Source organism: Pimelobacter simplex (assembly GCF_900114845.1).
GTDB lineage: Bacteria > Actinomycetota > Actinomycetes > Propionibacteriales > Nocardioidaceae > Nocardioides > Nocardioides simplex.
Genome location: NZ_FOUK01000006.1, coordinates 354826 through 397715 on the forward strand (window position 1 = coordinate 354826; position 42890 = coordinate 397715).

Below are 42890 nucleotides of genomic sequence, written 5' to 3' on the forward strand. Positions count from 1 at the left end.
GCTGTCGGCCGCGACGAGCGCGATCTTCAGGCCGCACAGGGAGTCCATCGAGTCGCCGATGTCGTCGGCGTCCGCGAGGGTCATGAAGGAGTGGTAGTCCTTGAGGAACGAGACCTGGTCGAAGACCTTCTCGCGCTCGGCCGTGACGTCGGCGCCGAACGCACCGAAGTAGGTCTCCCGGTTGATGCCGAGGAGCGCGTTCTCGAACGAGTCGTTCTTGAGCGTCACGGTCTCGCCCCAGGGGCCGCCCAGCGCCTTGGCCAGGTCGACGCTGATGCCCTGCGCGTCCTTGCCCTCGAGGAAGGCGTACGGCGGGTAGCCGACGACGGCGGGCGCGACGAGCTTGCCCTTGAACTGGCTCGGGACGGCGACCTTGCCGCTGCCGACCGGCGCCTTGTCCTTGTCGTCCGAGGAGGACGAGGAGGAGCAGGCCGCCGCCGCGACGGAGGTGACGAGGAGGGTGGCGAGGACCGCGGCGCCGCGCCGCATGCTCACGGCGCGCATCACACGCGACCGATCGTGAGGCTCTTGACGCCGGAGACGCGGGTCTCCTGGCAGGCGGCGGCGAACTCGTCGAGGCCCTCGGTGATCGAGGCGAAGATCGAGCACGGCGTCCAGCCGAGGGGACCGAAGATCCGGCCGCCCTTGCCGTAGAAGATGCCGACCTCCCAGAGCTCGAAGTCGAGGCCCGACATCTGGTGCGGGATCTGGTGGTAGAAGATCAGGTCGCCGGCGGCCGGGATGACCTGCTGGTTCTCGGCGGGCAGCGCGGCCGGGTCGAAGTTCTGCGCGGACTCGGGGAGCCCGAACATGACCTCGGGGCCGGCGTACATCGCGTGCATGACGGTCTCGGTGACCGGCTCGGCCAGGGCCGACCAGAGCGCCTCGGCCGTCTTCGGCGCGACGTCGTCGGCCAGCGTCGCGACAGCGCGCGCGCCGTTGTCGAACTCCAGGTAGATCTGGCGCTCGGGGGTGGTGGTCGTCATCGGTCCTACTTTCTCGTTCAGTCGTGCTGAGGGTGGTCCGCCGCACTCCGGCAGGCGTCGGCGAAGGCGGCGAAGATCGGGCGTTGGGTACGGCGCTCGGCCGGGGCGGTGAGCTTCTCGGGGTGCCACTGCAGGCACAGGCAGAACCACGCGGGGTCGGTGCTCTCGATGGCCTCGAGGACGCCGTCGGAGGTGCGCGCGGAGACCTGGAAGCCGCTGGGCGCCTGCTCGACCGCCTGGTGGTGGATGCTGTTGACGACGTGCTCGCCGTCGCCGAGCAGGCTCGCCAGGCGGGTACCGGGCTCGACGGCGACCGGGTGCCGCAGGCCGAGGATCTCGTCGGCGCCGCTGACCCGCGGGTGCTCCGGTGTCACCGGGAGCTCCTGGACCAGCCGGCGCTCGCTCGCGACGGCGGCGATCTGCATGCCGCGGCAGATCCCGAGGACCGGGATGCCGCGCCGCTTGGCCTCGTGGAAGAGGGCGACGTCGTTGGCGTCGCGCTCGACGTCGTAGTGCTGGCCGGCCTGGGGCGACGCGCCGGACCGGACCGGGTGGACGTCCTCGCCGCCGGCGAGCACGAGCCCGTCGAGCCGGGCCGCCATCGCCCGGGCGTTGGACGGGTGCGGCAGCAGGACGACGTCGAGGCCCTCGTCCTGCAGCGGCGCGACGTACTCGGGGCCGAGCGTGAAGAGGTCGGTCTGCTCGCCGAGGTAGGTCGCGAGGGGACGGCGCCAGACCGTCACCCCGACGAGGGGGCGCTGGGCGACCATCGCTGCTTCTCTCCGTGCCACGCGTCACACTTTACGCGTTTCAGCCAAAACTGCAATGCCTTCTTTCGGATTCAGACAGATAGCCCCCACCAAATGTGCGCAATGACCGCCTCGCTCCCCCGGCGTCGTGGCACCGGCGGAGCGGGCGAGGTCGCTCAGTCGGCGACGGGCTCCACAGCGGTCGGCGCCACGAGCAGCGGGCCGCGGCGCAGCGGGAACAGGACGACGCCCGTCCGGTCGACCGACTCCACACCGAGGCCGGCGATGTCCTCGGTGACGAACGCGTAGAGCGCCGCCTCGTCGAGGAGCAGGCAGTCGATCATGATCTGCGAGCGCCCGGTCAGCGCGACGCAGAAGCGCACCGCCGGGTGCCGGCCGAGCGTGCGGCCGACGTCGTCGATCCGGTCCGGGCGGACCCGCAACCAGATCAGCGCCTCCAGGCCCAGCCCGTGGAGCGCGGGCGCGACCTCCGTGCGGACGTGGAGCGCCCCGGCCGCGAACAGGCTGTCGAGCCGGCGTCGCACCGTCGGCGTCGAGAGGCCCACGCTCCGCGCGAGCTGGGCGACCGCCGCCCGGCCGTCGGCCGCGAGCTCGGCGACGAGCGCCTCGTCCTCGGGCTCGAGCTCGAGGTGCTCGGCCGGGACGGCGTCCTCCGCCGGCCGGATCATGTCCTGCACCAGCGCCGCCGTGGGCTCGGGCGGCAGCTCGCGCGCGACCCAGTCGTAGCCGGACCGGAAGTAGCGCAGCACCGTGCTCGCCTGCACCGAGACGACGTCGTCGATCGACGGGATCTCGTCGAGCAGCAGCCGGGCCCGGTCCTCCAGCGTGCGCGGCAGGATCATGCAGGTCAGGTCGCCCGAGCCCTCGATCACCGACACCGACGACGCATCCGCCCGCTCCGACAGGATCTGGCCGACCTGCACCGCCCGGCCCGGGGCCGTGTGGATCTCGACGACGACGGGGTGCGCATGGCCCACGATGGTCGTGTCCAGGTAGGTCGAGACCCGCACCAGCCCCTCGTCGATCAGCCGCTGCCCGCGCCGCGCCACGGTCCGCTCGGGCAGGTCGAGCGCCCGCGCGATCGCCCCCCACGTGGCGCGACCGTTCACCTGGAGCGCCGAGGCGATGGTCATGTCCAGGGAGCCGGCGTCGGCGGATCCGATCATGGGACGACCCTAGGCTCCCTAGACTCCCTGGCCATGGGCGCCACCCGAGCCAGGCTCTGCCTGACCATGATCGTCAGGGACGAGGCCGCCATCATCGAGCGCTGCCTGGCGGCCGCGGCGCCGTGGATCGACGCCTACGCGATCCACGACACCGGATCGACCGACGGCACGGTCGAGATCATCCGGTCGTTCTTCGAGCGGCACGGCGTGCCCGGCCAGGTGACCCACGGCCGGTTCGACGACTTCGCCCAGGCCCGCAACGACTCCCTCGCGGCGGCGCGGGAGACCGCCGCGGCGCACGACGTCGACCACCTCCTCCTCTGCGACGCCGACATGGAGCTCGTCGTCGAGGACGCCGGCTTCCGTGAGGGGCTGGCCGCGGACGCCTACCTCGTCGACCAGCAGGACGGCGTCCTCCGGTACGCCAACGTGAGGCTCGTGCGCGCCGGCCTCCCGGCGCGCTACGAAGGGGTCACCCACGAGTACCTCGACCTCGGCGCGACGGACCGTGAGCCCCTCCGCGGGATCTGGTTCCGCGACCATGCCGAGGGCTCCAGCCGTCAGGTGAAGTTCGAGCGCGACCTGGCCCTGCTCGACCGCGGCCTCGCGGCCGAGCCCGGCAACGCCCGCTACGTCTTCTACCGGGCCCAGACCCTGCGCGACCTCGGCCGCGACCGGGAGGCGCTGTCCGCCTACCAGCACCGGGCGTCGCTCGGGGGCTGGGCCGAGGAGGTCTGGTACTCGCTGCTGCAGGTGGCCGTGCTCCGCGAGCGGCTCGACCCCGGCGACCCGGACGTGCTCACGGCCTACCTGACGGCGTACGAGAACCGGCCCGGGCGCGCCGAGACCCTCGTCGAGCTGGCTCGCCACCTCCGCGAGCACGGGCGCCACGAGCTCGCCCACGTCTTCGCGACGAGGGCGGTGGAGCTGCCGCCGACGGGCGACATCCTCTTCGTGGCGCCGGCCTGCTACGGCTGGCGGGCCCGCGACGAGCTGTCGATCTCGAGCTACTGGGTCGGCCGGCACGCCGAGTCCGCCGCGCTCGCCGAGAGCGTGCTCGCCGACCCGGAGCTGCCCCCGGCGGAGCGTCCTCGAGTCGAGAAGAACCTCGCCTTCGCCCGCGAGCACACGTCCCTATACTGACCGGCGTGCCCCGCCCCACCCTCGCCGCGCTGGCGCTGCTGAGCGTCCTCGTCGTCAGTGGGTGCAGCGGCGGCGACGGCGACGACGAGCCGTCCGCGGCGACGTCCTCGGCGACGACGCCGAGCAGCCTGTCCCCCGCGGACACCCTCGTCCAGACGGCGCTGGCGCAGCTCGAGGCGGGGGACGCCGCGGCCGCCCGCGCCACCTTCGAGAACGTGCTGGAGCTCGACGCCGACAACGTCTACGCCCACTACAACCTCGGCCTGCTGGCCCAGGAGGCCGGCGACGACGCGCTCGCTATCAAGCACTACGACGCGGCGCTGAAGACCGATCCCGAGTTCACCTCGGCGCTCTACAACAAGGGCATCGTCCTCGAGACCAGCGACCTGGACGCGGCGGTCGAGCTCTACCGGCGCGCCCTCGCGATCGACCCCGACCTCGCGGCCGCGCACATGCGGCTCGGCTTCGCCCTGCTGCACCTCGGCAAGACCGACGAGGCCGAGGAGCACCTCTCCACCGGCGTCCGCCTGGACCCGAAGATGGCCGACGTCAAGGCACCGTCGTACGGCTGACCGCGCGCCGGTGGCGGCATCGAGCAGCGGTCTTCGGATATGGCGGACATTCGCCAGTTCCTGCACCTAGGCTAGACCGGTGCCCGAGTACCGCGCCGTCGCGTCCCTGTCCCTCGCCACCCTCGCGCTGACCACGGTCGTCGGCACCGCGGGCAGCGCCACGGCCGCGACTGCCGCGTCCGCCGCGTCGGAGCGCCGCGTGATCAGCGCCTGCTTCCGCGTCGAGACCGGCAAGATCAGGATCGTCCGCTCCATCGCCGACTGCCGCCCCGGCGAGGGCCACATCCGCTGGGTGCGCGGCGGAAAGACGACGAAGGGCAAGCCCGGCGCCCCGGGCCCCCAGGGCAAGCAGGGGGTGGCCGGCCCCGCCGGACCGGCCGGACCTGCCGGCGCCACGGGAGCCACGGGCGCGACCGGACCCACGGGCGCCATCGGCGCCCCCGGACCGACCGGTCCCACCGGAATGCCCGGCACTGACGGCGCAACGGGTGCGACGGGTGCGACCGGCGACATCGGCCCCGCCGGCCCGACCGGACCCACGGGCGCCACCGGCCCCACGGGCCCGGCCGGCGCTCCGGGGACCGACGGCGCGACGGGCGCGACCGGCGCCACGGGCGGCATCGGCCCGGCCGGCCCGATCGGGCCGATGGGCACCACGGGCGCCACCGGAGCCACTGGCACCGCCGGGGCACCGGGCGCGACCGGCCCCACGGGTCCTGCCGGGGCACCGGGCGCCACCGGCCCCACGGGCCCCGCCGGAGCACCGGGCGCCACCGGAGCCACCGGACCTGCGGGAGCCACCGGCCCCGCGGGCTCGATCAGCAACGGGCTCAGCTACGTCGCGCAGACCTACACCAACCAGGCCGCCACGAGCTGGCTCACGCTCACCGCCAACTGCGGCCCCGGCAAGACGGCGATCGGCGGCGGCTACTCATCGGCCGACCCCCAGGAGACCTTCAACGCCGACACCTACCCGGCGGCCGACGCCGCCGGAACCCCCGCGGCCAACGGGGCGACCGCGGCGCAGTACTGGGCGGTGCGGATCTACTTCACGACGCCGAACAACCTGCGCGTGCACGCCATCTGCGCCCCGACGAGCTGACGTCGTCCCCGGGCGGCGGTGGACTCAGGTCCCGTCAGCCGCCCGGGGGCACCGCGGCGGCACGCGGCCTGCGCCGCGTCACCAGCACGCCCACGATGCACAGCAGCCCGCCGACGAAGGCCAGCGCGGGCGGCACCTCGTCGAGGAGCAGCCAGGCCATCAGCGTCGCGATCGCCGGGACGAGGAAGGTCGTCAGCGACTGCTTGCCGGCGTCGGTGTAGCGCAGGGCGAAGGCCCAGGTGAGGAACGCGATCGCGGTCGGGAACAAGCCCAGGTAAGCGATGAGCAGGAGCGTCCCGGCGTCACCTTCGCGCACCACGCCCCCGAGGTCGCCGAGCCACGGCAGGCAGACGACGACGCCGATCCAGCAGGCGTAGCAGGTCACCTCCAGGCCGGAGAGCCGGCGCAGCAGCACCTTCTGGCACACGACGCCGATGGCGTAGGTCACCGCGGCCAGCAACGCCAGCAGGACGCCGTCGAGGTCGGAGCCGCCGTCCCCGCGCGTCGCGCTGCCGATCACCACGACGCCACCGAAGGCGATCACCATCCCAAGCAGCAGCCAGCCCGTGAGCCGCTCCCCCAGGAACAGCGCGGCCAGCAGCGCGATCAGGATCGGCCCGACCTGCACGACCATCGCCGCCGTCGCCGCGTCGATCCGGCGCTCGCTGTCGTTGAGCGCGATGTTGTAGATGCCGAACCAGGCGACCCCGCAGGCCACGAGCAGGACCACCTCGGTGCGGGTGAACCGGCTCCGCGGAGCCCGCGCCAGCAGCGCGGACAGCACGACGGCGGCGATCAGGAGACGTCCGAGCGAGAGCGCACCGGGCGTCACCTCGTGCCCGAGATGCCGGATCGCCACGAACGCGGACGCCCACAGGACCAGCGTGACGGCGATCGCCGCCACCGGCTGCCAGCGCGGGGGCGCCGCTTCTGGGGACGAGGGAAGGGCAGCCCGAGCAGGTGTCGACGTCACCCGCCCGAATCTAGGACCCCAGGGTCGGCGGCAGCACTCGAATTTCGGCCATCGTCCGTCGAGATCCGGGCAACGAGCCGCCACCCGGTCACCGCGCCGATTGACGCATCGCGGACGGCGTCAGCCGCCGGACCGAGTCCTCGTCCTGTCGCCGGGCGGGTGGCGGCGATCGCCTCCCGGGTGCGCCAGCAGGTCGATCACCTCGCGGCGGCTCTCCGCGCTGCCAGGGTGGAGGAGCAGGCCCTCGATGACGAAGACGCCGATCTGGATCGAGGCGCGAAGGGACTCCTCGGGCACTCCGGCGCTGCGGAACCCGCCGGCGAGCATGTCCTCGGCCAGGCGGTGGAAGTCGGCGTGCCAGGCGTCGATGACCGGCGAGATCGCCGTCCGGGCGTGGACCACCGTGACGAGCCGGCTGTACCGCTCGAGGCGCTCGACGGCCCACAGCAGCTGGTCGCTCCAGGGTTCGTCAGTGCGTGTGCCCGCGTCGGCGAGCGCCTCGGCCAGCACCCGGTCGAGGACCGCGACCAGCAGGGCGTCCTTGTCCTTGAAGTACCAGTAGATCGTGTTGGTCGCGACGCCCGCGGCCGCGGCGATGGCCGTCATCGGGGTCTCGTCGTAGCCCGTGCCGGTGAACAGCTCCGTGGCAGCGGCGACGATCTCGTCCCGCTTCTCCTCACGGTTCTGGGGGCGGCGGTTCCGAGGCATGCGTCACCCTATCTTGACTGCCGTCCAAGACGGACCTACGGTCTCTTGGACGGCAATCAAGATAGGCGACCACCCCAGCCCTGAGGAGCCTCATGACCAGCACGCCCGACCAGTTCACCTGGACGGACGAGACGTTCCTGTCCGAGGGCGTCGCGTGCGCGGCCCGGGTCTACCGGCCCACGACCATCCCAGGCCCCGGGGCGCCCGTCGTGGTGATGGGCCACGGATTCGGTGCCGTGCGCGCGCTGCGGCTCTACGCCTACGCCGAGCGCTTCGCGGCCGCGGGCTACCTCGTGGTGGTCTTCGACTACCGCGGCTTCGGCGACAGCGCCGGGACGCCGCGCCAGGTCCTCGACATCTCGATGCAGCACCAGGACTGGCGGGCGGCGCTCGCCTTCGCCCGCCGGCTGCCGCAGGCCGACGACCAGCGCATCGTGGCGTGGGGAACCTCCTTCGGCGGCGGTCACGTGATCAGCGTCGCGGGCAGCGGAGAGCCACTCGCAGCGGTCATCGCGCAGGTGCCGCACGTCAGCGGACCTGCCGCCGTCCGGGCCACCGGCCTACGGGCGAGCCTGCGGGTCGCTCCGCTCGGCATCCGCGACCAGGTCCGTGCCCTGCTCGGGCGAGACCCCGTCTACGTCGAGTGCGCCGCCAACCCGGGCGAGCCGGCGGCGATGACCAGTCCCGATGCCCTGCCCGGCATGAACAGGCTGATGTCCGACTCGGGGATCGCGCGGGACGACTACCCCACCCACGTCGCCGCACGGATCGTCCTCAAGGTCGGCCTGTACTCGCCGAGACGACGGGCGTCCGCGATCACCTGCCCCACGCTCGTCCAGATCGCCGAGCACGACGCGATCACCCCGCGCAAGGTCGCCGAGACGACAGCAGCGCGCATGGCTCACCCCACGGTGAAGGTCTACCCCTGCGGACACTTCGATCCCTACGTCGAGCCGCTCTTCAGCCAGGTCGTGGCCGACCAGCTCGCCTTCCTCCGGCAGCACGTCCCGATCAGCGTCGGGTGAGCCCGGGAGCGCGGGAAAGCGGCGAGCAGATCCACTGGCGTTGGACCAATAGGTGACGCCTGATGTCGGAAAGCCATCGCAAGACGTAAGCCCGTCCCGACTCCTTCTTTCCGATTCGCCCAATATTGCGGGCTCGCGGTGCGAGCATGGAGCGCTGCGGCACCGTCATGGGTCGCGGCAGTGTTTATCGAACCGAAAGCACCGGAGCCGCACCGTGACTTCTATTCCCCAGCCGCCCCTCGGCCCGCCGCCTTCCGCCCCGCCCCCGACCACGGCTGTGCCCGCGAAAGACACAGGGCGGCGGAAGGCACTCCTCCTAGGGCTTGCGGCGCTGACGGTCGTCGGGTTGACGGCAGCTGCGTTCTTCGTGGGCCGGATGTCCGGTGACCCCACTGGCAGCGACGAGTACAGGTCTCAATCCGCGAAGCTCGACACAGCAGTCTCCCGCGCTGAGGCAGCCGAAGAGGAGCTCGGACAATCCTCCGACAAGGTCGAGTCCCTCACCGGAGAGTTGAACGACGCGCAAGCGCAGGTGGACGCTCTCGTCGGTGAGCTCCCGCCGGAGGCCGGGGCGGGACCCGCTCTGAGCGATGGCGTCGCGATTGCTCCCCGCAACATCAGGATCGGCGTGAAGACGAGGAGCAAGGAGTGCTTCGGATCCGCCGGGTGCAACGTCACCGTCCAGATCGATCCGGACTACGCCGGCAACCAGGACGTGTCGAGCGGATCGTGGGAGATCACCTACGAGATTCGCGGAGGGGAGGACCCGGTCGTCGAGACCATGACCCTCGAGGACGGGACCTTCTCTTTCCCAGAGGAGCAATTCCTGCAGACCACCTCGAGCAATTCAAAGCTCACAGCAGTAGCCACCCGAGTCGACTCGCTGGACTAATAGTCGCCCGGAGGACGAGCAAACAACCCGGAAGGGTCGCGCCGCGGGAGCTCACGCATATCTGCGCCCGGGGCTAGCCTTGGAATCGAGGAAAGTCAGCACCGGATCGCCCGCCGTGTCCCCTATCCGGTACCCGCGAAGAAGGTTCCCCGGGTCGTCTGCGGAGCCGACGGAGATCGGCCTGCGCCGGAGCTGAGAGCCGTCGAAGTCACCGACCGACCGATGGAAGGCGCGGGACTCGCCCCCGGCCGACGTCCTCCTGGTCCTCGGCGGGACCAGAATGCGGCTGGGACGAGGTGCGGGGCGCCCGTCGCCGGCTCGCGGAGCCCCGCCACCGCCCACGCGTAGGTGGGAGACGAGTCGCTCGCGACCACGGGACCGAGACTCGCACCTTCCCCAGTATCTCCGCAGACCGGGTCCGGCTTGGATCTGATGAACGACCTCCGGACGTGCGAGAGTCTCTCTGCGTCTCCCTGGCGGCCGCGGGTACACCGACACGTGAGCAATGGCTCAGCGTGGCGGATCCGCGCGTGCAGCTCCCCGCGCGACGCGAGAGCCGAAAACGCGAGAACCGGCAGGTCAGGCGACCTGCCGGTTCTTGCTTGCTTGTGGAGGTGAGGGGATTCGAACCCCTGACCTTCTCATTGCGAACGAGACGCGCTACCAACTGCGCCACACCCCCAAGCGAGGAGAAACGGTAGCACCCGTGCTCCGGGAGGTCCGAATCGGGCCCGTCCCTCGCGGCCGCGGGCTGCGGTCAGGCGCGGTCGTCGTCGGCGTGACCGGCGGGGCGGGGCTGCTCGTCGCCGTGCGGGCCGCGGTCGACGTTCGAGCTGGCGCGGGGCTTGGGCGGGTCGTCGAAGGTGGTCGACTGGCCCCGGGACGACGTGCCGGAGGCGGCGTCGCCGAGGGCCTCGCCGGGGTCGGCGTGCTGGGTGTCGGGAGAGACGGCGGTGGCGGAGTCGCCGTACTTCTTCTCCTGCTCGCGCGCCTGCTGCGCGGCCTGGCGGTCGGCGGCGGTCTCGTCGGTGGGACGGTTCGGCTGGGTCTCGTCGGTCATGGACCGGCGTTACCCGGGCCGGGACGGGACAACCGCGGCATCAGCTGCCGGTGGCGCGGCGCTCGTCGGCGTCCGCGGCGGCTGCGGCCGCTGCGGCGTCGGCGCTGCGCTGGGAGTCCGCCTCGCGGGCGAGCTGGGAGTCGGCCTCGTTGCGGCCCGAGCTCCAGACGCCGGTGGCGTCGAGGTCGATGGTGCGGACCGTGCGGCCGGCGGGGGCCTTGGCCACGTACATCGGGAGCGGGACGGCGACCGGGGTCCAGCCGTCGGCGACCTCGGCGGTGATCGCGGGGATCTCGCCGGTGTCGTCGTCGGCCAGCTCGGCGACGACGCCGCCGGGCTCGGCCGGGAGGTCGGGCTCGGGGGCGGTGTCGGTCGCGGCGTCCTCGGCGGCGATCTCCTCGTCGGCCAGGGTACGACGTCGCCGGCGGGCCGGCGCGAGGACGGCGGCCCGGGCGGCGCGCTCGTTGCGGACTATCAGGCGGCAGGCGACGAGCCAGGCGACCAGGAGGGTGAGCGGGGCGGCGATCCAGGGGGCCGCGACGACGGCGCCGACGGCGAGGCCGGCGACGACGACGTTGAGCAGGACCAGCACACCGAGGACCCGGCGCCGGCGCTGGGCGGCGCGACGGGCAGCGGCCCGGCGGGCCACGGGCGAGCGGAGGGCACGCGGCGCAGGGGTGGGCGCCGCGGGCTGCTTCGTGGTCTGCTTCGTGGGGGCTTCGACAGGCTCAGCCGACGGAGCCGACGGAGCCGACGCGGCCGACGCGGTGCCGGTGACGAGCGCGGCCGCGCTGGACGAGACCGCCTCGCGCCGGGCGAGCACGCGCATGCGGTCGGAGAAGCGGTCGACCGAGCGGCTGACGGCGTCCTCCTCGTGGTGACGCAGTGCCTTCGGCACGAGGTAGACGACCCAGGCCACCGCCAGTGCGACGAAGATGAGTGCGCTCAGGTCCACACCGAGAGGTTAGGAGCGCTACCTCAATGTGAGGCGCATGTCCATCGGTGTGTCACGAATTGATTGATGTGACGCATGTGATTCACCTGCGCGGCGGTCAGTCCGGAGTGGGGTGGTCGAGCCGGGCGAGGACGCCGCGCGGCGCCTCCTCCTTGGTGATCGCGAAGATCCGGTGGTCGCGCCAGTCCCCGTCGATGTGCAGGAAGCGCGGCGCGTAGCCGACCTCGCGCACGCCGAGCTTCTCGACCACGCGCAGCGAGTTGGAGTTCTCGGGACGGATGCAGATCTCGATCCGGTGCAGCCCGGCGACGAAGAAGCAGTGGTCGATCACCATCGCCACGGCCCGCGGGATGACGCCGCGGCCGGCGAACTGCTGGTCGATCCAGTAGCCGACCGACGCGAACTGCGCCGAGCCGCGCACGATGTTGTTGACGCTGACCTGGCCGGCGAAGACGCCGTCGACCTCGACCACGAAGGGGTACGTCGTCCCGCGCCGCGCCGCCTTGCGCAGCCGCCGCACGAGCACCCGGAAGGACGTCGGCCGGGCGTCGGCGCCCGGCGGGGCGGTGGCGTCCCAGCGGGCGAGCCAGACGGCGTTGCGGCGCCGGGCGGCGCGCCAGGCCCGGGCGTCGCTGCGCGCGATCGGGCGCAGCCGGACGACGGGGTCGGTGCCGGAGATCAGCTCGTTCGGCCAGGCGCGTCCGGGGACCCCGACGACCATCCGCTCACGGGGAGCCTCGCTCAATGGTCGCTCCCGACGATCTGCTCGACGGCGTGGACCAGGACCGGCTCGAGCACGGCGAGCGCGTCCTTCACCCCGCCGCGCGAGCCGGGCAGGTTGACGACCAGGGTGGTGCCGGCGACGCCGGCCAGGCCCCGGGAGAGCACGGCGGTCGGCACGCCCTTGGCGACGCCGGCGGCACGGATCGCCTCGGCCAGGCCGGGCACCTCGCGGTCGAGCAGCGGCGCGGTCACCTCGGGCGTGCGGTCGGTGGGGGTGAGCCCGGTGCCGCCGGTGGTCAGCACGACCCGGGCACCCGCGCGCACCGCCTCGGCGATGGCCGCGCCGACCGGATCGCCGTCCGGGACCACGACGGGCTCGTCGACGACGAGGCCCCAGGAGCGCAGGGCCGTGACGAGGAGCGGACCGGTCGTGTCGTCGTAGACGCCGGCGGCGGCGCGGTTGGACGCCACGACCACGACGGCGGGCAGCCCGGGCACCGAGCTCATCGGGCCCAGTCCCCCGACTTGCCGCCGGTCTTGGTCTCGACCCGGATGTCGGTGATGACCGCGGCCTTGTCGACCGCCTTGACCATGTCGACCACGGTGAGCGCGGCCACCGAGACCGCGGTGAGCGCCTCCATCTCGACGCCGGTGCGGTCGGTGGTCTTGACGCTGGCGGCGATCTCGACGGCGTCGTCGGCGACGGTGAGGTCGACGGTGACGCCGGAGACGGCGAGCGGGTGGCACAGCGGGATGAGGGCGGGCGTCTGCTTGGCGCCCATGATCCCGGCGATCCGGGCGACGGCGAGCGCGTCGCCCTTGGGCACGCCCTCGCCGCGCAGCAGGGCGACGACCTCCGGCGAGACCAGCACCCGGCCCGACGCGGTCGCCACCCGGCGGGTCACGTCCTTGGCCGACACGTCGACCATCCGCGCGGCACCCGACGCGTCGACGTGGGTCAACCGGGCCTGCTCGTCAGCCATGGGGCTCCTCCTCGGGATGCAGGGCGAGCACCTCGACCGGGGTGCCCTCGGGGACCAGCCTCCCGGTTGGCGGTACGACGAGCAACGCGTCGGCCGCCGCCAGCAGGCGCTGGGAGTGCCCGGCGTGCCCGGGCAGCGCCGCGACCCGGCCGTTCTCGACGTGGCGGGCGGGCAGCAGCACGGTCCGGTCGGAGGCGGTGACGGCCTCGGCGAGCGGGGCGGTGACCGGCTCCCACGCCGTCCCGGCCAGCGTGCGCAGCAGCGGGACCACGTAGAGCAAGAAGGAGGCGTATGCCGCGATCGGCGTCCCCGGCAGCGTGACGACGGGGACCCGGCGTCCGTCACCGGTGACGAGCGCGCCGCAGCCCTGCGGCCGGCCGGGCTTCATCGCGACCGGGCCGAACCAGAAGCCGTCGCGCCCGCGCAGCGCCGCCTTGACGACGTCGTGGTCGCCGGCCGAGATGCCGCCGGTGGTGACGACGACGTCCGCCGCCTCCGCGGCCGCCGCGAGGACGGCGAGGAAGCGGTCCGGGTCGTCGGGCGCCGGACCGAAGCCGGTCGCGTCCGCGCCCGCCGCCCGGGCGGCAGCCAGGAGCGTCGGGGTGTTGCTGTCGGGGACCTGGCCGCCGACCAGCTCCGCGCCGGTCGAGACGACGGCGAGCCGCGGGCGCACCCGGACCTCCACCTCGGTCGCGCCGACCGAGGTGAGCAGCCCCAGCCGGGCCGGGCCCAGCCGCGCACCGCCGACCACGGCGACCTCGCCCGCAGCGACGTCCTCGCCGGCGCGGCGGATGTGCCGGCCGGGCGCGGCGACGCGCTCGATCCGGACCGGGTCGTCGCCGGTGGTCCACTCGAACGGGATGACCACGTCGGCGCCGGGCGGCACCTCGGCGCCGGTCATGATCCGGACGGCCGTCCCCTCCTTCAGCGGGACGACCTCGTCGCCCGCCGCGACGACGCCGGAGACCGGCAGCGCGACCGGCACCTCGACGAGATCGGCGGTCCGGACGGCGAAGCCGTCCATCGCCGAGTGGTCGAAGGGCGGCACGGCGAGCGTCGCCACGACGTCCGCGGCGAGCCGGCGGCCGAGCGCGGCCACCAGGGGCACGGTCTCGGTGCCGGCGAGCGGCTCCACTCCGGCCAGGACCCGGGCGCGGTGCTCCGCGACGGACGGCACCCGAGCGGCGTCAGTCATCCGTCCCGGAGAGCACCTCGCCGGCCGGCACCCGCTGGGCGCCGCGTCCCTCGAGCTCGACCGAGCCGACGACCTGCACACCGTGCCCGAAGGTCCAGTCGCCGTCGACCTTGAACGACGACGCCTTGGCCAGCGAGGGCGCACCCTCGGGGAAGCGCTTGTCGAACTCGCCGACCAGCTTGTAGTGCTCGTCGTCGAGGTCGACGTAGGGAACGTCGGCGGCGACCTGGGTGAGCGCGAAGTCGCCACCGATCTCGTAGACGTCGGAGCGCAGCACCAGCAGGTCGTTGGTGGTCTTGACCGGGATGAACCGGTCGCGGCCGACCTCGATCAGCCGGGCCCCCTCGAAGACCTCGATCGCCGCGCCCATCGCGGTCTCGATCTGGACCACCTCGGGCGAGGAGGGGTCGGCCGGGTCGAGGTGCTTGATGTTGCGGATCAGCGGCAGGCCGAGGATGCCGTCGCGCTCGTCGAGCTTGGCCTTCATCGCCCGCAGGTCGAACCAGAGGTTGTTGGTCGAGGTGAAGCGGTGCTTCTCGAGGTCGGCCGCGGCGGCCTTGTCGTCGGCGAGGGTCTGGGCGGTCTCGCGCAGCACGATCCGGCCGTCGGCCTTGCGGCGCGCGAACTGGCCGCCCTTGCGGTCGGAGACCGTGCGGCGGACCGCCTCGATAGCGAACGGGGCGCCGCTCTGGGCGAACCAGCCCGCGACGCGCGGGTCGGCGACGGCGCCGAGGTTGTCGGAGTTGGAGACGAAGGCGTAGTGGTAGCCCTGCTCGATCAGCCGGTCGAGCAGACCGGTGCCGCGCAGCGCGGTGTAGATGTCGCCGTGCCCGGGCGGACACCACTCCAGGTCCGGGTCCTTGGGCCAGGACGCCGGCGTGAGGTCGGCGGTGAGCAGCTTGGGCTCGCGGTTCTGCAGGAACTCCAGCGGCAGGCCCTCGGTCGCGAGGTCCTCGTAGCGACCGAGCGCGTGGAGGGTGTCGGAGGAGGTCCGGAACGAGTTCATGAAGATCAGCGGCAGCCGCGCGCCGGTGCGCTGGCGCAGGTGCAGCGCCTGGCGGGCGATGATGTCGAGGAACGACAGCCCGCGCCGCACGCACAGCAGCGACTTGGCCCGCTCCATGCCCATCGACGTGCCGAGGCCGCCGTTGAGCTTGATCGCCACCGTCTTGGCGACCGCGTCGGCCGCGACCTCGTCGGGGACCTCGACGTCGGCGAGGCTCTCGATGTCGACGGGCTCGATGCTCGACTCGGGGATCATCCCGGTCTCGCCGTGCTCCAGCAGCCGGTAGTAGTGCGCGAAGGTGTCGACGGCGACCGCGTCCACCCCGGCATCGAGCATCTTCGCCCGCGCCTTCTCGAGACCGCCGCTGCGACCAGTCATACCCATACTCCCGATCGTAGGCTGGACTGGTGACGGCTCCACATCCGTGCCAAGGAGCGGCCAAGACCGCGGTCCGCGACCAGCTCCTCACCGCGCGCCGGCGGCGCCCCCTGACGGAGGTCGGCGAGGCGGCCCGGGCGCTCGCCGAGCACCTCCTCGGCACCGACGAGGTACGCCGTGCGGCCACCGTCGCGGCCTACGTCTCGGTCGGCACCGAGCCCGGCACGACCGCCCTCCTCGACCGCCTCGCCGAGGCCGGCAAGCACGTGCTGCTGCCGGTGCTGCTGGCGGACAACGACCTCGACTGGGCGCGCTACCACGGGCCCACCTCGCTCGCCCCGGCCCGCCGGGGACTGCTCGAGCCGGTCGGTCCGGCGCTCGGCGTCGACGCGATCGCCACGGCGGACGTCGTCCTCGTCCCGGGGCTCGCGGCCGCGCCCGACGGACGCCGGCTCGGGCGCGGCGGCGGCTCCTACGACCGCGCGCTCGCCCGGGTGCCGGTCGGCACCTTCACCTGCGTCCTGCTGTACGACGACGAGCTGCTGCCCGCCGTCCCCGCCGAGCCCCACGACCGGCCGGTCACCGCTGCCGCGACGCCGGCCGGCGTCGTCCGGTTCACGGCTTGAGCAGCAGGACGTCCTCGCCGGCCTCGTCGACCCGCTTCTCCGAGAACGCCCACGGCAGCGTCTCGCCGCGCGCCCACAGATCGGTCTGGTCGGTGTAGTTCGGGTGGAAGGCGTGGCCCGAGACGCCGGTCAGGTTGACCCAGCGGGCCGCGTCGAGGTCGTCGAGTGGCACCACCATCCGCATCGAGGGGGCGGTGGTCACGCCGTAGCCCTCGCGGGCGTCCCAGGACGTCGCGTTGACGAGCGAGCTGCCGCCGCCGACCTTCCAGCCGCCGCGGTTGAAGAGCCGCTCGACGATGCCGATCCCCGACTCCCCCAGCGTCGCCGAGCGGAGGTCGAGCTGGTGCAGCCCGCCCCACGACCACTCGTCGGGGTCCGGGGACTCCAGCGCGGTGAGCTCGTCGCGCGCGGCGATCATCGACGCGCGCAGGATGTCGTTGCGGCGCTCGACCTTGTCGTCGGTGCTGACGTCGTCCCACCACGACGCGCGCGCCCGCGGCAGCAGCCTCGCCAGCACCGAGAACCAGCGGTCGCCGCCGTCGGGACGCAGGCCCTCGGGGAGCTCGTCGGCGAACGTGCGGTGCAGCACCTGGCGCCACACCGCGTTGAAGTACGCCGCGGCGGCGCTGTCGGTGCCCTCGCGGAAGTTCCAGGAGCGCAGCAGCCGCTGGCCCGCCGCGTAGTAGCCGCGCGGCAGGTCCACCTCGAGGAGGTAGGGCGTGAGCACCTCGCCGATGGCGCTCCAGTCGTCGAGCTGGATGGCGCTCATCGTGCCGACGCTCAGCTCGTCGTCGGCCGCGAGCAGCTTGCCGATGCGATCGGAGCGGTAGCCCTGGTCCCAGTCGGAGGTGAGGTAGGGCGCGTAGCGGCCCGGGTCGATCACGGCCTGGTTGGCGGTGGCGATGATCCCCGAGGCGGGGTCGAGCACGTTGGGCAGCTCGTCGTAGGGGATGTAGCGGCCGGTCCAGTCGGTGTCGCGGCGCCAGCCCGCGGCCGGGAGCCGGCCGTCGTTGCCGGCCCGCCGGATCGGGACCAGACCGGTGGCCTGGTAGCCGATGTGGCCCTGGGTGTCGGCGTAGACGACGTTCTGGCCGGGGGCGGCGAAGTCCTCGAGCGCCGCGCGGAACTCGGTCCAGTCGCTCGCCCGGTCGAGGGCGAGCAGCGCGTCGGCGGTGGGGCGCGGGGTCAGCGCGGTCCACGCGAGCGAGATCGCGTGCTCCTCGCCGTCGCCGTCGAGACCCGCCGTGCCGACCTCGCCGACCTGGTCGACCAGCCCGTCGTCGGTCAGGTCGACGCCGGCCTCGGCGGCCGAGCTCGCCAGGTCGGAGAGCAGCGGGCCGTGGCTGGTCGAGCGGACGGTGATCTCGACGTCGTCACCGCCCTTGACCTCGATCGTCTCCTTGCGGAGCGTGAGCGGGAGCTGCTGGCCGTCGTACTGCCAGGTGTCGCCGCGGACCCGCTCGACGTACAGGTCGGTCACGTCGGGGCCGAGGTTCGTGAACCCCCAGGCGATGTCGCGGTTGTGGCCGATCACCACGCCCGGCACACCGGAGAAGCTGAAGCCCGCGACGTCGTAGGGGCAGGCCGCCGAGACGGAGCGGCAGTGCAGGCCGACCTGGGTCCACACCCCGGGCAGCGAGATGCCCAGGTGCGGGTCGTTGGCCAGGATCGGGGCGCCGGTGTCGGTGTGGTCGCCGTCGACGACCCAGGCGTTGCTACCGATGCCGTCCCCCTTGCCGAGCAGCGCCGGGACGCCGTCGAGCACGGCCCGCACCGACGACAGCGCGCGCACCGCGCCGGGCGCGAGCGGCGGGCGCTGCAGCCGCCGGCCGCCGGTCTCGAGCTCCTGGTCGAACCGGTCGCCGGCGATCCCGCCCTGCTCGACGATCGGCGCGTGCTGGTCGTAGGGGTACGCCGGGTAGAGGTCGGCCGCGCGCTCCGAGCCCACCACGGCGCTGGTCAGTGCCCGGCCGATCTCCTCGTCGAGGTTGCCGCGCAGGTCCCAGGCCATCGCCTTGAGCCAGGCGATCGAGTCGACCGCCGTCCACTTCTCGGGCTTGTAGTCGAGGCCGGTGAGGTCGAGGAGGGTGTACTCCAGCGACATCTCCGAGAGCGACTGGCTCTCCATGTAGGCGTTGACGCCCTGCGCGTAGGCGTCGAGCGCGCTGCGGGTCGCCGGCTTGAGGAGCGGGAGCTCCTCCTCGGCGACCTGCCGCCAGCCGAGGGTGCGCACCACCAGGTCGCTCTCGAGGCCCGCGTCGCCGAACAGCTCGGAGAGGCGCCCGGCGGTCGCGTGCCGCCGCACGTCCATCTCGAAGAAGCGGTCCTGGGCGGCCACGAAGCCCTGGGCGAGCATCAGGTCGTGGGTCGAGTCGGCGTAGATCTGCGGGATGCCGGCGTCGTCGCGCACCACCCGGACCTCACCCTCGAGCCCGTTGAGGGTCAGCTCGCCCGACGTCTGCGGCCACGACTTGCGCACCAGGACGACCGAGGTGGTCAGGCCCGCCACGAGCGCGAGCACGAGCAGCACCCCCACCACGCTCGCCCAGCGCAGTGCCCGGGGCCACGGTCGGGGCCTGCTGGTCGTCGCGGCGTCCACGCCGTTGTCTGCCTCCACCATGGTGACGCCATTGTGCCCGGACGAGGGTGCGTGACGTAGCATTGGCACTCGAAAGTCGAGAGTGCCAATCCGGAGAACATCGATGCCCACGTACCAGTACCAGTGCACCGAGTGCGGTCACGCCTTCGAGCAGGTCCAGAGCTTCAGCGACGACGCGCTCACCACGTGCCCGGAGTGCACCGGGCGCCTGCGCAAGCTGTTCAGCTCGGTCGGCGTGGTCTTCAAGGGCTCGGGCTTCTACAAGACCGACAGCCGCTCGAGCACCACCGCGTCGGCACCCGCCGCCTCCTCGTCGGGCTCGTCCGGCTCGTCGAGCTCGTCCGGCTCGTCGAGCTCGTCCGGCTCGTCGAGCTCGTCCGACTCGTCGTCGTCGAGCAGCTCGTCGTCGTCCAGCTCGTCCAGCGCGGGCGGGTCGAGCACCAGCGCGGCGGCCTCGCCCGCCTGATCCCGGGGCCCTGTGGAGGACGCCGGCACCCGGCGCCGTCCCGGCCTACCGTCGCGGGCATGGACCTGACCGGGCGCCTCGCCCTCACCCGCACCACCGTACGACGGCGCCTGCTGCGCCACCGCCGTCTCCTCGCCGCGCTCCTGGTCGCCGGCGCGGCCGTGACCGGCGTGCGGGCGCTGGCCCCACCGGCGCCGCCGAGCACGCCCGTGCTGGTCGCCGCTCGCGACCTCCCGGCCGGCCAGGTGCTCGGGCGCGGCGACCTGACCACGACCCACCTCGCACGCCAGGACCGGCCCGCCGGCGCCGTCGAGCCCGCGGGCGCACCGCTCGGGCACGCGCTGGCCGCGCCGCTGCGGCGCGGGGAGCCGCTGACCGACGTCCGGCTGGTCGGGCCCGGGCTCGCCGCCGGGCAGCCGGCGGACACGGTCGCGGCGCCGGTCCGGCTCGCCGACGCGGGTCAGGCCGCCCTGCTGGCCGCCGGCGACGTCGTCGACCTGCTCGCGACCGACCCCCGCGGAGGCGGTCCCAGCACGGTGCTCGCCCGCGCGGCGGTGGTGCTCGCCGTCCCCGCGCGCTCGGACTCCGACGACGGCGCGCTTCCCGGCCGCCTCGTCGTGCTCGCCCTACGCTCGGGCGACGTGTACCACGTCACGGCCGCCTCCGTGGCCGGTTACGTGACTTATACATGGAGTCGCGGTTAGTTTCTTCGGGCCCCCCACCGCCTCCACACAGAAAACCTCGGGAAGAGGAGAGAAAATGTCCGGCTTCAAGAAGTTCCTGCTCCAGGGCAACCTGGTCGACCTCGCGGTCGCGTTCATCATCGGCACCGCGTTCGCCGCGGTCGTGAAGACGTTCACCGACATGCTGGTCGCCTTCGTCGCCAAGGCCGGCGGCGCCAAGGAGGTCGGGAAGATCCTGATCGCCAAGGTCGACGTCGCCCCGTTCATCAACGCCACGATCGCCTTCGTGGTGATGGCCGCGGTCGTCTACTTCTTCGTCGTCGTGCCCTACACCAAGGCCAAGGAGCGCTTCTTCCCCGACGCGCCCGAGGGCCCGGACGAGCAGCTCCAGCTGCTCACCGAGATCCGCGACGCGCTCACCGTCTCGCGCCCCTGATCGCCCGGCGCCTCAGGCGCCGCCAGCAAGAACGAGTGCCGTCTCACCCGGTCCGACCGTGGTGAGGCGGCACTTGCGCTCTCAGCCACTGGTCGTTGCCGGCCTCGCGGCCGGCCCGGTCGGCGCGGTCGGCGTCGTCCCGCTCGTCGGAGGTGGTCTCGGGGAGGGTGTCCCCGAAGACCTCGGCGAGGCGCCGCTTGCGCTCCCAGTCCGACTCCGGACGACGACCGGACGGCTGCTCGCTCACGTGCAGAGCCCGGCCTGCTCGCGGCCGCTGGTCGACAGGCCGCCGTCCTGGGTGGGGTTCTGACCCGGCTGGCCGTTGCTGGCCGTGCCGCCCGGCGTCCCGCTGGGGGTGCCGCTCGGGCCGTCGGTAGCAGTGCCGGTACCGGTGCCACCCGGCGTCCCGGACGCGGTGCCGGTGGCCGACGCGGTGCCGTCGGGCTTGTCGCCGGCGCTCAGCGCGTCCTTGAGGAACTCGGGGGTGAGCGGCTTGTCCTTGCGGACCAGCTGCCACAGCTTGAGCACCTCGGGCGTCCACTCGATGCCGCCGCTGACCTTGTCGGAGTAGGCCCACGGGGTGGTGACGAACTTGATGTTGTCGGCGCCGATCCCCCGCGCGGTGACCGCGAGGTCGGCCATCTGGGCGACCGTCTTGAAGTCGGTCTGCAGCGACGCCGTCGCGGCGTTCAGGAACCCGATCAGGTGGTCGGGGCGCGCCAGCATGTCGGCCGACAGCGCCTTGTTGATCATCGAGCCGATGAACGCCTGCTGGCGGCGGGTCCGCTGGGTGTCGGTGCCGTCGCCCACGCGGTAGCGCACCCGCACGTACGTCAGCGCCTCGGCGCCCTTGATCTCTCGGGTGCCCGCCTTGAGGTGGATGTTGTGCTCGTTGTCGTCGATGTCCTCGGGGATGCAGACCTCGACGCCGCCGAGCGCGTTGACCATGTCCTTGAAGTGGTTGAAGTCGAGGACGACGTACTTGTCGACGCGGATCTTCGAGAGCTGCTCGAACTGCTGGATCGTGCACGAGGGGCCACCGAGTGCGTAGGCGGCGTTCCACTTCTCGTAGCCGCTGGCCGCCGGCACGACCGCGCCACCCTTGCGCCTGCACTCGGGGCGCATCACCGCGGTGTCGCGCGGGATCGAGATCCCGTAGGCGAACTCGCGGTTGGCCGAGACGTGGAAGAGGATCGTCGTGTCGGACAGGCCGCCGCCGGCCTCGCCGTCGATGCCGTTGCCCTCACCCGCGCGGGTGTCGGAGCCCATCACGAGGATGTTGAGCGGCTCGCTCGGGCCGGCCACCTTCTCCTTGGTGGGACGGTTCGACAGGAGCTTCGACACGTCCTCGCGCTTGAGGTTGCCGTTCCAGTTGTTGTAGACGAGGACGACGCCCACGCCGGTCGCCATGGCGAGCGAGAGGAGGCTCGCGGCGATCACCTTGAAGACGGTCTTGCCCGGCTGCGGCGCCTTGCGCCGGCCCCCACCGGAGCGGCGCCCGCGCGGACGCCGTACGTCACGGCTGGCGCGGCTCGCCCGCGAGGTCGGCACCCGACGGGCCCGGCTGCCGGGCGCACTCGGCTCGCCGGCGGCGCGGCTCGTCTCAACGTCCTGCGTCATGGTTCACCTGGTCGTAGGGCCGCCGGGGGCGGAACTTCGTGCTCGACTGCGCTGCCGAGCCAGCCGCCGATCGGCGCCCCGTTGGCGCCACGCCCACCGTACGGTCCGAGGCAAGCACGAGGGCGTCCCCTCCATTGTCACCGGTAGCGCTCCGCTGGCCCAATCGCCCGGCGGCCCTCGCGCCTGGCCGCGCCCGGCCCAGCACGGCACAGCACGGCCGCCGGTCATATCGCCACCTTCGGGACGAACGGACAGAGTCGCCACCTCACGTCCTCAGATCGGCGTCGTCGTCACGTACGCTCCGTGACCGTGACGACCCGTCGCAGTGGACTCCGGAATGCCGCACTGCTGCTGGCGTTCTCAGCTCTCGCCGCCGGTTGCGCAGGCAGCGACGAGGAGGCGACCGTCGAGGGCGCCACGGTGCTGATCGCCACCGGAGCCCTGGAGGGCGAGAGCGACGTGATGGTGAGCGGCGTCGTCGCGAAGATCGGCGACTGCCTGGGGATCAAGGTCGAGCAGACCACCTACCCGCTGATCTGGCCCAAGCACGTGGAAATCGAGGATGCGCGCGTCAGCCTGGACGGCACGTCCTTCGGCCTCGGCGACGAGCTCTCGGGGGGCGGGGCCTTCCTCCCGGAGCCGTATCCCAGCCAGGCTCCGGACATCCCTGAAGGTTGCCGGTCCGCAACGGGCGAGATCGTGCTGCTGTCGCAGCTGAAGTAGGCCGCAGCGCGGTTGCCGGAAAGGGGCACGGGCGGGACCCGAACGACGCGGTGCCCCCGGTAGGAGTCGAACCTACGACCTTTCGCTTAGGAGGCGGCTGCTCTATCCACTGAGCTACGGGGGCGCGGGCTCCATCCTGTCAGGTCCGGGCCGGCCGGCTTCGCACGCCCTTCCCCGCCTGCCCACAATTACAGTAGCGTTCAATAATGAGCACTACTCCAACAACCATCCGTGCCGCCGCGGTGCAGACCGAGGCGCGGCTCGGGGACGTCGATGCGAACCTGGCCGACTGCGCGCGGCTCGCCGACCAGGCGGTGCGGGCGGGCGCCACCTGGGTGGTGCTGCCGGAGTTCTTCTCGACCGGCATCGGCTACCTGCCGGAGCTCTCGGCGCGAGCGCCGAGCATCGACGGCGAGCCGACCCGGCTGCTCGCGGGTCTGGCCACGCGGCACGGGATCCACGTCGGCGGCTCGACGCTGGTGCGCGACCCGGACGGCGAGGTCCGCAACGCCTTCCTGCTCTTCGGGCCGGACGGGCTGGCCGGGCGTCACGACAAGGACCTGCCGACGATGTGGGAGAGCGCGCTCTACACCGGCGGGCGCGACCCGGGCCGCCTCGACGTCGCCGGTACGACGGTGGGCGTGGCCCTGTGCTGGGAGCTGATGCGCAGCCAGACGGTTGCCCGCCTCGGCGGCGAGGTCGACCTCGTGGTCGGCGGGTCGGGGTGGTGGAGCCTGCCGGAGTGGCCCCTGCTCGGCGGAGCGGAACGGCGCAACCACGCCCGGGCCACGGCGGCGCCGGCCACCTTCGCCCGGTACGTCGGAGCCCCCGTCGTCCACGCCGCCCACGCCGGCCGGGTGGCGTGCGATTTCCTCGGGACGCCGCTGCGCTACCGCGGCCGGCTCGAGGGCGGTGCCCAGATCTGCGACGCCCGCGGCCGGGTGCTCGCCTACCGCGACCGCGACCAGGGCGCGGGCGTGGTGCTCGCCGACGTCACCCTCGGGCGCGCGACCCCCACCTTCGCCAGCGACCGCTTCTGGCTCCAGCGGCGAGGCGCCGTCGCGGCGACCGCGTGGCACTTCCACAACGCCGTCGGCCGGCGCGCCTACGCGCGGGCCCAGCAGCGGCGCCACCACCGGCCCGAGGAGAGCACCCGATGAGCACCACCCCCAGCCCCCTCACCACCTCCGGGGCCGTCGAGATCGCGGCGAGCGCTCTGTCCGGGTGGGTCTACACGCTCGCGATCGCCGACAAGGAGCGGGCTCGGCGCCTGGGCATCGTGAGCACGCCGCGGGTGCGCCAGTGGCACCTCGACCTCGCCGCCCTCGGTACGGCGACCGTGGCGCTCGGCGCGGCCCTGCCGGACGCGCCGGCGCCCCTCCGGCGCACGCTGGCGGCGGGCTCGTGGACCAACGCGATGCTCTTCCTGCCGCTCGCCTTCCGGCCCGGGCTGGCCGACGACCGGCGCTACCGGGTGGCGGTCGCGGGCTCGTTCGTGACCACGTCGGTGGGCTTCGTGGGGTTCGCGGCTACTGCCCTGCGGCGTCGGCGCGCAGCGCGTCGCTGAGCAGGCGGCGACCGACAGCGAGCGTCGCGGCGAGCTCGTCGTCGTCGATGCGGAGCCGGTCCTGGCGCAGGGACAGCGCGATCACGCCGTTCCAGGCGCCCCACACGAAGCGGGTGGCGCGGGCCAGGTCGACGTCAGCGCGGATCTCCCCCGCCCGGACGGCAGCCTCGAGGTCGGCCTGAACCGCGCCCACGAGAGCCTCGACCCGTTCCGCGATGCGCTCCTCGACCTCGGGGTCGCTCTGGCCGGAGCCCGGCTCGAGCACCCGCAGCGCGATCATCTGGAAGGCGCCGGGGTGCTCGAGGTGGAAGCGCAGGTACGCGTCGCCCGCCGCGAGCACCCGCTCCAAGGGGCTGTCCAGCCCCAGGTCGAGCACCCGTGCCATCGCCTGCTCGTTGAGGTCGAGTGCCCGCTCGACGAGGGCGAGATAGAGGCCGGTCTTGCTCTTGAAGTGCACGTAGACCGAGCCCACCGAGACGTCGGCCGCCTCGGCGACCTCGTCGATCGTCGTGGCCTGGAGCCCGCGCTCGCGGAACAGTCCCTCCGCGGCGTCGAGGATCGCGGTGGCGGTGCGGGCCTTGCGCCGGGCGCCGCGCGGGCTCGTCGTCACGTCCCGCACTCTAGGACACAAGTCGGTCGCCCGATCACCGCAACCGAACCACCCCCAACTGCGTCTATCCCTACGTGATGTGGATTGCCGCCGTGATCATGTGGTTCATCGTGCTCCTGCTCGCAGGCGTGGCGATCGCGCGACGCTGACCCGCCTCGGGGAGGGCACCCGACACCGAAGAAGCCGAGCCCGTGCCGACGTCGTCGGCACGGGCTCGGTCGTTCGCTCCTCAGCAGGTCAGGCCTCAGGCCTCACGACGGCGGAGCAGCATCAGCGCGGCTCCCGCGAGGACCATCGCCACGCCGGCCGGGATCAGCCATCCGGCCGGGCCACCGGTGTTGGGCAGGCCGGTGGTGACGCCGCCGACCTCACCCGGCGTCTTCGGCGGGTGGTTGACCACCACGTCGTCGACCCCGCAGGTGATGCCGGTGACCTGGTCGGCCGTCTCGCCCGGCGCCGCGGCGCGGATGACGTCGTACTCGACGCCGTTCTCGGTGTAGGAGAACGGGAAGACGCCGGCGAAGCCCTTGGCGATCAGGTCGGCGATGTCGAGGATCAGGATGGTGCCCGGGATGTCGGCACGCGCCGACACCTGGGTGCTCATCGGGATCGAGCAGACGACCGCGCGGCCGTCGACCGGGCAGGCCTCGGTGTTGGTCTCGGTCGGCACCGGGTAGGTGTACGTCGGCGCGCCGCCCGGGAACTCGGTGTTGCCCACGGCCGTCAGCGTGATGCTGCCGTCCTCGTTGCGGGTCACCGTGTAGCCCTGGTTCTCCGGCACCTCGCCGTAGACCGCGTTGCCCGGACCGCAGGGGTCCGTCACGTCCAGCTCGGGCGGGGTGATCGCCGCGGGGCAGGCCACGTTCTGGTCCTCGGGCACCGGGTAGCTGTACGTCGGCGCGCCGCCCGGGAAGGTCCAGCCCGCGTCGGCCGTCAGCGTGATGCTGCCGTCCTGGTTGCGGGTGACGCTGTAGTGGCCGGCCGGGACCTCGCCGTACACGGCGTTGCCCGGACCGCAGTCGTCGGTCACCGGGACCTCCGGCGGGGTGATGGCCTGCGGGCACTCGACGTCGCTGACGTCGTGGGCCTGCTCACCGTCGAGGGCGTAGCGGATGGCGACCGAGTCCTGGGCGTCCGGGAACTGCCACGGGAAGACCGCGGGGTCCGGGAAGTCCTTCAGCGTGTTGACGCTCACGATGATGATGTGGTCGAGGACGCCGCCCGGGGTGGAGACGTACTTGCAGACGACGACCTTCTTCTCGTTGACCGGGCAGGCCGCCGTGTTGGTCTCCGTCGGTACCGGGTAGGTGTACGTCGCAGCGCCGCCCGGGAACGTCGCCGGGGCGACTGCGGTCAGCGTGACGCTGCCGTCCTGGTTGACCACCGACGTGTAGTCGTCGCTGGCCGGGACGGGCTCGTAGTGGGCGTTGCCCGGACCGCACTCGTCGATGACGTCGAGCTCGGGCGGGGCGATCTCGGCCGGCTCGGGGCAGGCCGCGGTGTTGGTCTCGACCGGGACCGGCAGGGTGACGGTCTTGGTGCCGCCGAAGAACAGGTAGCCGGCGTCCGCGGTGAGCGTGATCGAGCCGTCGGGGTTGCGGACGGCGGTGTAGTTGCCGACCGGGATCTCGCCGTAGACCGCGTTGCCCGGGCCGCACTCGTCGGTGACGGGGACGACCGGCTTGGCGATCTGGGTCGGGCACTCCGAGAGCGACACGTCGTGGGCCTGCTCGCCGACGTTGGCGTAGCGGATCGCCACCGAGATCTGCGCGTCCGCGAAGGCCCACGGGAAGGTGCCCGGGAAGCCCGGCAGCGAGTTCACGCTCGGGATGACGATGTGGTGCAGGACGCCCGGCGGCGTCGAGACGTACTTGCAGACGACGACCTTCTTCTCGTTCGGCTCGTCCTCGGCCGCCGCGGCGGAGAAGAGCGTGCCGGCGGACGGCGTCGCGACGGCGGCGGCCTTCTTGGCCGGCGTCTTCGGTGCCTCGACGGGCGCGGCCGGCGTCGCGGGCTCGGCGTCGTCGGTGCTGGTGGCGCCCGTCGGCTTGTCCGGCTTCCCCGCCGGCTTGTCGTCGGACGACGAGCCGGACCCGCCCTGGTCCGGCTCGTTGGTCGGCTTCGGGGCCGGCTTGGGCTCCGGGGCCGGCTTCGGGTCGGGCGTCGGCGCGGGCGTCTCGCTGACCGCGGGCGTGCCCGGGTCGGAGTCGACGTCGTCCGCGAGCGCGGGCGCCGCGAAGGCGGTGGAGGCGAGCACCACCGCGGGCAGGAGAAGTGCGATCCCCCGGCCCCTGCGCCGCGAGCGGCGCGCTGAACTGGACATCATGGGTCAAACCCCCAGCGTCGCGTTTGAGGGGAGGCGCGACCGGTCGGAACGTGTGCGAACAGGCGGTGTCCGAGCACCGAAGAAGGAGCACCGGAACTCCGTCCGCGCCCCACCGCCGACGGGATACCAACGCTCCCTCTCTGGCCACGGTCAGCTCCCGAGCGGAGGTGGCGGCCAGACCCATCTGCAGACTAGGGACCAAAGTCCCGGTCCCATGGCGGTTTTGGGGTAAAGACCGGCCTCAGGCGGAAGATTTAACCTTCGCTGTGACCTGGGCCATGTCCCGTCCGGCGCCCGGCGGTCAGCGCAGGAGTGCCAGTGCGGCGCCGTAGCCCTCGGGCACGGTGACGTCGCGGACCGACCACTCGCCGAGCCGGCGTCCGGCGGCCTGGTCGGTGCCGAGGTAGTCGAGGTGCGGGTCGCGGCCCAGCCCGATGCCGAGCCCCTTGAGGTAGGCCTCGGTGCGCGCCCACGCGCGGGTGAACCGGACCGTGGCCCGGCCGCCGTCGAGCGTGCCGTGCGCGGCGGCCTCGATCTCCTCGGTCTCGCGCGGGTGCAGCAGCTTGGCCAGCGCGACCGGGTCGTCCGGGTGCCGCTCGACGTCGACCCCGACGGGGACGTCGGCGACGGCGACGAGGACCTGACCCGGCGTGTGGGACAGCGAGAACTCGACCGCGGCGCCCTCGGCCCGCGGGCGGCCGTGCGGCTCGCCGCAGCCGGGGCAGGCGTGCCGGCCCCAGACGACGTCCTGGGGCTCCGCGCCGGTCGCGGCGCCCACCACGAGGCGGGCGGCGGCGTGGGCGATCTCGTAGGCGCGGCGCAGCTCGGCCCGGACGTACGACGAGGCCTGCTCGCGCTCACCGGCGTCGAGCCAGGAGCGCCCGACCTCGAGCTCGTCGTCGCCGACCCCCTCGGTCGCGATCGACCACACGCCCAGCCGGGCGTCGTCGTCCGCGGTCCCGCCGGGGACGGCGAGAAGGGACTCGAGCGTCACGGGGGCCACCGGGACCGCCGCACGATCCGGTACTGCCTCCGCTGATTCGCGCCTCATCGCCTCCGAGGCTAACAACTGGGCGGTCACCCGGCGTCGCCGCGGTGACGGCGTGCCTTCGCGATGGTCTCCTCGACGATGGAGTTGAGCCGGGCCCCCTGGGGCCATCCGGCGTAGTGGCTGAGGAAGACGACGATCTCGCGCAGCGCCTCGTCGTCCAGCTCTCCGGCGGCGTGCGCCGCGGGGACCTGGATGCCGAGCACGTCCGCGGCGCCCTGGCCCGCGAGCATCCCGATCAGGAGCAGCCGGCGGTCCCGGTCGGTGAGGCCCGGACGCTCCCAGATCTCGGCGAAGAGGTGGTCGGCGGTGTAGCGGAAGAAGTCACCGCTGCCGTCGGTCATGTCGAAGCCGTAGACCTGCTCCATCTTCTCCAGGCCGCGGCGGCGGGTCTCGGGGAGGTCGTCGAACTTGCCCATCTCAGCGGTCTCCTCGGGTCAGGCCCAGGCCGGGGCCCAGGCGGTCATGGGCCAGGCGGGCGAGCGGTACGTCGACGCCGAGCCCGTCGGCCAGCGCGATCGCGAAGCCGAGGTCCTTCTCCCCCAGTGCGGCGACGTGGGTGAAGACGCCGTGCCAGAAGTCGTCGGCGGCGAGCGGTGCCGTCGTCGGGCGGTGCATGATCGCGCCGGGTCCACCGGTGATCGCGTCGGTGTGCCGGACGACGTCGCCGAGCGCGACGAGGTCGAGGCCGGCGACCTCGGCGAGCCGCTGCGCCTCGGTGACCGCGGTGAACGCGACGAAGTGGATGAGGTTGCGGGCCAGCTTCATCCGGGTGCCGGCGCCGACCGGTCCGGCGTGCACGACCTTGGCGCCCATCGCCTCCAGCACCGGGCGGGCCGCGGCGAACGCCTCGTCGTCACCGCCGACCATGATCGCCAGGCTGCCGTCGGCGGCACCCATCGGGCCGCCGCTCACGGGCGCGTCGAGCACGGTCAGGCCGGCCGCCTCGAGCGCCGCCGGCGTCCCCGGCGCGACGGTCGAGTGGACGACGACGACCGTGCCCGGCCCGGCCTCCTCGGCGACCGCACGCACCTGCTCGTCGTCGCGCACCATCACGAAGAGGACGTCGACCGCGGCCGCCAGCGCGGCGACCGATCCCGCGGCGGTGGCGCCGGCGGCGACCAGCTCGGCGACCGGCTCCGGCGCGACGTCGTGGACGTGGAGGTCGACGCCGTCGGCCGCCGCGAGGCGCAGCGCCATCGGCTTGCCGATGTTGCCGAGGCCGACGAAACCCGCCCGCAGCGGGGCACTCATGCGCGGAACGTCTGGCCGCCGTCGACCGCGAGGATCTGCCCGGTCACCCAGCCCGCGTCGTCGGAGAGCAGGAACAGGCAGGCCCCGACCATGTCGTCCACCGAGCCCATCCGCTTGAGCGCGAGGTTCTTGACCAGCTCCTTGGCGGCGTCCCCGGCCTGGACCCGCGTCGCCTCGGTGTCGGTCGGCCCGGGGGCGATCGCATTGACCCGGATCCTCATGCCGCCGAGCTCGTGCGCGAGCTGCTGGGTGAGGCCGTTGACGCCCACCTTGGCCAGCCCGTAGAAGCCGGAGTAGAGGTAGGCCGCGGTGCTCGACTGGTTGACGATCGCGCCGCCGCCGCGCTTCTGCAGCTCGGGGTAGACCGCACGCGTCATCACCAGCGCGCCGTCCATGTTGACGCTCATGAAGCGGCGGTAGTAGTCCCAGTCGACGCTGATGAGCAGGTCGAACTCCATGCTGCCGTAGATCGCCGCGTTGTTGACCAGCCCGTCGATCCCCCCGAAGCGCTCGACGGTCGCGGCGACGAGCGCCTGCGCGGACTCGGCCGACGACACGTCGCAGCGCACGAACAGCGCCTGGCCGCCGTCCGCCTCGATCTGCTTCGCGACCTGCTCCCCCGCCTCGGCGTTCACGTCGGCGACGACGACCGCCGCGCCCTCGGCGGCGAGCGCCTTGGCGTAGGCCTCGCCGATCCCCTGCGCCGCGCCGGTGACGACGACGACCTTGTTCTCGAATCTCATCCTGCTGCTCCTCGCATGCTGGCAGTTTCACCGCCTAGGCGGTGAAACCGGACGTTGGCTCACGGAATTCGCTGGGCCCACCGGCAGTTTCACCGCCTAGGCGGTGAAACTGCCGCGCGGCGCCTCAGGCCGGCTCGGCGATCGTCTTGGTCTCCAGGTACTCCTCGAACCCGGCGACGCCCATCTCCCGCCCCACGCCGGACTGCTTGTAGCCGCCGAACGGGGCGTCGGGGCTGAACCACACGCCCCCGTTGACGGCGAGCGTGCCGGTCCGGATCCGTGCGGCGACCGCGCGAGCGCGTTCCAGCGACGCCGAGTCGACCGAGCCGGAGAGGCCGTACGCCGAGTCGTTCGCGATCCGTACGGCGTCGTCGTCGCCGTCGTGCGGGAGGACGACGAGCACCGGGCCGAAGATCTCCTCCTGCGCCAGGCGCGAGGAGCTGTCGAGGCCGGAGACGACGGTCGGCTGGACCCAGAAGCCCGGCTGGTCGATCACCGCGCCGCCGGTGGCGAACGTGCCGCCCTCGGCGCGTGCGACGTCGAAGTACGCCGCGACGCGCTCCCGCTGCACGGCAGAGATGACGGGGCCGCAGATCGCGCCGGGGTCGGCGGGGTCCTTGGCGCCGATCGACTCCATGGTGGCGGCGGCGACCGACACGGCCTCGTCGTAGCGGTCGCGCGGGACGATCAGCCGGGTCGTGATGGCGCAGCCCTGGCCGGCGTGGATGCAGGCGGCGAACGCCGTCGCCCCCGCGACGGCGGCGACGTCGGCGTCGTCGAGCGCGATGGCGGCGGACTTGCCGCCGAGCTCGAGGAAGACCTTCTTCAGCGTGGGAGCGGCCGCGGCCATGATCGCCCGGCCCACGCCGGTCGACCCGGTGAACGAGACCATGTCGACGCGCGGGTCGGTCGAGAGCACCGCGGCGACCTCGTTGGAGCGCGGCGTCACCACGTTGAGGACGCCGGGCGGGATGTCGGTGTGCTCGGCGACCAGGCGGCCGAGCTCGGCGGCCACCCACGGGGTGTCCGGCGCCGGCTTGAGGACGACGGTGCAGCCGGCCGCGAGCGCCGGGCCGACCTTGGCGAGGTTGATCTGCGTGGGCACGTTCCACGGCGTGATCGCGGCGACGACGCCGACGGGCTCACGTCGTACGGTCCGGCGCGAGGGGATGCCCATCGGCGCCGCGACGCCGAGGTCGGCCTCGAACGCGTAGGTCTCGGCGAGGTCGGTGACCCACTTCAGCCCGTCGACCGGCACGTCGAACCCGGCCGCGCCCATCATGAAGCCCGGCATCCCCACCTCGGCGGTGGTCAGCGCCCGGAAGGCGTCGGCGTGCTCGAGCAGCGCCGTGTGGAGCTGGCGCAGGCAGCGCACCCGCAGCGCGAGGTCGGTCGGCCATGCCGACTCGTCGAACGCGCGCCGGGCGGCGGCGATCGCGGCCTCGACGTCCTCGGCCGTGCCGTCGGGAGCAACGCCGATCTCCAGTCCCGTCGCGGGATTCACGATCGGGTAGGTCGCCCCGGACGACGCCGCGACGAGCTTGCCGTCGATCAGCTGCTGGGCCGGGGGCGGCAGCGCCGTCACGAGACCGGCTCCTGGGTGACGTAGTCGCCGCGCTCGACCGGCGGCGGCCACACCGTCGAGGGCAGGTCCTTGCGGTGGTAGTGCCCGGGCACGCCGTGGCCGGTCACCGACATCCGCTCGAGCAGCCGCTCGGACGCCTTGCCGTCCTGGATGATCGACAGGAAGGTGTGGGCGGTCGACGGCATGTCGAACCAGTCGCGCTGCCACGCGATCTTGACCTGGCCGGCGTCCGGTCCGGCGGTCTGCCGCTCGACGCCGAACCACGAGCCACCGAGACCGAGGATCTCGTACTCCTCGCCGTTGTCGTCGAGGATGCCCGAGCGCTGCTTCCAGAAGCCCACGATCATCGACTTCTGCTCGTCGATCACCGTGCACACGTAGTCGTAGTGCCAGCCGTCGAAGCCGTCCATCTCGATGCCGATCGCCCAGTCCCGGATCTGGTCGCGGCCCATCGCCATGAAGTGCTCGTCGTGGGAGTACATCCAGCCGTAGCTGGCGTCCTCGGCGTACCAGTCGGCCATCACCCGCCAGTCGCCGGTGCGCTCGGCCTCGCGGTTGACGGCCAGCCAGGAGTCCCAGAACTCCTCGATCTCAGCGCGGGTCAGTGACATCAGTTCTCCTCGATCGAGAGTGCGAAGGCAGGGCAGTACTTCACGGCGGTGGTCACGTCGTCCCGACGCGACTCGTCGGGGTGCTCCTCGAGCAGCAGCACGGTGTCGGCGTCGTCGTCGAAGCCGAACACGTCGGGCGCCTCGCCCTGGCAGAGCTGGTGGCCCTGGCAGATGCTCGTGTCGGCGACGACGCGGAAGCTCATCGCGACCGCCGGCGGTAGCGGACGCGGCACGGCTGCTCGAGCTGGATCACCATCTTGGAGCAGTCGTCGCGGTAGTCCTCGGCGGGCTGGGCCATCTCGAACTCGAAGTCGCGCAGCACCACCGAGAAGATGGCCTTCATCTGCATCATCGCGAACGCGTTGCCGACGCAGCGGTGCTTGCCGGCGCCGAACGGGATCCACGTCCAGCGGTTCTGCAGGTCCTCCTGCCGCGGGTCGATGTAGCGACCGGGGTCGAACGACGCCGCGTCGGGGAAGTCGGCCTCGATCCGGTTCGACACCTTCGGCGAGGCGGCGATCAGCGTGCCCGCGGGGATCGTGTGGCCGAGCAGCTCGAAGTCCTCCTGGACCAGCCGCATCAGGATGATCAGCGGCGGGTGCAGCCGCAGCGTCTCCTTGAGCGCCGCCTCCAGCACGGGGATCGAGCGCAACGCCTGGAACGACACCTCCGAGCCGTCGGCGTACAGCGCGTCGAGCTCGGAGACGACGTCGGACAGCACCGACGGGTTGCGGAGCAGCTCGATCATCGCCCAGGACGCCGTGCCGGACGAGGTGTGGTGCCCGGCGAACATCATCGAGATGAAGATGCCGGTGATCGTGTCGGCGTTCATGTCGATCGAGATGAGGACGTCGAGCAGGTCGCGCTCCTCCTTGGCCACCAACCGTCTGTCGCTGGTTGAGCCTGTCGAAACCCGCCGGTCGATGATGTCCTGCACCAGCGCGACCAGCCGCACCCGTGCGGCGTCGCGCAGCGCGAACGACTCGATGTCGGCGTAGGGGTCGACGTACGCGATGGCGTCGGTGCCGCGCTCGAGCTCGTGGTAGTGGTGCGCGAACGAGCTGTCGAGCTCCTCACGGAAGGGCTTCCCGATCAGGCAGGACGACGTCGTGTAGATCGTCAGCTCGGCGAAGAAGTCGAGCAGGTCGATCTCGCCCTCGGCCCCCCAGTCCGCGACCATGCGGCGGATCTCGGCCTCGATGGTCTGCGCGTGCCCGCGCATCTGCTCGCCGCGCAGCGCCTGGTTCTTCAGCATCTGCTGGCGCTCCTCCGGCGAGGCGTCGAAGACCACGCCCTTGCCGAAGATCGGCGTCATGAAGGGGTACGCCGCGGCCTGGTCGAGCACGTCCTCCGGCGCCCGGAAGAACGCCTCGTTGGCCTCCGCGCCCGTCACGAGCACGACGTCCTTGTCGGCGAGCCGGAACCGGCCGACGTCCCCGCACTCGGCGCGGACCCGGTCGAACAGCCCGATCGGGTCGACCCGCATCTCCGGCAGGTGGCCGGTGCCCTTGATGATCGCGGGCACGTCGGGACTCTGGTCGTCGAGGACCGTGGAGACCTCGGGGATGTCGGCAAGCGTCACGATGACTCCACTGGTGCTTCGGGGTTGACGTCGACAGGACTCAGGTGGACGCCGCGCGGCGCGCTGACGACGGACGTGATGACGTCGGCGATGGCCGACGCCTTGAGGAAGTGCGAGTGCCGGGCATGGCCCCACTTCATCCACTCGTTGAGGACCTTGGCCGCGGCGTCGGGCTCCCAGTCCATGCCCATCTCGCTCCAGGTCGGCCCGGGCCGGACCACGGACGCGCGCACGCCGGTGCCCTCGAGCTCCATCTGCAGCGAGGCCACGAGCCCCTCCAGGCCGGCCTTCGTCGCGCTGTAGCCGCCCATGTAGGGCCGGGCGCGCAGCGCGACGTCGGAGGACACGAAGACGATGTCGCCACGGGTCCGCGCCACCATCGCCGGGACGAACGCCCGGACCAGCCGGTGCGGGCCGAGCAGGTTGACGTCGACCTCGGCGGCCAGCCGCGCGCTGTCGGTCTCGAGCAGCGCGCCCGGTCCGATCAGTGCGGCATTGCTGACGACGACCTCGACGTCGCCGAGGTCGGCGGCCGCCTTCGCCGCGAACGTCGCGACCGACTCGTCGGAGGCGACGTCGAGCGGGTGCGCGACGGCCTCTCCCCCGGCGGCGCGGATCTCGGCGGCGATCTCCTCGCAGCGCTCGACCCGGCGGGCGCCGAGCGCGACCGGGAAGCCCGCGGCCGCCAGGCACCGCGCGGTCTCGGCGCCGATCCCGGAGGAGGCGCCGGCGACCACCGCCGGCCGTCGTGCCGGCTGGTCGTACTTGCCCATGCTCAGGAGCTCCTGACGCTGAAGGTGACGGGGAGCGACGCGAACCCGCGCACGCTCGTGGAGTGCACGCGGACGGCGCGGTCGGCGTGCACCTCGAGGTCGGCGACCCGGCGGACCAGCTCCTCGAGCACGATCCGCGCCTCCAGCCGGGCGAGGTTGGCGCCGAGGCAGAAGTGCCGGCCGGTGCCGAAGCTCAGGATCTGCGCGAGCTCGGCCTTGTCCCGGTGCACGTCGTACGACGTGGGGTCGGTGAACACGCGCTCGTCCCGGTTGGCCGAGCCCAGCAGGACGAGCATCTTGGCGCCGGCCGGCACGGCCACGCCGCCGACCTCGGTGGCGCGCTCGACGTGCCGCGCGAGCATCTGGCTGGACGTGTCGTGGCGCAGCGTCTCCTCGATCCAGGGACCGACGAGGTCCGGGTCGGCGAGCACCTGCGCGCGCTGCTCCGGGTGCGCGGAGAGGTGGAACAGCGCATTGCCGAGCAGCTTGGTCGTCGTCTCGTTGCCGGCGACGACCATGAGGAACAGGAAGGCCATGATCTCGCCGTCGCGCAGCCGGTCGCCGTCGACCTCGGCCGCGACCAGGGCCGAGGTGAGGTCGTCGCTCGGCGCGGCCCGCCGCTCCTTGACCATCGCCGCGTAGTAGGTCATCAGCTCGATGGAGGCCTCCATGCCGGCCTGCGGCACGTCGCGGACGCCGTCCTCGCGGTGCACGACGAGGTCGGCGAGGCGGCGTACCTCGTCGCGGTCGGGCACCGGGACGCCCATCATCTCGGAGATGACGTCCATGGGGAGCTTGCCGGCGAGGTCGCGGATCCAGTCGGCGTCGCTGTCGGCGCTGCGCTCGAGCGTGCTCGCCAGGTAGCGCTCGGTGAGCGCCTGCACCTCGGGCGCCAGCTCGCGCACCCGGCGCGGCGTGAACGCCGCCGAGACGAGCCGGCGGATGCGCGACTGCTCGGCGCCGTCGAGCGCGAGGAACGACATCACCCGGTGCGCGTCGGGACTCCACGCGCTCGCGTCGAGGGAGACCCCCATGCGGTTCGAGAACGTCTCGTCGTCGCGCAGCACCGCGAAGACGTCGGCATGCCGGGAGACGACCCACAGGTCGTCGGCGGCCGCGTGGTGGACGGGCGCCTCGTCGCGCAGCCGCTGGTACGTCGGGTACGGGTCGTCCTGGAAGGCGTAGTCGTAGGGGTCGAACGACAGCGCGCTGGTCGCGCCCGTCGAGACCCCGCTCACGGGTTCCCCCGCAGGATCACGTCGACCGCCGAGACGAGCCGCTCGGCGATCTGGTCGTAGGTCAGCAGGCCCATCCCGGCCTGGAGCAGCGCGCCCGAGAACGTCAGCACGAGCACGTCGAGCACCGCCGGGTCGGCGGGGCGCCGGGGCTCGCGCAGCGCCGCCTCGAACCGGGCGAGGAACTCCCCCCCGATCTTGAGCCGCAGCCGGGCCACGTCGGGGTCGGTGCCGAGCAGGGCCGGCGTCACGGCGGCGGCGAGCTCGGGCTCCTCGACGATCCGCGCGGTGAGCGCGCGCATCGTGGCCTGGAGCCGCTCGACCGCCGTCCCGTCGGTGCTCACGCGCAGGTGCGCGGCGTTGAGGTGACGCCAGAAGAGCTCGGCGAAGAGGTGGTTCTTCGAGGCGAGGTAGGTGTAGGCCGTGGCCGGCGAGACCCCCGCCCGCTGGGCGACCGTGCGGATGGTGAGCGCCTCGTGGCCCACCGCCCGCAGCTCGGCCAGACCGGCGGTCAGCAGCCGCTCCACGGTCTCGGCCTGGCGCCGGTTCAGGCCCTGGCGCGGCGTCTCGAACACTTGACTGGACACCTGTCCAACATAGGAGACGTTCTCGGCAGGCGCAAGACATTTCTAGAACACGTTCCTATTGTGAGGACATGCGCAACGGCATCGTCCTCTTCACGTCCGACCGCGGCATCACGCCGGCCCGCCTCGCCCAGGCGGCCGAGGAGCGCGGCTTCGACACGATCTACGTCCCCGAGCACACGCACATCCCCGTGCGTCGCGACGCCCTGCACCCCACCGGCGGCGAGGACCTCCCGGACGACCGCTACCTGCGCACCCTCGACCCGTGGGTCTCGCTCGCCACCTGCGCCGCCGTCACCGAGCGGATCGGGCTCTCGACGGCGGTCGCGCTGCCGGTCGAGTCCGACCCGATCACGCTCGCCAAGACGCTCGCCACGCTCGACCACCTCTCCGGCGGGCGGCTCACCGTCGGCGCCGGCTTCGGCTGGAACACCGACGAGCTCACCGACCACCACGTGCCGGCGGCGAAGCGCCGCACCGTCCTGGCGGAGTACCTCGGCGCGATGCGGGCGCTGTGGACCGAGGAGGAGGCGTCGTACGACGGCGAGTTCGTCTCGTTCGGCCCGAGCTGGGCCTACCCGAAGCCCCCGCAGGGCCGGATCCCGGTGATCATCGGCGCCGGCGCCGGCCCCAAGACGATGAAGTGGATCGCGGCGCACGCCGACGGCTGGATGACCACGCCGACCTCCACCGACGTCGCCGCCGGCGCCGAGCTGCTGCGCAAGGAGTGGGCCGACGCGGGCCGCGAGGGCGAGCCCGACGTCCGGGTGCTCGTCGCGAAGCGGCCCGCCGCCGAGGACTTCGCCGACTGGGGCGCCGCCGGCGCCTCCGAGCTGATCTGGGGCGTCCCGGACAGCGACGAGTCCGCCGTGCTGACCTATCTCGACAAGCTCGCCGGACGGCTCGGGCTCAGCGCGTGACAAGCCGGTACGCCGCGCTGTCGCGGGCCGAGCTCGCGACGCTCGTCCCCGAGCTGCTCCTCATGGGCCAGCTCATCGACCGCTCGGGGATGGCGTGGTGCATCGCGGCGTTCGGGCGCGACGAGATGCTCCAGGTCGCGATCGAGGAGTGGGCCGCGGCCAGCCCGATCTACACCCGGCGGATGCAGGACGCGCTCGGCTACGCGCCCGCGGTGGCCGGGCAGGGCGACGTCGTCACCATCTTCAAGGGGCTCCAGCTCGACATCGGCGCCCCGCCGCAGTTCATGGACTTCCGCTACACCGTGCACGACGCATGGCACGGCGAGTTCCGGCTCGACCACTGCGGCGCGCTGATGGACGTCGAGCCGATGGGCGAGGACTACGTCCGCGGCATGTGCCACGACATCGAGGACCCGACCTTCGACGCGACCGCGATCGCGACCAACCCGCACGCCCAGGTCCGCCCGATCCACCGGCCGCCACGCACCCCCGCCGACCGGCACCCGCACTGCGCCTGGACGGTCACCATCGACCCCGCCTTCCCCGAGCCGGAGCCGGTCCCGGCGCTCGCCGTCAACGCCGGCTCACGCGCGGCGACGCTCGCGCTCGACCCCATCGACCCCGCCGACGAGGGGGTCGCCGACTACACCGGACCACTGCTCTCCGACGTCGACTTCGCCGCCTTCTCGCACTCCGCACTGGTCCGGATCGCCGACGAGGTCTGCCTGCAGATGCACCTGCTCGACCGGGCCTTCGCGCTCGCCGTCGCCGAGCGGGTCGAGACCGACGCCGAGCTGGTCAAGCTGCGCCGCAAGCAGCTCGTCGGCATCGCCGGGATCGGTGCCGAGCGGCTGGCCCGCGCGCTCGACCTGCCCCGCGACCCGGCCGGCGCGCTCCGGGCGATGTGGCTGCACCCGCTGCTCAACCCGGCGGCCTACGTCTCGGCCGGCCTCCTCCCCGACGAGATCGCCGTGACCCCGGGCCCCGCCGACGAGGACGGCGCCTGGATCTCCCTCTGCGGCCCCGACTGGCCCGAGGCGCTCCGCGCGATCGCCCACGCCGTCGCTCCCGAGCTCGACGCCCGCATCACCGCGGCGCCCGGCGCGGGGGGCGGCTGGCGCGTCCAGGTGGTCGAGGGCGAGGCCCGGCCCGAGGCCGACGAGGTCGCGGTGACCCGGTTCAGCACCGGGGCGACCTTCGCCTTCGCGCCCCGGCGCTCGCTGCCCCTCACCGTCGCCTGAGACGGAACCTCCGGCGAGCTGGAGCTGAAGCCTGCGCCCACAGTGCGTGAACGCCCGGTGACGCTGCCGCCTGCGGCCCTCTGAAGGCTCACCAAAAGTTCATTTCGCGCTGCTAGCTTCCGGCAGTCTCGCGGTCCCCGCACGCCTCGGCGTCCGGGGACTGCGTGCTGTCTCGGGACCGATGGCACACCCCCCCGCCCGTACGCCGTCATGCCCTGACGGCACCCGATGGAGGACACACCCCCCATGACCCCCACATCCCGACAGCACCGCTCCCGGTGGCGCAGGCGACCGGCCGTCGTGGCCGGCGGCCTCGCGCTCTCGCTGGCCGCCGGCGCCGGCCTGGTCTGGGCCGCCGGAGGCGGCCTCGCCCCGCCGGCCGTCGACCCGAAGGTGGTGCACGCGCCGCTCGTCGTACCGGACCGGATCGTGCTGACGCCGACCACCGACCCCGCCACGTCGCAGAGCGTCTCGTGGCGCACCTCGGCCGCCGTCACCACGCCCAAGGTCCAGCTCACCCTGGCCGGCACCGGTGTCGCCAAGCCGAGCAGCACCGTCGACGCGACGTCGACCACCTTCACCGCCGACCTCGGGTACGACGTGCGCCAGCACTCGGCCACGCTGACCGGCCTGCAGCCGGGTACGACGTACCTCTACCGGGTCGGCGACGGCGAGACCTGGAGCGAGTGGCTCGAGTTCGAGACCGCCCGCACCGGCAACGCGCCGTTCTCGTTCATCGTCCAGGGCGACGCGCAGAACGACATCAAGTCGTACGTCTCGCGCACCTTCCGCGCGGCCTACGAGGCGCGCCCTTACGCCAAGGCGGTGCTGCACGCCGGCGACCTGATCGACACCGACGACTCGGACGCGGAGTGGGGCGAGTGGTTCGGTGCCGCGGGCTGGTCCAACGGCTCGATGAACGTCATCGCCGCCGCCGGCAACCACGAGTACTACCCGGGTCCCGAGCTCGCCGAGCACTGGGGCGCGCAGTTCGAGTACCCGCGCAACGGGCCGGAGACGACGAGCCGGATCGCCCAGCTGTACAGCGAGAACGTCTACTACACCGACTACCAGGGCGTCCGCTTCATCGCGCTCAACAGCAACTTCCCCGGTGACCCCGAGGCCTTCGCCGCGCAGACCGCGTGGCTCGAGGAGGCACTGAAGAACAACCCGAGCAAGTGGACCGTCGTCACCTTCCACCACCCGGTCTTCTCGGTGAGCTCGGGCCGCAACAACGCGGCGATCCGCGACGCCTGGCTGCCGCTCTTCGAGAAGTACGACGTCGACCTCGTCGCCCAGGGCCACGACCACGCCTACGGGCGCGGCAACCTGGTCGCCAACGAGTCCGGTCTGCCGGCCGGGGCGAGCGCCGACAGGAGCAACAAGGGACCGGTCTACATGGTCTCGGTCGCCGGACCGAAGTACTACGTGATCGACCCGGTCGGCGACAACAACTGGACCCAGAACGGCGCGCACCTGCGGACCTCCCTGGCCAACACCCAGCTCTACCAGCTCGTCGACGTCACCGACGGCGAGATGCACGTGGAGAGCTGGAACGTCTCCGGCCAGATGGTCGACGCGTTCACGATCGCCAAGGGCGCCGACGGCACCAAGCTCGTCACCACCGACACGACGCCGCGCGCGTCCGGCCCGGGCTCGACCCGCGGCGGGATCGGCCGCCCCGGGCTGCCCGAGCCCGCCGTCCCGGGCGAGAAGCCGACCGAGCCGGAGACCCCGACCAAGGTCGTGCCGGTCGTGCGCGCCACGACGTCCCAGCAGCGCTACGGGACCACCGCTCCGGTGCGGGTCTCCGCGACCATCGCGCCCGTCGCCGGCGCCGTTCCCCCCGGCACGGTCACCTTCCGCACCGGGAGCCGCGTCCTGGCCACGGGCGTGCGGGTCACCGACGGCACCGCCGCGCTGACCCTGCCGCGCGACCTCGCCGTCGGCAGCTACGCCATCACGGCGCAGTTCGTCCCCACCGGGACGGGCTTCGAGACCGGCACGTCCACCGCGACGACGGTCCGCGTGGTGAAGGCATCGAGCACCGTGACCATCAGCGGCCTGCCCGCGAAGGTCAAGGCGAAGGCCCGCCGCACGCTGGCGATCCGGGTCGCCGTCCCGGGCATCGCGGCCCCCGCCGCCACTGTCACCGTGCGCGTCGACGGCCGCGTCGTCGCCACGCGCACCGTGACCGGCACTGTGAGCATCAAGCTGCCGAAGCTGCGCCCGGGCAAGCACAAGGTCACCGTCGACTACGCCGGTACGGCGAACGTCGCGGCGTCCCGCGTGGTCAAGAAGGTCGTGAGCCGCCGATGACCACCCACCCTGCCCCGAGCCCCCACTCCCCCGCTCCGAGCGTTCCGAGAGGACGTCCCATGCTCGACTCGTTCCGGCGCCGCGTGCGCCGGCCCCTGGGCACGATGGTCGCGGCGACCGTGCTCGCGACCGGCGCTCCGGCGCTGGCCGCGGTCGCCGTGCCCGGACTCGCGCCGGCGGCCACGGCCGCCGTCCACGACCCTGCCGTCACCTACAAGCCGACCGTGGTCCCCGACCGGATCACGCTCACCCCGACCAGCGACCCGAAGACCAGCCAGAACGTCGTCTGGCGCACCTCGGAGGGCGTCCGCGAGCCCAAGGCCGAGCTGCGGGTGGCGTCGAGCCTGACCTACCAGAACGACCAGGCGGTCTTCGTCGCCGACCGCAACACCAAGCTGACCACCGACCTCGGCTACGTCGAGGAGTTCCACAGCGCCAAGATGACCGGCCTGCAGCCGGGCACGACGTACCAGTACCGGGTCGGCGACGGCACCAACTGGAGCGAGTGGCAGCACTTCACCACCGAGGCCGCGAGCCCCGAGCCGTTCTCGTTCATCTACTTCGGTGACATCCAGAACGGCATCAAGTCGCAGGCCTCGCGCGTGGTGCGCAACGCCTTCCGGGACGCGCCGAAGGCCCGGATGGTGCTCCAGGCCGGTGATCTGGTCGACGACGCCGAGAGCGACGAGCAGTGGGCCGAGGTCTACGAGGCCACCAGCTACGGCCTCGGCACCAAGCAGTTCATGATGGCGCCGGGCAACCACGAGTACGACGGGACCGAGCTGTCCCGGCAGTTCTCGGCCCAGTTCACCTACCCGGCCAACGGACCGACCGGCACCGGCCCGGCGTACGACGAGCTCGCGGGCACCGTCTACGCGACCGACTACCAGGGCGTGCGCTTCATCGCGCTCAACAGCAACGCGAGCTCGGCCGAGCCGCTGGCCATCCAGACCGCGTGGTTGAAGGACCAGCTGAAGGACAACCCCAACAAGTGGACCGTCGTCTACTTCCACCACCCGGTGTTCTCGCTCGACGAGGGCCGCAACAACCGGGCGATCCGCGAGGCCTGGCTGCCGGTCTTCGAGCAGTACGGCGTCGACCTGGTCCTCCAGGGTCACGACCACGGCTACGGCCGCGGCAACACCGACGCCGCCGAGAAGGACCTGCCGAAGAGCTGGAACACCGACCTGTCGTACGACGGCCCGGTCTACGTCGTCTCCAACGTCGGCGAGAAGCAGTACAAGCCCGGCTCGCGCGTGTGGGACGCCAATGACGCGCACCTGCGCCGGATGGGCGGCGGGCTGCAGCTCTACCAGGTCGTCAATGTCGAGAACGGCAAGCTCCGCTACGAGTCGCGCACCGCCGACGGCAAGTACTACGACGGCCTGACCATCGTGAAGAACCAGCACGGCAAGGCGGTCACCGACGACCGCAAGCCCGACGTCATCGACCCGACCGACCCGGGCCCGTGCCTGGGCTGCGAGAACCCCGAGAACCCGGAGAATCCCGAGAACCCGGGCAATCCGGACGCGACGTACGAGTACCGGCACGAGAAGGAGCTGCGCTCCGTCGACCCGGCTGCCGCGCGCCTGCCCGCCGGTGTGGCGTTCTCGCAGGAGCGCGACACGCTCTTCCTCGGCGACCAGAACAGCCGCACCATCTGGGAGATCGACCCCGCCACCGACAAGGTCCTCCACACGAT

Annotated in this window: 45 protein-coding genes and 2 tRNA genes (1 of these 47 running past the window's edge); 16 read left to right on the forward strand and 31 right to left on the reverse strand. The window is 72.6% G+C overall.

Going from position 1 to position 42890, the window contains the following annotated elements; translation table 11 throughout:
• The 4 genes from BM223_RS23935 to BM223_RS23950 all read right to left on the reverse strand — a co-directional run.
• On the reverse strand, nucleotides 1–489 hold the 5' portion of the coding sequence (locus BM223_RS23935; RefSeq protein WP_235319273.1) for a transporter substrate-binding domain-containing protein. The gene continues 384 nt to the left of window position 1, outside the view; only the first 489 of its 873 coding nucleotides appear in the window; its start codon is at nucleotides 487–489; the stop codon falls past the left edge of the window.
• 14 nt (nucleotides 490–503) lie between these two features.
• Complete coding sequence (locus BM223_RS23940) at nucleotides 504–986, reverse strand: DUF3830 family protein (RefSeq protein ID WP_038677083.1); 483 nt, start codon at nucleotides 984–986, stop codon at nucleotides 504–506.
• 17 nt (nucleotides 987–1003) lie between these two features.
• A complete protein-coding gene (locus BM223_RS23945; RefSeq protein ID WP_141267138.1) occupies nucleotides 1004–1777 on the reverse strand; it encodes a gamma-glutamyl-gamma-aminobutyrate hydrolase family protein in 774 nt (257 codons plus the stop codon).
• A 134-nt stretch (nucleotides 1778–1911) separates the two neighbouring features.
• A complete protein-coding gene (locus BM223_RS23950) occupies nucleotides 1912–2922 on the reverse strand; it encodes an Lrp/AsnC family transcriptional regulator (RefSeq protein ID WP_038677082.1) in 1011 nt (336 codons plus the stop codon).
• Nucleotides 2923–2955: 33 nt separating this feature from the next.
• Here BM223_RS23950 and BM223_RS23955 point away from each other — a divergent pair, with 33 nt between their 5' ends.
• From BM223_RS23955 to BM223_RS29330, 3 genes are all read left to right on the forward strand, one after another.
• The gene (locus BM223_RS23955; protein ID WP_038677081.1) at nucleotides 2956–4065 is read left to right on the forward strand and encodes a glycosyltransferase; all 1110 of its coding nucleotides are present in this window, start codon (nucleotides 2956–2958) and stop codon (nucleotides 4063–4065) included.
• 5 nt (nucleotides 4066–4070) lie between these two features.
• The gene (locus BM223_RS23960; protein WP_052138262.1) at nucleotides 4071–4637 is read left to right on the forward strand and encodes a tetratricopeptide repeat protein; all 567 of its coding nucleotides are present in this window, start codon (nucleotides 4071–4073) and stop codon (nucleotides 4635–4637) included.
• A 79-nt stretch (nucleotides 4638–4716) separates the two neighbouring features.
• A complete protein-coding gene (locus tag BM223_RS29330) occupies nucleotides 4717–5739 on the forward strand; it encodes a collagen-like domain-containing protein (RefSeq protein ID WP_075018735.1) in 1023 nt (340 codons plus the stop codon).
• Between the two features lie 34 nt (nucleotides 5740–5773).
• Here BM223_RS29330 and BM223_RS23970 read toward each other — a convergent pair whose 3' ends face one another.
• Together BM223_RS23970 and BM223_RS23975 are read right to left on the reverse strand one after the other, a co-directional pair.
• On the reverse strand, nucleotides 5774–6712 hold the full coding sequence (locus tag BM223_RS23970) for a DMT family transporter (RefSeq protein WP_235319125.1): 939 nt from the start codon (nucleotides 6710–6712) through the stop codon (nucleotides 5774–5776).
• A gap of 120 nt (nucleotides 6713–6832) precedes the next feature.
• A complete protein-coding gene (locus tag BM223_RS23975) occupies nucleotides 6833–7420 on the reverse strand; it encodes a TetR/AcrR family transcriptional regulator (protein WP_052138261.1) in 588 nt (195 codons plus the stop codon).
• 92 nt (nucleotides 7421–7512) lie between these two features.
• On the opposite strand from BM223_RS23975, the gene BM223_RS23980 reads away from it, so the two are divergent.
• Entirely contained in the window at nucleotides 7513–8445 is a 933-nt protein-coding gene (locus BM223_RS23980; protein WP_038677079.1) for an alpha/beta hydrolase, read from the forward strand.
• A 277-nt stretch (nucleotides 8446–8722) separates the two neighbouring features.
• Nucleotides 8723–9337, forward strand: a complete 615-nt coding sequence (locus BM223_RS23985) for a hypothetical protein (RefSeq protein WP_052138260.1) — start codon at nucleotides 8723–8725, stop codon at nucleotides 9335–9337.
• Nucleotides 9338–9946: 609 nt separating this feature from the next.
• On the opposite strand, the gene BM223_RS23990 is transcribed toward BM223_RS23985, so the two are convergent.
• The 8 genes from BM223_RS23990 to BM223_RS24025 all read right to left on the reverse strand — a co-directional run bounded on the left by BM223_RS23990 (nucleotide 9947) and on the right by BM223_RS24025 (nucleotide 15637).
• Nucleotides 9947–10019: transfer RNA gene (locus BM223_RS23990), tRNA-Ala, on the reverse strand.
• Between the two features lie 75 nt (nucleotides 10020–10094).
• Nucleotides 10095–10397, reverse strand: a complete 303-nt coding sequence (locus tag BM223_RS30150) for a hypothetical protein (protein WP_038677078.1) — start codon at nucleotides 10395–10397, stop codon at nucleotides 10095–10097.
• 40 nt (nucleotides 10398–10437) lie between these two features.
• Entirely contained in the window at nucleotides 10438–11352 is a 915-nt protein-coding gene (gene sepX / locus BM223_RS24000; protein ID WP_038677077.1) for a divisome protein SepX/GlpR, read from the reverse strand.
• Nucleotides 11353–11449: 97 nt separating this feature from the next.
• The gene (locus BM223_RS24005; protein WP_235319123.1) at nucleotides 11450–12097 is read right to left on the reverse strand and encodes a GNAT family N-acetyltransferase; all 648 of its coding nucleotides are present in this window, start codon (nucleotides 12095–12097) and stop codon (nucleotides 11450–11452) included.
• On the reverse strand, nucleotides 12094–12582 hold the full coding sequence (locus BM223_RS24010) for a MogA/MoaB family molybdenum cofactor biosynthesis protein (RefSeq protein WP_038677076.1): 489 nt from the start codon (nucleotides 12580–12582) through the stop codon (nucleotides 12094–12096). The genes BM223_RS24005 and BM223_RS24010 overlap by 4 nt, the downstream gene beginning before the upstream one ends.
• Nucleotides 12579–13058 (reverse strand): cyclic pyranopterin monophosphate synthase MoaC, encoded by a 480-nt coding sequence (gene moaC / locus BM223_RS24015; RefSeq protein WP_038677075.1) that lies wholly within the window; start codon nucleotides 13056–13058, stop codon nucleotides 12579–12581. The genes BM223_RS24010 and moaC overlap by 4 nt, the downstream gene beginning before the upstream one ends.
• Nucleotides 13051–14253 (reverse strand): molybdopterin molybdotransferase MoeA, encoded by a 1203-nt coding sequence (locus tag BM223_RS24020; RefSeq protein WP_038677074.1) that lies wholly within the window; start codon nucleotides 14251–14253, stop codon nucleotides 13051–13053. Before BM223_RS24020 ends, moaC begins: the two co-directional genes overlap by 8 nt.
• Nucleotides 14246–15637, reverse strand: a complete 1392-nt coding sequence (locus tag BM223_RS24025) for a UTP--glucose-1-phosphate uridylyltransferase (protein WP_038677073.1) — start codon at nucleotides 15635–15637, stop codon at nucleotides 14246–14248. Before BM223_RS24025 ends, BM223_RS24020 begins: the two co-directional genes overlap by 8 nt.
• Before the next feature lie 29 nt (nucleotides 15638–15666).
• On the opposite strand from BM223_RS24025, the gene BM223_RS24030 reads away from it, so the two are divergent.
• Nucleotides 15667–16263 carry a 5-formyltetrahydrofolate cyclo-ligase gene (locus tag BM223_RS24030; RefSeq protein ID WP_038677072.1) on the forward strand — a complete coding sequence of 199 codons (597 nt, stop codon included), beginning with the start codon at nucleotides 15667–15669 and terminating at the stop codon, nucleotides 16261–16263.
• Here BM223_RS24030 and BM223_RS24035 read toward each other — a convergent pair.
• On the reverse strand, nucleotides 16253–18883 hold the full coding sequence (locus tag BM223_RS24035) for a penicillin acylase family protein (RefSeq protein ID WP_082003551.1): 2631 nt from the start codon (nucleotides 18881–18883) through the stop codon (nucleotides 16253–16255). The genes BM223_RS24030 and BM223_RS24035 overlap by 11 nt on opposite strands.
• 82 nt (nucleotides 18884–18965) lie before the next feature.
• On the opposite strand from BM223_RS24035, the gene BM223_RS24040 reads away from it, so the two are divergent.
• The 3 genes from BM223_RS24040 to BM223_RS24050 are packed head-to-tail and all read left to right on the forward strand — an operon-like array spanning nucleotide 18966 to nucleotide 20447.
• Nucleotides 18966–19328 (forward strand): FmdB family zinc ribbon protein, encoded by a 363-nt coding sequence (locus BM223_RS24040; RefSeq protein ID WP_038677071.1) that lies wholly within the window; start codon nucleotides 18966–18968, stop codon nucleotides 19326–19328.
• 59 nt (nucleotides 19329–19387) lie between these two features.
• On the forward strand, nucleotides 19388–20032 hold the full coding sequence (locus BM223_RS24045) for an SAF domain-containing protein (protein ID WP_052138256.1): 645 nt from the start codon (nucleotides 19388–19390) through the stop codon (nucleotides 20030–20032).
• Nucleotides 20033–20087: 55 nt separating this feature from the next.
• Nucleotides 20088–20447: a large conductance mechanosensitive channel protein MscL gene (locus BM223_RS24050; protein ID WP_038677070.1), complete on the forward strand. Its 360-nt coding sequence runs from the start codon at nucleotides 20088–20090 to the stop codon at nucleotides 20445–20447.
• A 43-nt stretch (nucleotides 20448–20490) separates the two neighbouring features.
• Here BM223_RS24050 and BM223_RS24055 read toward each other — a convergent pair whose 3' ends face one another.
• Together BM223_RS24055 and BM223_RS24060 are read right to left on the reverse strand one after the other, a co-directional pair.
• Nucleotides 20491–20694: a hypothetical protein gene (locus BM223_RS24055; protein WP_038677069.1), complete on the reverse strand. Its 204-nt coding sequence runs from the start codon at nucleotides 20692–20694 to the stop codon at nucleotides 20491–20493.
• Nucleotides 20691–22067, reverse strand: a complete 1377-nt coding sequence (locus tag BM223_RS24060) for an LCP family protein (RefSeq protein ID WP_082003550.1) — start codon at nucleotides 22065–22067, stop codon at nucleotides 20691–20693. Before BM223_RS24060 ends, BM223_RS24055 begins: the two co-directional genes overlap by 4 nt.
• 309 nt (nucleotides 22068–22376) lie before the next feature.
• On the opposite strand from BM223_RS24060, the gene BM223_RS24065 reads away from it, so the two are divergent.
• Nucleotides 22377–22790 carry a hypothetical protein gene (locus tag BM223_RS24065; protein WP_141267139.1) on the forward strand — a complete coding sequence of 138 codons (414 nt, stop codon included), beginning with the start codon at nucleotides 22377–22379 and terminating at the stop codon, nucleotides 22788–22790.
• 51 nt (nucleotides 22791–22841) lie between these two features.
• Here the strand turns inward: BM223_RS24065 and BM223_RS24070 are convergent.
• A tRNA-Arg gene (locus BM223_RS24070) sits at nucleotides 22842–22914 on the reverse strand.
• An 82-nt stretch (nucleotides 22915–22996) separates the two neighbouring features.
• Here BM223_RS24070 and BM223_RS24075 point away from each other — a divergent pair.
• Both BM223_RS24075 and BM223_RS24080 read left to right on the forward strand, forming a co-directional pair.
• Nucleotides 22997–23950 carry a carbon-nitrogen hydrolase family protein gene (locus tag BM223_RS24075; RefSeq protein WP_038677067.1) on the forward strand — a complete coding sequence of 318 codons (954 nt, stop codon included), beginning with the start codon at nucleotides 22997–22999 and terminating at the stop codon, nucleotides 23948–23950.
• On the forward strand, nucleotides 23947–24357 hold the full coding sequence (locus BM223_RS24080; protein ID WP_038677066.1) for a hypothetical protein: 411 nt from the start codon (nucleotides 23947–23949) through the stop codon (nucleotides 24355–24357). Before BM223_RS24075 ends, BM223_RS24080 begins: the two co-directional genes overlap by 4 nt.
• Here the strand turns inward: BM223_RS24080 and BM223_RS24085 are convergent.
• The 13 genes from BM223_RS24085 to BM223_RS24145 all read right to left on the reverse strand — a co-directional run bounded on the left by BM223_RS24085 (nucleotide 24320) and on the right by BM223_RS24145 (nucleotide 36711).
• Nucleotides 24320–24967 (reverse strand): TetR/AcrR family transcriptional regulator, encoded by a 648-nt coding sequence (locus BM223_RS24085; protein WP_052138255.1) that lies wholly within the window; start codon nucleotides 24965–24967, stop codon nucleotides 24320–24322. The two genes, BM223_RS24080 and BM223_RS24085, sit on opposite strands and share 38 nt — an antisense overlap.
• A 244-nt stretch (nucleotides 24968–25211) precedes the next feature.
• Nucleotides 25212–27227: an LPXTG cell wall anchor domain-containing protein gene (locus BM223_RS24090; RefSeq protein ID WP_052138254.1), complete on the reverse strand. Its 2016-nt coding sequence runs from the start codon at nucleotides 27225–27227 to the stop codon at nucleotides 25212–25214.
• 367 nt (nucleotides 27228–27594) lie between these two features.
• Nucleotides 27595–28287, reverse strand: a complete 693-nt coding sequence (locus tag BM223_RS24095; RefSeq protein ID WP_141267140.1) for a 4'-phosphopantetheinyl transferase family protein — start codon at nucleotides 28285–28287, stop codon at nucleotides 27595–27597.
• A gap of 83 nt (nucleotides 28288–28370) precedes the next feature.
• Nucleotides 28371–28760, reverse strand: coding sequence for a carboxymuconolactone decarboxylase family protein (locus BM223_RS24100; RefSeq protein ID WP_038677063.1), 390 nt, complete (start codon nucleotides 28758–28760; stop codon nucleotides 28371–28373).
• A 1-nt stretch (nucleotide 28761) separates the two neighbouring features.
• On the reverse strand, nucleotides 28762–29595 hold the full coding sequence (locus BM223_RS24105; protein WP_038677062.1) for an NAD(P)-dependent oxidoreductase: 834 nt from the start codon (nucleotides 29593–29595) through the stop codon (nucleotides 28762–28764).
• Nucleotides 29592–30338 (reverse strand): SDR family oxidoreductase, encoded by a 747-nt coding sequence (locus tag BM223_RS24110; RefSeq protein WP_038677061.1) that lies wholly within the window; start codon nucleotides 30336–30338, stop codon nucleotides 29592–29594. Before BM223_RS24110 ends, BM223_RS24105 begins: the two co-directional genes overlap by 4 nt.
• A 124-nt stretch (nucleotides 30339–30462) precedes the next feature.
• Nucleotides 30463–31923, reverse strand: a complete 1461-nt coding sequence (locus tag BM223_RS24115) for an aldehyde dehydrogenase (protein WP_038677060.1) — start codon at nucleotides 31921–31923, stop codon at nucleotides 30463–30465.
• The gene (locus tag BM223_RS24120) at nucleotides 31920–32534 is read right to left on the reverse strand and encodes a hypothetical protein (RefSeq protein ID WP_052138252.1); all 615 of its coding nucleotides are present in this window, start codon (nucleotides 32532–32534) and stop codon (nucleotides 31920–31922) included. The genes BM223_RS24115 and BM223_RS24120 overlap by 4 nt, the downstream gene beginning before the upstream one ends.
• The gene (locus BM223_RS24125) at nucleotides 32534–32737 is read right to left on the reverse strand and encodes a ferredoxin (protein WP_038683519.1); all 204 of its coding nucleotides are present in this window, start codon (nucleotides 32735–32737) and stop codon (nucleotides 32534–32536) included. The genes BM223_RS24120 and BM223_RS24125 overlap by 1 nt, the downstream gene beginning before the upstream one ends.
• Nucleotides 32734–34116 (reverse strand): cytochrome P450, encoded by a 1383-nt coding sequence (locus tag BM223_RS24130; RefSeq protein ID WP_082003548.1) that lies wholly within the window; start codon nucleotides 34114–34116, stop codon nucleotides 32734–32736. Before BM223_RS24130 ends, BM223_RS24125 begins: the two co-directional genes overlap by 4 nt.
• Complete coding sequence (locus BM223_RS24135; protein WP_038677058.1) at nucleotides 34113–34889, reverse strand: SDR family oxidoreductase; 777 nt, start codon at nucleotides 34887–34889, stop codon at nucleotides 34113–34115. Before BM223_RS24135 ends, BM223_RS24130 begins: the two co-directional genes overlap by 4 nt.
• Nucleotides 34890–34891: 2 nt before the next feature.
• On the reverse strand, nucleotides 34892–36127 hold the full coding sequence (locus BM223_RS24140; protein ID WP_038677056.1) for a cytochrome P450: 1236 nt from the start codon (nucleotides 36125–36127) through the stop codon (nucleotides 34892–34894).
• Nucleotides 36124–36711 carry a TetR/AcrR family transcriptional regulator gene (locus BM223_RS24145; RefSeq protein WP_038677054.1) on the reverse strand — a complete coding sequence of 196 codons (588 nt, stop codon included), beginning with the start codon at nucleotides 36709–36711 and terminating at the stop codon, nucleotides 36124–36126. The genes BM223_RS24140 and BM223_RS24145 overlap by 4 nt, the downstream gene beginning before the upstream one ends.
• Nucleotides 36712–36779: 68 nt before the next feature.
• Here BM223_RS24145 and BM223_RS24150 point away from each other — a divergent pair, with 68 nt between their 5' ends.
• The 4 genes from BM223_RS24150 to BM223_RS24165 all read left to right on the forward strand — a co-directional run.
• Complete coding sequence (locus tag BM223_RS24150) at nucleotides 36780–37628, forward strand: LLM class F420-dependent oxidoreductase (protein ID WP_038677052.1); 849 nt, start codon at nucleotides 36780–36782, stop codon at nucleotides 37626–37628.
• On the forward strand, nucleotides 37625–38869 hold the full coding sequence (locus tag BM223_RS24155; RefSeq protein ID WP_038677050.1) for a hypothetical protein: 1245 nt from the start codon (nucleotides 37625–37627) through the stop codon (nucleotides 38867–38869). The genes BM223_RS24150 and BM223_RS24155 overlap by 4 nt, the downstream gene beginning before the upstream one ends.
• Nucleotides 38870–39115: 246 nt before the next feature.
• Complete coding sequence (locus BM223_RS24160; RefSeq protein ID WP_082003547.1) at nucleotides 39116–41188, forward strand: fibronectin type III domain-containing protein; 2073 nt, start codon at nucleotides 39116–39118, stop codon at nucleotides 41186–41188.
• A gap of 59 nt (nucleotides 41189–41247) precedes the next feature.
• Nucleotides 41248–42890 (forward strand): purple acid phosphatase family protein (locus BM223_RS24165; protein ID WP_075018736.1); only part of this gene is annotated, 1643 nt, incomplete at its 3' end.

Bases quoted from the DNA above. Each gene is read 5' to 3' on its own strand.
- BM223_RS24110 (WP_038677061.1), bottom strand. From the start codon at position 30,338: ATGAGATTCGAGAACAAGGTCGTCGTCGTCACCGGCGCGGCGCAGGGG.
- BM223_RS24080 (WP_038677066.1), top strand. From the start codon at position 23,947: ATGAGCACCACCCCCAGCCCCCTCACCACCTCCGGGGCCGTCGAGATC.
- BM223_RS24100 (WP_038677063.1), bottom strand. From the start codon at position 28,760: ATGGGCAAGTTCGACGACCTCCCCGAGACCCGCCGCCGCGGCCTGGAG.
- BM223_RS23950 (WP_038677082.1), bottom strand. From the start codon at position 2,922: ATGATCGGATCCGCCGACGCCGGCTCCCTGGACATGACCATCGCCTCG.
- BM223_RS24020 (WP_038677074.1), bottom strand. From the start codon at position 14,253: ATGACTGACGCCGCTCGGGTGCCGTCCGTCGCGGAGCACCGCGCCCGG.
- BM223_RS23980 (WP_038677079.1), top strand. From the start codon at position 7,513: ATGACCAGCACGCCCGACCAGTTCACCTGGACGGACGAGACGTTCCTG.
- BM223_RS24125 (WP_038683519.1), bottom strand. From the start codon at position 32,737: ATGAGCTTCCGCGTCGTCGCCGACACGAGCATCTGCCAGGGCCACCAG.
- BM223_RS24025 (WP_038677073.1), bottom strand. From the start codon at position 15,637: ATGACTGGTCGCAGCGGCGGTCTCGAGAAGGCGCGGGCGAAGATGCTC.
- BM223_RS24105 (WP_038677062.1), bottom strand. From the start codon at position 29,595: ATGAGTGCCCCGCTGCGGGCGGGTTTCGTCGGCCTCGGCAACATCGGC.
- BM223_RS24060 (WP_082003550.1), bottom strand. From the start codon at position 22,067: ATGACGCAGGACGTTGAGACGAGCCGCGCCGCCGGCGAGCCGAGTGCG.
- moaC (WP_038677075.1), bottom strand. From the start codon at position 13,058: ATGGCTGACGAGCAGGCCCGGTTGACCCACGTCGACGCGTCGGGTGCC.
- BM223_RS24150 (WP_038677052.1), top strand. From the start codon at position 36,780: ATGCGCAACGGCATCGTCCTCTTCACGTCCGACCGCGGCATCACGCCG.
- BM223_RS24040 (WP_038677071.1), top strand. From the start codon at position 18,966: ATGCCCACGTACCAGTACCAGTGCACCGAGTGCGGTCACGCCTTCGAG.
- BM223_RS23975 (WP_052138261.1), bottom strand. From the start codon at position 7,420: ATGCCTCGGAACCGCCGCCCCCAGAACCGTGAGGAGAAGCGGGACGAG.
- BM223_RS24135 (WP_038677058.1), bottom strand. From the start codon at position 34,889: ATGGGCAAGTACGACCAGCCGGCACGACGGCCGGCGGTGGTCGCCGGC.
- BM223_RS24160 (WP_082003547.1), top strand. From the start codon at position 39,116: ATGACCCCCACATCCCGACAGCACCGCTCCCGGTGGCGCAGGCGACCG.
- BM223_RS24035 (WP_082003551.1), bottom strand. From the start codon at position 18,883: ATGGTGGAGGCAGACAACGGCGTGGACGCCGCGACGACCAGCAGGCCC.
- BM223_RS24050 (WP_038677070.1), top strand. From the start codon at position 20,088: ATGTCCGGCTTCAAGAAGTTCCTGCTCCAGGGCAACCTGGTCGACCTC.
- BM223_RS24075 (WP_038677067.1), top strand. From the start codon at position 22,997: ATGAGCACTACTCCAACAACCATCCGTGCCGCCGCGGTGCAGACCGAG.
- BM223_RS24120 (WP_052138252.1), bottom strand. From the start codon at position 32,534: ATGTCACTGACCCGCGCTGAGATCGAGGAGTTCTGGGACTCCTGGCTG.
- BM223_RS24010 (WP_038677076.1), bottom strand. From the start codon at position 12,582: ATGAGCTCGGTGCCCGGGCTGCCCGCCGTCGTGGTCGTGGCGTCCAAC.
- BM223_RS24045 (WP_052138256.1), top strand. From the start codon at position 19,388: ATGGACCTGACCGGGCGCCTCGCCCTCACCCGCACCACCGTACGACGG.
- BM223_RS30150 (WP_038677078.1), bottom strand. From the start codon at position 10,397: ATGACCGACGAGACCCAGCCGAACCGTCCCACCGACGAGACCGCCGCC.
- BM223_RS23940 (WP_038677083.1), bottom strand. From the start codon at position 986: ATGACGACCACCACCCCCGAGCGCCAGATCTACCTGGAGTTCGACAAC.
- BM223_RS23955 (WP_038677081.1), top strand. From the start codon at position 2,956: ATGGGCGCCACCCGAGCCAGGCTCTGCCTGACCATGATCGTCAGGGAC.